The 57671-nt window shown below is 43.9% G+C and carries 47 protein-coding genes and 1 pseudogene (1 of these 48 running past the window's edge); 4 read left to right on the top strand and 44 right to left on the bottom strand.

Translation table 11 applies throughout. The features are described from left to right. Together CWC18_RS01115 and CWC18_RS01110 are read left to right on the top strand one after the other, a co-directional pair. On the top strand, positions 1-1130 hold the 3' portion of the coding sequence (locus CWC18_RS01115; protein ID WP_138674526.1) for an ABC transporter permease. It extends 214 nt beyond the left edge of the window; 1130 of the gene's 1344 nt are visible here — the last part of the coding sequence; its start codon lies beyond the left edge, outside the window; it ends in the stop codon at positions 1128-1130. A gap of 9 nt (positions 1131-1139) precedes the next feature. Further along, a complete protein-coding gene (locus CWC18_RS01110; protein WP_138674525.1) occupies positions 1140-2345 on the top strand; it encodes an ABC transporter permease in 1206 nt (401 codons plus the stop codon). 68 nt (positions 2346-2413) lie between these two features. Here CWC18_RS01110 and CWC18_RS01105 read toward each other — a convergent pair whose 3' ends face one another. From CWC18_RS01105 to CWC18_RS01085, 5 genes are all read right to left on the bottom strand, one after another. Next, positions 2414-4258 carry a GGDEF domain-containing protein gene (locus CWC18_RS01105; protein WP_138674524.1) on the bottom strand — a complete coding sequence of 615 codons (1845 nt, stop codon included), beginning with the start codon at positions 4256-4258 and terminating at the stop codon, positions 2414-2416. Next, entirely contained in the window at positions 4255-5136 is an 882-nt protein-coding gene (locus tag CWC18_RS01100) for a hypothetical protein (protein ID WP_138674523.1), read from the bottom strand. The genes CWC18_RS01105 and CWC18_RS01100 overlap by 4 nt, the downstream gene beginning before the upstream one ends. A 214-nt stretch (positions 5137-5350) precedes the next feature. Next, positions 5351-7981 carry a methionine synthase gene (gene metH / locus CWC18_RS01095; RefSeq protein ID WP_138674522.1) on the bottom strand — a complete coding sequence of 877 codons (2631 nt, stop codon included), beginning with the start codon at positions 7979-7981 and terminating at the stop codon, positions 5351-5353. A gap of 10 nt (positions 7982-7991) precedes the next feature. Further along, the gene (locus tag CWC18_RS01090; protein ID WP_138674521.1) at positions 7992-9062 is read right to left on the bottom strand and encodes a homocysteine S-methyltransferase family protein; all 1071 of its coding nucleotides are present in this window, start codon (positions 9060-9062) and stop codon (positions 7992-7994) included. Then, a complete protein-coding gene (locus CWC18_RS01085) occupies positions 9052-9999 on the bottom strand; it encodes a homoserine O-succinyltransferase (RefSeq protein WP_138674520.1) in 948 nt (315 codons plus the stop codon). Before CWC18_RS01085 ends, CWC18_RS01090 begins: the two co-directional genes overlap by 11 nt. Positions 10000-10142: 143 nt before the next feature. Here CWC18_RS01085 and CWC18_RS01080 point away from each other — a divergent pair, with 143 nt between their 5' ends. Then, entirely contained in the window at positions 10143-11039 is an 897-nt protein-coding gene (locus tag CWC18_RS01080; RefSeq protein ID WP_138591776.1) for a DMT family transporter, read from the top strand. Between the two features lie 319 nt (positions 11040-11358). Here the strand turns inward: CWC18_RS01080 and CWC18_RS01075 are convergent, their stop codons facing one another. From CWC18_RS01075 to CWC18_RS00900, 36 genes are all read right to left on the bottom strand, one after another. Beyond that, on the bottom strand, positions 11359-12369 hold the full coding sequence (locus CWC18_RS01075) for a phage late control D family protein (RefSeq protein ID WP_138591775.1): 1011 nt from the start codon (positions 12367-12369) through the stop codon (positions 11359-11361). A gap of 10 nt (positions 12370-12379) precedes the next feature. Beyond that, complete coding sequence (locus CWC18_RS01070; RefSeq protein ID WP_119859796.1) at positions 12380-12595, bottom strand: tail protein X; 216 nt, start codon at positions 12593-12595, stop codon at positions 12380-12382. A gap of 12 nt (positions 12596-12607) precedes the next feature. Then, positions 12608-13054 carry a phage tail protein gene (locus tag CWC18_RS01065; protein WP_138591774.1) on the bottom strand — a complete coding sequence of 149 codons (447 nt, stop codon included), beginning with the start codon at positions 13052-13054 and terminating at the stop codon, positions 12608-12610. Then, the gene (locus tag CWC18_RS01060; protein WP_138674519.1) at positions 13054-17052 is read right to left on the bottom strand and encodes a hypothetical protein; all 3999 of its coding nucleotides are present in this window, start codon (positions 17050-17052) and stop codon (positions 13054-13056) included. The genes CWC18_RS01065 and CWC18_RS01060 overlap by 1 nt, the downstream gene beginning before the upstream one ends. A gap of 390 nt (positions 17053-17442) precedes the next feature. Further along, positions 17443-17700, bottom strand: a complete 258-nt coding sequence (locus CWC18_RS01055) for a phage tail assembly protein (protein ID WP_010364460.1) — start codon at positions 17698-17700, stop codon at positions 17443-17445. Between the two features lie 6 nt (positions 17701-17706). Then, positions 17707-18216 carry a phage major tail tube protein gene (locus CWC18_RS01050; RefSeq protein ID WP_119859799.1) on the bottom strand — a complete coding sequence of 170 codons (510 nt, stop codon included), beginning with the start codon at positions 18214-18216 and terminating at the stop codon, positions 17707-17709. Continuing rightward, positions 18216-19550, bottom strand: a complete 1335-nt coding sequence (locus tag CWC18_RS01045) for a phage tail sheath subtilisin-like domain-containing protein (protein ID WP_138674518.1) — start codon at positions 19548-19550, stop codon at positions 18216-18218. The genes CWC18_RS01050 and CWC18_RS01045 overlap by 1 nt, the downstream gene beginning before the upstream one ends. Before the next feature lie 113 nt (positions 19551-19663). After that, positions 19664-19999 (bottom strand): GPW/gp25 family protein, encoded by a 336-nt coding sequence (locus tag CWC18_RS01040; protein WP_119859801.1) that lies wholly within the window; start codon positions 19997-19999, stop codon positions 19664-19666. Between the two features lie 56 nt (positions 20000-20055). Next, positions 20056-20355, bottom strand: a complete 300-nt coding sequence (locus CWC18_RS01035; RefSeq protein ID WP_119859802.1) for a PAAR domain-containing protein — start codon at positions 20353-20355, stop codon at positions 20056-20058. A 2-nt stretch (positions 20356-20357) separates the two neighbouring features. Next, positions 20358-21038 (bottom strand): phage baseplate assembly protein V, encoded by a 681-nt coding sequence (locus tag CWC18_RS01030; RefSeq protein ID WP_138674517.1) that lies wholly within the window; start codon positions 21036-21038, stop codon positions 20358-20360. Between the two features lie 2 nt (positions 21039-21040). Beyond that, complete coding sequence (locus tag CWC18_RS01025) at positions 21041-21643, bottom strand: hypothetical protein (protein ID WP_138674516.1); 603 nt, start codon at positions 21641-21643, stop codon at positions 21041-21043. A 69-nt stretch (positions 21644-21712) separates the two neighbouring features. Then, positions 21713-21964, bottom strand: a complete 252-nt coding sequence (locus CWC18_RS01020) for a tail fiber assembly protein (RefSeq protein ID WP_138674515.1) — start codon at positions 21962-21964, stop codon at positions 21713-21715. Positions 21965-21966: 2 nt separating this feature from the next. Then, entirely contained in the window at positions 21967-22773 is an 807-nt protein-coding gene (locus CWC18_RS01015) for a hypothetical protein (RefSeq protein WP_138674514.1), read from the bottom strand. A 22-nt stretch (positions 22774-22795) separates the two neighbouring features. Continuing rightward, entirely contained in the window at positions 22796-23353 is a 558-nt protein-coding gene (locus CWC18_RS01010) for a phage tail-collar fiber domain-containing protein (protein ID WP_138591768.1), read from the bottom strand. Continuing rightward, complete coding sequence (locus CWC18_RS01005; RefSeq protein ID WP_138674513.1) at positions 23354-24295, bottom strand: phage tail protein I; 942 nt, start codon at positions 24293-24295, stop codon at positions 23354-23356. Then, on the bottom strand, positions 24292-25209 hold the full coding sequence (locus tag CWC18_RS01000; protein WP_138674512.1) for a baseplate assembly protein: 918 nt from the start codon (positions 25207-25209) through the stop codon (positions 24292-24294). Before CWC18_RS01000 ends, CWC18_RS01005 begins: the two co-directional genes overlap by 4 nt. 1631 nt (positions 25210-26840) lie before the next feature. Beyond that, positions 26841-27356 carry a hypothetical protein gene (locus CWC18_RS00995; protein ID WP_138674511.1) on the bottom strand — a complete coding sequence of 172 codons (516 nt, stop codon included), beginning with the start codon at positions 27354-27356 and terminating at the stop codon, positions 26841-26843. Between the two features lie 9 nt (positions 27357-27365). Continuing rightward, positions 27366-28745, bottom strand: coding sequence for a hypothetical protein (locus tag CWC18_RS00990; protein WP_138674510.1), 1380 nt, complete (start codon positions 28743-28745; stop codon positions 27366-27368). 9 nt (positions 28746-28754) lie between these two features. Beyond that, positions 28755-29072, bottom strand: coding sequence for a hypothetical protein (locus tag CWC18_RS00985; RefSeq protein WP_138592417.1), 318 nt, complete (start codon positions 29070-29072; stop codon positions 28755-28757). A gap of 9 nt (positions 29073-29081) precedes the next feature. Next, positions 29082-30287 (bottom strand): hypothetical protein, encoded by a 1206-nt coding sequence (locus CWC18_RS00980; protein ID WP_138592416.1) that lies wholly within the window; start codon positions 30285-30287, stop codon positions 29082-29084. Continuing rightward, positions 30284-32317 carry a DUF4815 domain-containing protein gene (locus tag CWC18_RS00975; protein ID WP_138674509.1) on the bottom strand — a complete coding sequence of 678 codons (2034 nt, stop codon included), beginning with the start codon at positions 32315-32317 and terminating at the stop codon, positions 30284-30286. Before CWC18_RS00975 ends, CWC18_RS00980 begins: the two co-directional genes overlap by 4 nt. A 9-nt stretch (positions 32318-32326) precedes the next feature. After that, positions 32327-32809, bottom strand: a complete 483-nt coding sequence (locus CWC18_RS00970) for a hypothetical protein (RefSeq protein ID WP_138592414.1) — start codon at positions 32807-32809, stop codon at positions 32327-32329. 256 nt (positions 32810-33065) lie between these two features. After that, on the bottom strand, positions 33066-34034 hold the full coding sequence (locus CWC18_RS00965) for a DUF4376 domain-containing protein (protein ID WP_171041002.1): 969 nt from the start codon (positions 34032-34034) through the stop codon (positions 33066-33068). Between the two features lie 179 nt (positions 34035-34213). After that, positions 34214-37573, bottom strand: a complete 3360-nt coding sequence (locus tag CWC18_RS00960) for a hypothetical protein (protein WP_138674508.1) — start codon at positions 37571-37573, stop codon at positions 34214-34216. Between the two features lie 335 nt (positions 37574-37908). Further along, on the bottom strand, positions 37909-38457 hold the full coding sequence (locus CWC18_RS00955; protein ID WP_138674507.1) for a phage tail-collar fiber domain-containing protein: 549 nt from the start codon (positions 38455-38457) through the stop codon (positions 37909-37911). Between the two features lie 616 nt (positions 38458-39073). Beyond that, complete coding sequence (locus CWC18_RS00950; RefSeq protein ID WP_138674506.1) at positions 39074-42436, bottom strand: hypothetical protein; 3363 nt, start codon at positions 42434-42436, stop codon at positions 39074-39076. Between the two features lie 683 nt (positions 42437-43119). Beyond that, entirely contained in the window at positions 43120-44124 is a 1005-nt protein-coding gene (locus tag CWC18_RS00945) for a phage tail protein (RefSeq protein ID WP_138674505.1), read from the bottom strand. A 7-nt stretch (positions 44125-44131) separates the two neighbouring features. Next, positions 44132-44968: a baseplate assembly protein gene (locus CWC18_RS00940; RefSeq protein WP_138674504.1), complete on the bottom strand. Its 837-nt coding sequence runs from the start codon at positions 44966-44968 to the stop codon at positions 44132-44134. A gap of 217 nt (positions 44969-45185) precedes the next feature. Then, a complete protein-coding gene (locus CWC18_RS00935; protein WP_138674503.1) occupies positions 45186-45704 on the bottom strand; it encodes a hypothetical protein in 519 nt (172 codons plus the stop codon). Positions 45705-45716: 12 nt separating this feature from the next. Continuing rightward, a complete protein-coding gene (locus tag CWC18_RS00930; protein WP_138674502.1) occupies positions 45717-46649 on the bottom strand; it encodes a hypothetical protein in 933 nt (310 codons plus the stop codon). Next, positions 46640-47080 carry a hypothetical protein gene (locus tag CWC18_RS00925; RefSeq protein WP_138674501.1) on the bottom strand — a complete coding sequence of 147 codons (441 nt, stop codon included), beginning with the start codon at positions 47078-47080 and terminating at the stop codon, positions 46640-46642. The genes CWC18_RS00930 and CWC18_RS00925 overlap by 10 nt, the downstream gene beginning before the upstream one ends. Continuing rightward, positions 47080-47745 carry a hypothetical protein gene (locus CWC18_RS00920; RefSeq protein WP_138674500.1) on the bottom strand — a complete coding sequence of 222 codons (666 nt, stop codon included), beginning with the start codon at positions 47743-47745 and terminating at the stop codon, positions 47080-47082. Before CWC18_RS00920 ends, CWC18_RS00925 begins: the two co-directional genes overlap by 1 nt. Further along, positions 47745-48290: a phage tail protein gene (locus CWC18_RS00915; RefSeq protein WP_138674499.1), complete on the bottom strand. Its 546-nt coding sequence runs from the start codon at positions 48288-48290 to the stop codon at positions 47745-47747. Before CWC18_RS00915 ends, CWC18_RS00920 begins: the two co-directional genes overlap by 1 nt. Continuing rightward, positions 48283-48945, bottom strand: a complete 663-nt coding sequence (locus CWC18_RS00910) for a phage tail protein I (RefSeq protein ID WP_249930057.1) — start codon at positions 48943-48945, stop codon at positions 48283-48285. Before CWC18_RS00910 ends, CWC18_RS00915 begins: the two co-directional genes overlap by 8 nt. Continuing rightward, positions 48942-49847: a baseplate assembly protein gene (locus CWC18_RS00905; protein WP_138674498.1), complete on the bottom strand. Its 906-nt coding sequence runs from the start codon at positions 49845-49847 to the stop codon at positions 48942-48944. The genes CWC18_RS00910 and CWC18_RS00905 overlap by 4 nt, the downstream gene beginning before the upstream one ends. 363 nt (positions 49848-50210) lie before the next feature. Continuing rightward, on the bottom strand, positions 50211-50972 hold the full coding sequence (locus CWC18_RS00900) for a hypothetical protein (protein WP_138674497.1): 762 nt from the start codon (positions 50970-50972) through the stop codon (positions 50211-50213). Between the two features lie 472 nt (positions 50973-51444). Here CWC18_RS00900 and CWC18_RS00895 point away from each other — a divergent pair. Further along, positions 51445-52479: pseudogene (locus CWC18_RS00895) on the top strand (IS3 family transposase); the annotation flags it as partial. Between the two features lie 799 nt (positions 52480-53278). Here CWC18_RS00895 and CWC18_RS00885 read toward each other — a convergent pair. Genes CWC18_RS00885 through CWC18_RS00875 form a run of 3 tightly spaced genes read right to left on the bottom strand, consistent with a single transcriptional unit; the run spans position 53279 to position 57510 of the window. Continuing rightward, complete coding sequence (locus CWC18_RS00885) at positions 53279-53989, bottom strand: hypothetical protein (protein ID WP_138674495.1); 711 nt, start codon at positions 53987-53989, stop codon at positions 53279-53281. A gap of 9 nt (positions 53990-53998) precedes the next feature. After that, complete coding sequence (locus CWC18_RS00880) at positions 53999-56971, bottom strand: hypothetical protein (RefSeq protein WP_138674494.1); 2973 nt, start codon at positions 56969-56971, stop codon at positions 53999-54001. After that, entirely contained in the window at positions 56971-57510 is a 540-nt protein-coding gene (locus CWC18_RS00875) for a phage tail-collar fiber domain-containing protein (protein ID WP_138592394.1), read from the bottom strand. Before CWC18_RS00875 ends, CWC18_RS00880 begins: the two co-directional genes overlap by 1 nt. Positions 57511-57671: the final 161 nt, after the last annotated feature.

Here is a 57671-nt window from a genome sequence, read left to right as displayed (position 1 = left end):
AGCTTGATGGTAAAGAAGATGCGCCATCAATGATGACCTACCAAGATGCTAAAAACCTTTTTTCTGCACATAAAACCAGCCCACTAATAAAATATCAATCTATCATTGGCACTTATCGAGACCAAATAAGAGCAATACATCAACCTATCACAGACGCCAGACTGCGATCTATGTTGACCGTAAACCACGACTTTTTCCCAATGTTTGATGTCCCTTTTCTTTTTGGTACTGCTTGGTCTAAACAGGCTGATGAAAAAGGAGAACTCGTCGCCGTGATCAGCAGTGAACTCAATGAACAGTTATTTAATAGTGAAAACTCCGTTGGTAAGCAGATAATGATGGGAAACCTCATATTGACAATATCTGGCGTCACAGATAACTGGCTCCCAACTCCAAAATTTTACTACGTCAGAACAGAAAGCTTTGTAAACCCAAGAAATATAATGATCCCATTCAAGAGTCAAATTCAACATGGGCTGTTTGCTAAGTCAGATACTCGATACTATTGCGTCAATTATCCAACTGATCAGTCTTTCTCGACTTTTTTAGCTTCAAACTGTGTGTGGCTGCACTTTTGGATTGAGCTGAATTCTGCCACCGATTTACCTCAATATAATAATTTTCTAAACAACTATGATGCGCAACAAAAGCAGGCTGGTCGCTTTGAGAGAGATCTTGCAAGTTACACTCTGAATATAGAAGATTATTTAACCAGAGAAAGAATGATCCCTGAAGATACAAAATTGGCTGTGTGGCTGGCGTTTTCGTTCTTAGTGGTTTGTCTATTGAATTGTATGAGTCTAATGCTAAATAAGTTCTACAATAAGCGGGCAGAAGTAGGATTGCGCAGAGCAGTTGGAGCCAGTCGACAAAACATTGCTTACCAATTTGGCTGTGAAACGCTATTGATCAGTATTATTGGTGGGTTTATTGGTCTGCTCCTCACCAAGCTGGGGTTACTAGCCGCACAAAATGTCTTAACTTTTCTACCTCAACAAGTGATGGAGATGAACCTACCACTGGCAATCATGGCTTTGATTTTGGCTATTGTGTCATGCTCTATATTTAGCTTATGGCCTATTTATAAAGCCACTAAAGTTCAGCCATCTAGTCAGCTAAAAAGTATGTGAGGTCACTTTATGAAATCATTTAGCCTAATAATAAAGTCACTTTTTAAAAGAAAAACGACGACCTTACTTTTAATATTACAAATTGCAATCACACTCACAATCTTAATTAATGCCACTTTTATTCTCATACAAAAGCAAGGAAAGATTGATAAACCAAGTGGTGTAGACACACATAATATCTTCAGCTTCACCACAAACATTCAAGGACCAGATAATGATGTGCTCAACCGAATAGAGCAAAATGTACAAGCAATTCGTGACTTAGACACTGTATATAATGCATCACAATTTAATGCCGTTCCTTACTCCGAAATTGGCGCCCATGTATCTTATGGTTTGGTAGAAGGGAGTGATAATAGTATGGGCAGCGCAGGATATTACCTCAGTAGTTATCATGGTGCAGATACATTAGGGATCACACTTATTGCCGGTGAATGGTTCAAGCCCACAGATATTACCATTTACGATAACACCGACCCTACCGGTGTTAAAGTGGTGATCTCAAAAGCCCTCGCCACAGCCCTATTTCCAGATGACTGGCGACAAGCATTAGGTAAAACCCTTTATGTCGATGGTTCACCAGACACCATTGTTGGTATTGCAGATATTATCCCAGGTACGTGGCCTTCATGGCGAAACTTTGATAAGCATATTATGGCTGCGAGTACATTAAAAAGTGCAGAGCCTAATATCATTGTGCGAGCACATGATGGCGTTCGTGATAAGGCTATGGAAGAGGTAAGTAAATTGCTATTACAAACACCAAATCGCTGGATTGATAAGTTCAAAACACTACAAGCACATAGGACAAAGAGTCATACTAACGATACCGCGATTGTCCATATATTATATTGTGTTATCTCACTGCTTATCATCGTCACTGCACTGGGAATATTCGCACAAGTACGCTTTGGAATTGTTACTCGACACAAACAAATAGGTACGCAACGCGCACTAGGTGCAAGTAAATCACACATACTACAGTATTACATGCTAGAAACATCCACTCTAGCCACCCTGGGGGCAATCTTTGGTGGCTTACTCACTATAGTGACAAACATCTATTTGATCGAAGAATTTAAATTAATCGTGGTACCCATGAGCTATATCGCGTTTGGTGCATGTACTATGATATTGCTGAGTCAAATAGCAACCTTACACCCAATTTTACAAGCAAGTCGCGTATCACCTGCGATTGTCACCCGAGGCGGTTAATAGATAAAACATAAACCGGTGTCTTCCCCTTCGATTACATTACTCGTTCAAGCCTGAACGAGTAATGCTTAAGCGGGTATTTCAGCACCGACATAACTACTACTAACAACAATGTTACCCTGACGCACTTGTTCTTTGTAATGTTTTAATGTGTACTCCACATCAAATGCACTAGGTTGACGCACGGAATCGAGTCCAATCCATGTATTTCTATGCACTTCTTTTGCCAAATATAGACCGCCATCGGCCAATTCTAATACTTGCTCCCACGACACTTGCTCTTGTAAGTCTGGTGTCAAAGGATAAGGTGCAAACCCAATTGAACAAGTACATTGCACCGTTTGGCCATTCACAATAAATGGAAAACACTCAACCTGTTGACGGATCCGCTCTACAGCTTCCTGTGCATCACGCCTAGACATATCGGGCATTACCAACAAAAATTCCTCACCGCCCCACCTCACAAGCAAATCACTATTTCGAGTACACTGCTTGAGAATGTCAGCGAAACTCTGCAGCACGAGATCTCCTGCGGCATGACCATAGGTGTCGTTAATTTTTTTAAAGTGGTCAATATCAACAATACAAAAGATCATGTCGTGCTTTTCTGGCAAGGCATTGATTTGACTGTCTATGGTGCTAAAAAAGTAATGACGATTACTCAACCCCGTTAAACTGTCAGTAAAGCTCAGGGTTTGTAGGCGTTTATTTCTTTCTTTTAGCTCGGCAGTGCGTTCAGCCACTTGCATCTCTAACTTTGACGTGTAACGGCGGCTTTGCCAACGCCAATAAATAAACAGTACCGCAGCTAAACACAACAAACCAATCAGTAGCCAACGTTGCTGCGTGAGCTTTGTATTTTCTAACGTTTGCTCATGTTGCACTATCTGCTGAGCTTGAATGGCGTTGTCTTTTTCTAATAAGCTCACCTGCTGCTGCTGGTGCGCTAAAGCATATTGCGCCTCCAGTTGCAAAACTTTGTTATTACGTTTTTGCTGGTCAAGCGCTCTTTCTGTTAACGAATACCGCTTCAAATATAAATGCGCTTGCTGATAATCACTAAGCTGGGCATAAGCGCTGGCCAATAACCGTTGTAAAGATGCTTGCTCTTCTAAATAACGTGTATGAAAAGTTTGCTCAAGTCCTTTCATAGCTAATTCAATCGCCTCAGAAAACTCACCGGCTTGTAAGGCACTTTCCGCTAAAGCAAGTTGATAATCTAACTTACCCTTATCATTTGCTGATGACATATACTTTAATGAAAATTCGTTGAGTAAGGTGCGACTAACCAAATAATTACCAAGCCGTAAGACAACTTGCGCCTCAATTAACAGCAGTCGAGCGGAGAGAGGGCTATTATTTTTAGCAAGCTTTTGGCCCAGCTCTAACTCATATAAAGCCTGCCTGAAGCTGCCTTTCTCAAGATAGATCTTGGCCCGCCAAAGCTTCACATGTACCAAAAGTTCATCGTCTTGATTAAGCGCCTGCGCTATTTGTGTCGCTTGATTTACATATCTTTGTGCATGGTCATAGCGTTCTAAATCAAGTTCTAAGTCAATAATTGCCAATAATGTTTCTACCATAATACGTGGCTTACCAACTTGCTCAGCAAGTTCTAACGCTTGGTAATGCATCGACAAGCTATGTTTATAGTCGCCAAAATGTTGTCTGATACTCGCTTCAATTAAGATTGTTTGAATTTCAATAGTACGTTGTGCATAGTGCTTAGCTTGATTACGGATCACTCTCAGCTGGGGTAACACACTGAGTTCATGTTTGCTTTCCATACGATACTTGAGTTGTTCAAATGCCATACTTATTGTTTGCTTTTGGACCAAAGTATCTTCGTCACCATAGATCTCATACGAAAATAAGATCAGGCAGTAATACCAAACAATTCTTAGCCAGCTCATGGCAGAGCTCGCATCAGCATTGACTCATTAACCATATGCCAATCTTTCACTCGCCCATTAATGAACCCCGATTCAATCAGCGCTTTTTTCAGTATCCCTCGCTGTTTTAAAATAGCCAACCCGGTATTAAGTGCATTAAACACTTGCTCACCTTCAGGGTGGCGTTTGCTAACAACAAAATGTCGTGAATCTGGTAGCAAGAGCTTTAATTCATTGATGGGAACATACTCTCGCCCTTCAAAGTTCAATACTAAAGATTCACTCACACTAAAATTAATTAGCATGGCATCAACCACATTGGTTTCAACCATCTCCAGCATGGTTTCCCAAGGGCCGATAAAGCTCACCACATTAATATCGGTATTATTCAGTGCTCGCCAGTCCACTTTCCATCGAGGGTTAGCAACAACGGTTAATTGATTCAGGCGCTCTGCTGGCATGTCATGTAAAGCAACATTGCGTTTGGTTACATAAAACCCTGCTTCATATTCTCCATACTCAACCAAAGGCTCTGTTATGTAGAGGGAACCTTTATAATCGAGCAAGTCTTCATGCCATGTTGAACGCGCTAGTACCAAACTGTCTCCAGCAATTAGGTCAGAGAACTCAATAACGTTAACGGATGGCTTAGGATTAAATACAACGGGTCGATGCTCACCGCCTAAAAACAGGGCTTGCTGTAAAAGCACCATTTCTATGATCTCAATATGAGACCCTTTGGTTGATGGGTGAAAGTCATCAACCTCTAAAACTGAACGCCCCGCCAAAAACTCTTTATATCGCTGGCTAAAATTTTCACTGCTAATAATGTCAATCACGAGCGGTGATCTTGCATAAGTAAAGCTAGATAAAAATAAAAACAACCAGCACCATTTCATTCAAAGTTCCAACAATCAAAGAAAATAAAAACTTCATTCTATTTTATTTTATTATACAAGAATAAAAATTAATTGGTTAACTTACGTAGGAATATTATTGTGATTGGCACAAGATAGAGAAAGTTTTGAAATAAAAATTAGAAGGTTAACAATATGTACTCAAAAGGGCGATTAAGAATTAAAGGTTTCTTAAACGCCCTTAGCCAAACATTAATTACGCAGGTTCATAACCTAAATTAGGAGATAACCAGCGTTCCGCTTCTTCAAGTGTCATGTTGGTACGTTTTGCATAATCTTCAACTTGGTCTTTTTGAATACTCGCAACCGCATAATATTTACAGTCTGGATGAGAAAAATACCAACCCGACACCGCGGCACCTGGCCACATAGCATAGGAGGTAGTTAACTGCATACCAATACGCTGCTCAGTATCAAGTAATTGCCAAATCTTTTTCTTCTCAGTGTGCTCAGGGCAGGCTGGGTAGCCTGGTGCTGGACGGATGCCTTGGTAATTTTCACGAATAAGTTCTTCATTACTCAAGTTCTCGTCAGGCACATACCCCCAAAACTCTTTTCGTACTTGCTCATGTAAATATTCTGCAAATGCTTCGGCCAAACGATCCGCAACCGCCTTAACCATGATCTTATTGTAATCATCTTGTTTAGCATCAAATGCATTGGCCAAATCGTCTTCTTCAAGACCCCCCGTCACCGCGAAGCCACCGTAGTAATCCGCAATACCCTTCGGCGCAATGTAATCTGCCAAACAGTAATTAGGAAAGTCCGTTTTTTCTGTTTGCTGACGTAAATGACATGATGTCGTTAATACCTCTGAGCGCGTTTCATCAGTATAAATCTCAATGTCATCACCTACTCGGTTTGCCGGAAACAAGCCTATGACACCAAGCGGCTTGAGTGCACCACTTTTTTCATACTCATCAAGCATCTCATTGGCGTCTTTGAACAGGCTTTTTGCTTCCTCGCCGACGATTTCATCGTCTAAAATACGCGGGTATTTACCTGCTAATGACCACGTCATAAAATACGGAGTCCAGTCAATATATTTACGTAATGTCTTGATGCTCACATCGCGAAACTCGGTTACCCCTAACGTTTTCGGGACTGGTGGTGTATAGTTTTTCCAATCAATTTGAATGGCATTATCGCGCGCGCGTTGCAATGTTACCGGTTTTGAACGTGGCTTTTTACGGGCCTGCTGCTCTCGAACTTTGGTATACTCAGCCGCTGTTTTCGTTAAAAACTCGCTCTTTTGCGTTTTACTCAATAAATTCGATACCACACCTACCGCACGACTGGCATTATTCACATACACCACGCCTTCATCATACTGAGGTTCAATTTTAACCGCCGTATGTGCTTTTGATGTAGTTGCACCGCCAATGAGTAATGGCAATTCAAAGTTTCGACGCTTCATTTCTTTAGCAACATGTACCATTTCATCAAGCGATGGCGTAATTAACCCAGAAAGCCCGATGACATCGGCATTTTCGTCTATGGCCGTTTGCAAAATTTTCTCTGCAGGTACCATTACACCTAGGTCAACCACTTCGTAGTTATTACACTGTAAGACCACGCCAACAATGTTCTTGCCAATATCATGCACGTCCCCTTTTACGGTCGCCATGATGATTTTACCGTTGGTTGCGCCTTCTTCTTTTTCTGCCTCAATGAAAGGGTCAAGGTAGGCAACAGCACGTTTCATTACCCGTGCAGATTTAACCACCTGAGGTAAAAACATTTTACCTGCACCAAACAAATCACCAACCACATTCATGCCATCCATTAATGGCCCTTCAATAACTTGTATGGGCTTATCCATACTGGCACGACACACTTCAGTATCTTCATCAATATAATCAGTAATACCTTTAACCAAAGCATGTTCAAGGCGCTTTTCGACTGGCCAAGTACGCCATTCTAGATCTTCAACCTTTTCAGCTTGTGCCATACCTGAATATTTCGGTGCAAGCTCCACCAGCCGCTCACCAGCACCAGGGTCAGTATTGAGTACCACATCTTCAACTGCTTTTCTGAGTTCTTGTGGAATATCATCATAAACCGCAAGTTGCCCTGCATTTACAATCCCCATATCCATACCAGCTTTGATAGCATGGTATAAAAACACCGAATGAATCGCTTCACGAACCGGGTTATTACCACGAAACGAAAACGAGACGTTCGATACCCCACCCGACACTTTACAATGCGGTAACTCTTGTTTTATCCGGCGTGTGCCTTCAATAAATTCAACCGCATAATTGTCATGTTCTTCAATACCGGTTGCCACAGCAAAAATATTCGGATCAAAAATAATGTCTTCAGGTGGAAAACCTAACTGGTCAACCAAAATACGATATGAGCGCTGACAAATTTCAAACTTACGATCTTCTGTTTCCGCTTGGCCTGTTTCATCAAACGCCATTACAACGGCTGCAGCACCAAAACGTTTAATTATTTTTGCTTGACGAATAAAAGACTCTTCCCCTTCTTTCAAAGAGATAGAGTTAACAATGGCCTTACCTTGAATACATTTTAAACCCGCTTCAATGACTTCCCACTTAGAGGAGTCGACCATAATAGGGACACGAGAAATATCAGGCTCTGAGGCGATCAAATTTAAAAACTTCACCATCGCCGCTTTTGAGTCCAACATGGCTTCATCCATGTTGATATCAATCACTTGTGCGCCACTTTCTACCTGTTCACGGGCAACACCCAGTGCTGTTTCATAATCTTCTTCTAGAATGAGGCGTTTAAAACGCGCTGAACCTGTGACATTTGTACGTTCACCAACATTGGTAAATACTGCTGTTGCTTGACTCATTGACGACTTCCTAATTCAAATTACAGGCTTCAAGACCAGCCAAACGCATACGTATATCTAGTTTAGGTAATGCACGAGGTTGTAGACCTGTAAGGCCATCAGCAAAGGCTTTAATATGCGCAGGCGTCGTCCCACAACAGCCTCCAACAATATTAATGTAGCCCTCTTTACCCCAATCTATAATTTCTTTCGCCATTTCATCCGCTTCTAGGTCATATTCACCAAATTCATTAGGTAAACCGGCGTTCGGATGAACCGACGTAAATGTCTCGCACACTCGTGATAATTCCACCACATACTGACGTAGCAGATCAGGTCCTAATGCACAGTTTAGTCCTATTGAAATAGGCTTTATATGACGAATAGAGTTATAAAACGCTTCGGTTGTTTGACCTGATAACGTGCGACCAGATGCATCGGTAATAGTACCTGAGATCATCACTGGCAAGGTAACGCCCGCTTGCTCAAACGCTTCTTCAACAGCAAACGAGGCTGCTTTTGCATTTAATGTATCAAAAATGGTTTCGATTAAAATGAGATCCGCGCCTCCCTCCATTAAAGCAAGCGTTGACTCAACATAGGCCTCAACTAGTTTATCAAAGGTAATATTGCGATAACCTGGGTCATTTACATCCGGAGAAATTGAACAGGTTTTTGACGTCGGCCCTAACACGCCCGCGACATAGCGAGGTTTATCTGGGTTTTGTGCGGTAAATTCGTCGCACACCGCTCTTGCCAATTTCGCCGACTCAATATTGATTTCACGGCTAAGGCTAGCCATTTCGTAATCGTCCATTGAAATGGTCGTGGCATTAAAGGTATTTGTTTCAATAATGTCTGCACCAGATGCTAAAAACTGACTGTGAATATCTCTGATCACCTCTGGTTTAGTCAAACTCAATAAATCGTTATTGCCTTTGATCAACACATGCCAATCTCTAAAGCGCGCTCCACGATAGTCTTCTTCTTCAAATTTATATTGCTGGATCATGGTACCCATTGCACCATCTAGGATCAGAATACGGTTCTTCATTGCCTCGGTTAAAGCTGCGCTTTTATTCGACGGTAAATTATTCGGCATAGCTGTTAGTCCTTACATCTTGGCTAACGAGATTAATATCATATGGCGTGGTTTGGTAAACATAGTAGTTCAGCCAGTTCGAGAATAACAAAAAGGCATGACTTTGCCACGTTTTAGATGGCCGTTTGTCTGCATTATCATCGGGAAAGTATCCCTCAGGCATAGCAGCATCGGCACTTTTGCTCAGATCTCTGGTATATTCTTTTTGCAATGTATTAGCATCATATTCAGGGTGACCCGTTAAGTAAACTTGGCTCCCAGATTGATTCTTAATTAAATACGCCCCGACCCTTTCTGAGCCAGCAAGAGTAATTAAATCATCATTGTTATCAATTTTTTCTGCATCAATATGACCATAGCGAGAATGCGGCACCACAAATTCGTCGTCAAAGCCTCGCGTCAACGCACCATGTTCAAAGTAACAACGGTGTTTAAACACACCACACAGTTTATTCTTTTTAAGCTCTCGTTTTAATCCATAGTGATGAAATAACCCTGCATGGGCAGCCCAACAAGAAAACAACGTTGACGTCACATGGTTCTCAGCCCAATCAAAAAAGGTTTGTAGTTCACTCCAGTATGTTACATCTTCATATTCTAAATGTGCCAACGGTGCGCCCGTCACAATAAGTGCATCATAATTGTGGTCTTTTACATCTGAGAAATAACGATAAAACATATCTAAGTGATGCTCTGAATTTTCAGAGCTGCGGTGAGTGTCTAGCCGCAACAGATCAACATTTACCTGCAAAGGAGAATTAGCCAGTAAACGAATAAACTGAACTTCCGTTTCTACTTTATTAGGCATCAAGTTTAAAATGGCCAAACGCATCGGGCGGATCTCTTGCGACTTTGCACGACTTTTTGGCATTACAAACACATTTTCTTGACGTAACTGCAAAATAGCGGGTAATTCGTCTTTGACTGTGATCGGCACACGGTTCTCCTGAGTTTAGAATACTCTGTTATTATGAACGCAACGACAGAAATTTCAACCTCTAGATGTACAGACGTCTAAACAACATGAGCGTTATTATCCACATTAAAAGAATAATAACAAACATAAATTAAAGGGAAGGTATGTTAAATATTGGGTTAGGTGAGATTGCAGCACTGAGTGCTGCGTTGGTGTGGGCGTGCTCTACAATTATTTATAAGCGATTTAGTCATACACTGTCACCCTTTGAGCTAAATGTCAGTAAAGGCGTTATGGCATGTGCCATGATGTGTGTTGTTTTAGTACTATTACAGGACAGTGCACTACCCAGTCACGCTAATGCATGGCTATGGTTAATCGCAAGTGGCATTGTTGGTATCGCTATTGGAGACAGCGCCTATTTTGCAGCGCTAAGAAACATAGGCCCCGCCAGAACCTTAGTCATTGAATCGTTGGCACCAGCCATCGCGGGGATACTCAATATTATCATTTTGGGCACATACTTAAACACCGTCGCTTGGTTTGGCATAGCCATCACCACTGTTGGGGTTATTTTAGCTATCAAGCCAAACCGTGCTTTACCCAAGGTTGACAAACAACAATACAAATTCGGCGTCGCATTTGCCATAATTGCAGCCAGTTGCCAAGCCGCGGGGATGGTGATGTCAAAGGCAGGTATGGGCGATGAAGCAACCAGTAGCCTATGGGCAGCGATGATCCGCTTGCTGTCTGGCACGTTCGCTGTGGCTATTTTAGTGGCATTTTTAAAGGAACACAGCCTAAGCAAAGCCATCAGACTCAAAGGGATCAGCAATAAAAAATGGTTATTTATCGCGGTGTTCTTTGGCACCTTTATTGGCCTTTGGTTACAGCTCGGCGCGGTAAAAAATACCGACCCTGCTATTGCACAAACTATTTTAGCAACCGCACCATTAATGGTAATGGCACTCGCGTTCATTAAAAAAGAAGCGATCACACGTAACATGATAATAGGGGGATTGTTAGCCTTATTTGGGGTGGGTGTGTTACTAAGCGCATAATGAAAAAGCTAAAATAACTCAAATTGGAAATGACAATAAATTGTGTATGAAGAAATTAAAAGTGGAAGGAGGCCAGAGCCCGTTTTTGCAAACGAGGATAGCCTATATGGAGAAAGGAGTGTCTAGGTAGGATGTATAGAAGAGGGGTATGCGCGCCACAGACATTCGCTTAAGCACACTAAAATTCAATATATTCAGAATGTAAAAAGTAGAGCGTAAAAGGCTTAAAGTGATATCAAGCCTTTAAAATATTCTTGAAAGGGTCTAAGGGTATTGCGATTAGTAAACGCTCAAATCAAACAATATTGTAGATAACGCGCTAAGACGCAATTTGCTCACACAATAAATAAGAGGCAAACCCCTCACCATTAATGCAGTGTTCAACTTCACTGACATACCACTTACCGTCTACAGTGGTTTGGGTGTTGACGATTTTAACAACGGCTCCTGCACCAATCGCGGGATCACCAATGACTTTTGCTCTCATGGACTTGGCACTGCGATTTAACCGGTTATGTTTGGCTGTGGCCGCTTGCGTTGCATAGGCTTCATCTGCATAAACATAAGGTAGAGTAGTGGCTGGCGCGCCCTTGCCTGCTTTCACTTGTTTGCGCTTGGCTTCATTCTGATCATAAAAATACGCTTTGACTTCGCCAACTTTACGATAAGCATCTTGCATATAGTGCCAAGACAATAATTGGCCAACATCTATTTCAACTTCTTTGAGTGGTTTACCTGACAACGACTTGCCTGTACCTCTTGCCATAAAAATGAGTTTATCTTGTGCTATTTTGAGCACCGCATCATATTGCTCTGCAAGCTTAGTCAGCAATTGTAAATCACTTTCACTTTGCTCAATATGTGGCAGTTCAATACTTGTAAAATCAGGGCCTACTTTTGGGTCTAAACCATGCTCAGCAGCAATATCAGACACTAAATCACCCAACTTTTGGGGGGTGCTCGGGTCATCAGGCCAAGATTTTTGTTTCGGGGTTTTAAGACCTGTGTGCCACAGCATTTTATTGCCGAATAACTCGAGTGAACGAACAGGGCCTGACACACTGTATTCGCCCACTTCAAATGCACCTAAAGGCGATAGTTTTGCCGACTTATCCGCCGCGCCATTTTTATACCCCATCGCAATTTCAACAATATCTGTCGCTTTTGGTTCTTGGATTGGTGCTGTGCCTAGGTTATCAAACCTGACATAACAAGTGTCACTTTGTAGCCCCGTTTTCAGGCTAACCCGCACTTCAACCAGTCTGTCTCGCAAACGTTCAGCCACTTCTTTACCGTTTGCTTTAATTGAATACTGAGGCTGTAAACCCATAATCCTTCCCTCAATCCCAAATATTAATAACGTTGTCAGCAATCGGTTTCGTGATCACTTCAGGCAAAAATATGGCGATATTTTCAGCATAAATACCACCTTTTTCAGCCAGTCCATGGTTTGCTTCTAGCACTAATTCAACCATGCCACTGCTGCGCCCATAATGACGCCAGCAAATATGGTCTAAGCAGTCCCCATCTCGGGTAATATAAGTTACTCCATTCATTGCCTTCCCTCATTACTTGGTGTTTGCATCATGGCGCTTTAATTCCATAGAGAACTTAATTTCTCGTGGGATACCATCGTTTAAAAATAGGGTTCTATCTTCACTGATCGACATTATTATCCAGTTGCCCAGTACACGCCCCACACTGGGATCTGACTTGCCACTTGCTTGCACATAAGTCAGCTTTAAAGGCAATTTAGTGATTGCCTCTGCGCGCATTTTGTCGACCTGTGTCAGGCCATCTTTTACCAATTGAGGGTAAATTGTGCCCGTAAGACTTAACGTTTGATCCCCAACACCCACAAACTGCATTGAAGGGCTGCTATCTTCAGTTTGAGAGTCTTGTGTTTTCCAGCGGTAGTCTGTATTGAACTTTAAATTGTCAAAAGCAGCCCCTCCAACAGAAAACTTAAACTCCCCTAATTGCATCATGTGTGATGCATTGACTACTTTTTCCATTAAGCTACCTCATCAATATATCGAGTACGCAGATCTCGTTGTGCTTGCACTTGTTTTTGTTCAAGCACCTGTTTAATTTGCTCAGCAATTTCAATCGCCGACATGCCAGGGGTGGTGTTCACAGTAATGTTTGCATTGACGGTGACACTGCCACCCGTAGTTGCGGTTCGGTTTGATTTTCCTGTTGCGGTATTATTGTTCGGCGTCGCTGCCAAAGAGGCTGCTTTTAAGTCTGCTCCCGAGGCTTGTGCACCATTAGACAACTGCGGTGTTTTAACTTCATTGGCTTTATCTTTGCCAAATATCGTCTCAGTTAACCAACCTGAAAAATTACCACCTAGGGCACCTACTAATGCATTGGTCGCATATCCGGCAACGGGCGCAAACATGCGAACAGTTCGGTTTTTAAATTTCCCCATTTTATCGGAAACCCATTCACTCGCCCCCCAACCTGCTGCGGTTCCAGCCATCGTCGTCGCTTTTTGCTTTAATGACAGTGAATCATCATTGGCAGCATTGAGTATCGTATGGCCATTTAGCAGATCACTAACGCCACCACCAACATTTGATAGCTTGCTCATCGGTCCATTTTTAATACCGGCACTTTTCTCCATCTCAGCCGCAATACCTGCAAACATGTTGACTTCATTAATGACGTTATTTTTTACATAATCTAACGATGTTTCAGCATGACTTTCTGAGCTGCCAGTCACTGATGCAGTGTCGCTTGTATTCCCGCCTTGCGTCGATTTCTCCTTTTCTGGAGAATCAGAAAATAGTCCCCCAACTAAACTACCCAATGCACCAGATGCTGCGCCAATACCCGTCGCACCAAGCATTTTCGTTACTGGATTTGCCATTATTCTGCTGAAAATACTGCTTGTCTTTTCTGACGGTGCGTCAACTTTCTTACTTGCAGCCACATCATCAGTTTTAAGGGGGGTCGTATCCTTGGTGTTTGCGAGATCTTTGGCTGTAGCACCCTCTTTTACTTGGTTGGGTGTTTGTTGGTTTGTCTGCGTAGTATCCGCTTTTTCAGTAGATTTCGCTTCTGACTTTTCATCAGACTCGTCTAACGTACTGCCAAACCAGCCACCTAACATACCGCCTAATGATTCACCACCAAAGGCACCTAACGCACCACCAACAATGCCACCAATCGCAGTACCAAACACGGGGATCACTGAACCAATTGCGGCACCCGCTGCGGCCCCGGCTAAAGCACCACCCGCACTGCCCGCAGCCTGTCCAACTTGCTCTGATTTTTCCTGTTTTGTTAGGCTGTTATCAGATAAAGTTGACGCCACATCCATAACACCCATTGCAGCCGTCACCGGTGCTGCCAAACGGCCAAATAGCTTACCAAGTGGGCTTCTGGTGATCCCCTTAATGAGCCCTTTGCCTTTAAACAACCCTTTTTTCGGCTTACTAAAAATCGGGTCATTAGCCGCCATCGGTTTACCCAATTTTGTATTCGACGCCTTGGTATTCGCTGCTTTTGCTTTAGTCTGAGATGGTGTTTTTTTCGCCAGCTGATTTTTTTCAGCGTCTGACAAACCGCCATCAATAACAGAAAGCTTTGGCTTATTTGCCGGTTTTGCTTTTACCTTGGCTGACTCCTTCGTTTTAAAAGAAGTGTCTTTTGCCCATGGCTTTTTATTGCTTTTGAGTGACTTTTTCTCATCAGAGAGATCATCTTCTCGTTGGGACTCTCGCCCTTTGCCTTTATTACCACGGCCTTTTTTATTACGTCGGTTGCCTTTTTTACCGCCTTTATTTTTACGCTTTTTAGGCTTTTTCTTTTTTTCCTTCTCTTCTTCGTCAGGGGCTTCAAAGTCAGTCTCAGCTTCCCCGCCAGAGAACATGTCGGCAATCCCCCCTAAACCAAACCCGTTGAGTAAATCAGGGAGTGCGCCCGTTATTGATGATAAGTCGCCTTTTAAAATCCCTTTAAAATCTAATTTCGCCAACGTCGCGGCGTGATCTTGCATAAACGAGGCCGCACCGTCAAAACCAAAGGCATTGAGTAAATCAGGTCCTGCACTGAGTAACGAGTCTAAGTCTCCGCCCATAATGCCTTTTACATCAAGCTGCTTTAACGCAGGTAAGGCCGATTCCATCATGCCCGCAGCGCCCTCTAACCCTAACGAGTTTAATAAGCCAGGGCCTGCGTCTAATAATGTTGAAATATCGCCACTGGCGATCCCTTTCATATCGAGTTGTTTCAGCGCGGGCAATGCTTCGCCAAATTTGTCTGCTGCATCACCCAAGCCGAATGCGCGTAATGCATCGGGTCCAGCGTCCATCAGTGAGCTTAAATCACCCTGCATTAAACCATTCATGTCCAGCTTTGACATTGCTGGCATGGCGTGCTCAAGCACGTCTGCGGCTGCGCCAAAGTCAAAGTTGCGCAGTAATTCTGGCCCAGCTTTTTCAAGCGATGATAAGTCACCGCTCATGATCCCCTGTGGATCAAGCTGCTTAAGCGCGGGTAACGCAGTTTGCATTGCATCTGCGGCCCCCCCAAAATTAGCAGAGCGCAAAATATCAGGAGCCGTATCGAGTAAACTGCTTAAATCACCTTGGGCAACACCGGCTAAATCTAACTGCTCTAGCGCAGGTATTCTTTGTGTAATTGACTGGTGTATACCCTCTAAATCAAGGGTTTTTATCAATTCAGGAGCCGCATCTTTTAAAGAGCTTAAATCTCCATTCATAAGCCCTTTCATGTCTAACTGCTGCAATGCAGGCATAACAGTTTGCATTGCATCGGCCGCACCACCAAAGTCGGCCGTTCGCAAAATATCGGGAGCCGTTTTTAATAAACTGCTTAAATCCCCTTCAACAACGCCTGCTAAGTCAAGCTGAGAGAGCGCTGGAATATTTTGCACAATCGACTGATTAAGCGCGTCAATATCCACTGCTTTTATGAGCTCTGGCGCTGCATCTTTTAACGAGCTTAAATCGCCTTGCATAATGGCACCGGCATCAATGCTGTGCAATGCAGGTAACATGTTTTCGATTGTTTGTGCCGCTTGCGGCATGTTTAACGCATCAAGTGCAGCAGGAGCTGCATCAGCCAAAGAGCTTAAGTCGCCCTGCAATACTGCGCCAGCGTCTAACTTATCGAGCACAGGCAGTGCCTTACCCACCATATTGGCCGCTTGGCCGAATCCCATATTCTCTAACACTTGTGGTGCTGTGGCTGTTAGGCTCGACAAGTCGCCATCCATCATGCCTGGGATATCGAGCTGGTTAAAAGTCGCCAACCCCGTTTTAAGTGACTCTGCCGCTTCTGGCATATTCAACGCATTTAAAACTTGCGGTGCAGTCGACGCTAATAAGTCGAGTTGCTGAGATAATACTTGCTCACCACCACTGGCTGAAAATGCAGCACTATGCTGGGCAATCACATCCGTTAAACCCGCAATATCTACCGAGTTAGAAATTTCTGGCAGTGCTTGCTTTAACCCAGATAAATCTTGTTTTACCACATGCTGAAAATCGCTAAAGTCTAATCCTTTCACATGCTGACTCAATCCGGCTATCGCCTGCGATAAATCGGCTCCTTGGCTCATCTGTGCGGATAATTCAGTTGCCGCCGCTGAGGTAGCCTCTTGTGCTTTTGCTTGTGCGGCGTTTTTCTGATTTTCTAGTGCCTGTATTGCACCATTATTTCCTGTATTCTGTGTCGCTGCTTTACTTAAACTAAGCAGTTGTTGCTTAAGCACATTACCATTATCGGCCATGACCTGATTAAGGTTAAACTTGGCCAATTGCGTTAAAATAGGCGCAATTGAGTTAGGTTTAAGTATGGCACCTGAGGCTTTCATGCTTTGTACGGCCTGCCCGAGCTCTTTTGCCGAATCGGCTTGATTTTGCTGAACCTTAGGTAGTTTATTTTTAACTTTATTGGCTGTATTCGCCTTTTTTTTACTGACTGCGGGAGATTTTTTTTTCGCACCGCGTTTTTGATCGGATGATCCGTGACGTTTCATAGCTATACCTGGGAGATGCAAAGAAGTGAGCTGAATACTTGCCTGCCAGTAAACCTGCCTGCTTCAATAGCAAGGCGCGTACATAACTGAAATAACAAGCGTGAAATAATGGGCCGAGGGCCGATAGAATTGAAAAAGATATGCGAAATAACAATACGTTAAGTGTTTAACTCGCTAATCTATTAAGATGAGCGATTGCGATTTTGCTTAGCCTTTTATTAGAAAAGGTATTGAATTTAGCAGTAAAAAAGGCAGGTCAATGACCTGCCTCCGTTTCATTTTTATAGTCAACGGCCGCTTCAAACCAGTCACAAAGTTCTGGTTCAGTTAAGCCGTTTAATTCTTGTAAGCCCCACCCGGTATATTTTGCGAGGGCTATAACCATGGCTTTTAAGCGCTTGGGCGGGATACGAGAAAAGCCTGTAGCTTTTCTCTTAGTTTGACAAAGTCACTCCAGTCTAATTCTTCAATTACATCTGGAGACACTTCACACAAATGTGAGAAATAACGAATTTCGCTTTCTGATTCACTTAAATCCGTTTTGTCTACCATTAATCTATCACGTACCTTTGGTCGTCTCATTTTAAGCTCTGCATACTCATGCGCGTCGACCGTGACTGGGAAAGTCAGTTTAATGATATCTGTCATAACTTATTAAGCTCCAATTGCTGTGCGAAGTAACGCCATTTGGTCAACACCGTTTACGATGCGAACATCATTGCCTAAGTCGATGTCGTAAATGACGTCTGCGCCAATTTCTAATTTATATTTTTGTACTGCATACTGCATAGTCAGCTTGGCTTCTTCGCCATCTTTCCAGTTGCCCATATCCATTTCTTTGAAGAAACCAGACAGTGTAACTTTTACCGGTACTGGCGCTTCGCCCTGTGCTTGAATTGCACCACGTGCAACAAGTGGCTTAGTAATATCAGCCCAGCCACCCATCAGTTTTAATAGGTCTGCGTTGTACTCAAGTAATGTGATTGTGCCTTCCATTTTCTCAAGCTGGCCCACATCAAGTTCGATTGGCGCTTGAAAACCAGACGTCACTTCACGTGTTTTAACCGTTACTTTTGGCAGCGTGATTTCATCTGCGATACCAAGGTAGCCCTTACCATCAACAAATAATTTAAACTTTTTTAGAATTTTAGGAGATGTTGCCATTATACGATTTCCTCTAGGTAGTTGTTAGTAAGGATGCTTTTGAATGTAATGTGCTCAGCGGGTGTTGGTGGCGTGAAATCAAAGCTGAAATACACTTTACCGGCTTGAATATTGATTGGTGTGTTTAGCTCTTCATCAGCCCAAATTTCACCACCCAAAATTGCACCTTGTGCTTTAAGGCTATCAAGGTAACCTTGCACACTTTGTACAACATCATCGATGTATGTTTTAGTGATGTTACGGTCAACGGCCCACATGTGAGCGCGTAGTAGTGAATCGTTGATCATGTCAGCTGTACGAACAACTGATAAGAACGCCCATTTAGGGTCGTCAGAACACGTACGGTTACCCCAAAGCTTAAAGCCGTTTTGACGAATAATTGTTGCTACTTCGTTTTCGTTCAGTAAGTTAGCACGGGCATTTGCATCACCAAGTTGGAAATCGATTGGGCGAGCTGTCGCCACAATACCATTCATATTGGTGTTACTTGGGCTCCACCAGAAACCACGGTCGTTATCTGATTTTGCAATCATGCCTGCAACACGTGCACTGGCTGGTTCTACAACTGATTTACCATCGCGGAACACTTTAACTGCTGGGTCAACCACAAAAACTCGGCGTGAACCAAAGTCTTTACGGTATGCTTTTGCTGCGTCGTCATCAGAGTTTGGCCCATCAGCAATGATAACGGCACGTAAACGCTCAGCAATACCAACTAAATCGGTAACAACTGGGTTTTTCTCTGTGCCATCTTTTTGATGTGTATACCCAGGTGCAACCAAAATGCGCGGTGCAACACCCACAACAGATTCAGCACCAAGGAATGCCTGCATACCTTCAAATGAACCGTCAGCAGCAACGCCACCAATGATATTTTGAGTAACAGCAGCTTCAGTACCATCAGCAACACGTACAACAATAATTACGGCACCTGCTTGGTCGAAAATACCGTCAACACCTGGTACTAGCGTACCTTTACGGTCATACTCAACATCATCAACTGCTTTTTCAACTTTATCTGTTAATGCTTTAAGCTCATCAGCCGTCGGCTCAACATTGCCATTCGCTTTTTTAAAGTCAGAAACTTCAGTAGCGAGTGCCGCATCACGTAAAGTCTGTAAACGCGTTTTAAAATCCGCATTTTCAGGGTTAACTAACTTTGCGGCTTCAGCGCGCTTACCAGCAATCAATACTGGCGTATTTAAAGGAAACGCGTCTTCATCTGCAAAAGGCGCTGTACCTATCAAGCCAATTACTGAGCTTTTTACTGTTTTAATTGGACGAGTGCCTGATTGCGCCTCGATTACCTCTACACCATGTAGAAATTTTGACATATGAATCTCCTTTAAGGGTATGTCAGTTAGAAACAAAAAAGCCACGCTGAACGTGGCTTTTTAAAGTTAAAAGTTAGGATTTACTTACCAAAATAGGGTCGTAATCTCCTGGTTTAAATTTGAATACCTTCGATGAGCACCGGCTCACCATTGATTAAATATAAGCCGCTAATATCGATTGAGAGCTTACCCGAACTGGTCGGTTGTACCGCGACTGACTCAAGTTCAAAACGCGGCTCCCATTTTTCCAGTGCATTCGATATCACCAAGGTAATATCACCCACCATGCTGGTTGAATATGGGCTATCGAGTAAATCAAATAAGCCACAGCCGTAATCTCTGCGCATCACACGGCTACCAATCGGTGTGGTAACAATGTCTTGAATACTCTGCTTTAAATGCTCAACCCCAGAAAGGGGCTTACCTGTTTTTGCGTTCATGCCAAGCATATGATTGCCTTTTATGTCTGACCGTAGGTCTATATAAAACGAACGTAAGTTAAAAATTACCCACCTACAGTGAACCCACCTTCACCTTGCGCCAATTGCCCATCACAGTTGGTTGGGTCGCCAATACGAGCAACCGCTTTACCTTCAATGGTAAAGCTGCCTGCGCCCGCAGATATCGCCTTGCCTTCATGCTTTACACTTGGGTCTGTCGACAATACATGCGTACTAATGGGGTCACCTTCTCTGAGCGCTGGCTTACCCGCCACGGTAAAGCTGCCCTGTGTTGCACTGGCTTTACCCGGTAAAAACAGCGCGTGAACATTGGTCATCGCACCATCTAATGAGATTGCTGGCATACTTACTCCTGTGCACTGATATTTGCACCATTGAGCTTTAATGTGTCAGCCGCTTTAATCCCGATCCCGGCACTTGCGTCCACCTTCACATCTCCCCCAGTTGCACTAATGTCGACTGTTTTACCAGATAACTTAAGCGCTTCAGTGGCTGAAACCGTGATGTTTTGTGTTGCATTAACCGTGGCATTAGCGGAGGTAATTACGGTGATATCTTTTTCAGTGGTTATATTAAGAGTTCCGGCAGATACAACATCGACAGTTGCCTCTTCACCTTTTATATCAATATAGTAGCGATGCTTTTCGCGGTCGTATTCAACCATTGAGCCGTCTTGATACACCGTGCGCTGCACGTGTTGACGGCTCTCTTTTGCTACATCACTGGCCACTTTTTCAAGGTTGTGGTCTTGTTGATATAAACTCCCTAACACCACCCCTTGGGCTAAGTCACCGCACGGGGCCAATACCACCACTTGCTCCCCCACTTCAGGGGCTTGCCAAGTTAAGTCGTTAAACGCTTGCGCTGTAAGCCAAGGCAACCAAGAGGTTAACCAATCACCAATGGTGACTCTAACTAGCGCTTTTTCGTAATCCACCTCATTCACTGTGCCTAACGAAATTAACTTAGCGAGCCGATGCTGCATGTCGGCTTGGGCTAAATTGGTTTGTAATGGGTTGGCTATCATAATTAAGCACTCCCATTGCCTGATGGCGTCTCAACCGCTGCTGGGGTTTTGGCAATAAGCCAATGTTCGCCCCCTTCAGGGCCTAAATACACTTCACTGATAGGCGGTAAATCACAGACTTCAAGAATCTCAACTTGGTAATAAAACTGCCAAGTTAACGTCGCTTTACCAATCACACTGCTCGGCTGTTTAGTAAACGCAAAGTCGATATTGTACGGAATAAAAAACTGCCAAGGAGTGGCCATATCGTCCGCCTGCATCAGCGCTTCACATCGCTCAATCACCCCATCTAAACGCGTCAGCAGTGCATCACTGTCGGTGTGCTCTACTTCTAAGTCCAGTTGCAATGTTAATACCCGTCTATCGAGCGGGTTAGGGCTCAAATTCTTATTTGACGTTGGCCCGTAAGTGACGCCAGCGTCGGCGCCTTTTGCTTGCAACTCACTGGCTTGACGCTCAGCTAAGACTTGCACACATACTTGCGCGACTTGCGTTAAATCTGGATACGGCATGCTCGGCTTTAACAGCCCTACCTGAGCGATACCGTCAAGTCCAGACGTGAGGCACTCAAGTACCTTTCGTACTAGGGTACTACGTTGATTCATAGTGATTCTCTGATTAAAAGCTCAGCCAGAATGGCTGGAAATTTAGGGCGGACGATACGACCGAAGGGGTTACATTACCGGCTTTACTGGCCAAACAACATCATCAGGATTTGTATATGTTTGAGGAATATCACGCAGTGCTTGACGGTAGCTTTTAAATTCCTCAGTTAAAACCTCACCTGTTTCTTGGCTTTTTGTAACATACCAATCTGTCGCTTTTAAATTGGCATCTCGTATCGCCTTAACTGTCGACCATTTACCAAACTCTAAGATATCTTCAATAGGCATTTGTGATTCTAATGAACTTAAATCTTTTTCCATGATTATTGCTCCCATGTCGGTTTTTCTTGCGTTATATAATTTACAACAGGCTGACCTGAGTTCGATGTATATTTTGTGTCAACTGAAATAGCGCGAGTTGAACCACAGTGCGGGCGTGTATCAACTTTTAATGACACTCTCGCAAAGCCTTGGTTGTACCCTTGTCCAATCGAGCGATATGAAACAGGTAAAACCGTCCCTTCCATAGCATTCGTGAGCGGAATTTCTTTTTCTAGATTATTTGGCTCTGAAATAAACACGCTTAAGCTGCTGTCGTTCGCTATTTTTTTAACTTCTAGCTGACACGCAACGGAGTCTTGATAAGAAGTCCCTGTAAATATTAAATGATCTGTATATCCCTCTGATGCAAACATACCTCGGTGGCACATCATAAATTCAATTTTGAAGTAGTCTCCATAATCGCCATAAGTCAGGTGGTTCGCTCCTGACTTAAACTCCAACATATTTATGTAATATGGAGGTTGAGGGGTTGAACAACGCGGATAAGCAGAATCAGGCCCATCAGTTTCGCGAGTGTACCCTCCAGCGCTAAGTATTCGCTCAAATGAAAAGTGTTTTTCATTGCCTATTTTCGTTACATCAATGCCATTGATTGTTTCTACAATTGAATTTTTCCAATTATTAAACTCTGTTTCTGCACTTGCGATTTTTTGATCAACCTCTGCTGATTTTGCAGCAACGGTAGCATCAATACTGCCAATTTTATCTTGTACGGTTTGCGTTAGGTTGTCGGCGGCGACCACCACGTCCGTGAGCCTTTGGCTCATGGGTTTTTCTTGATTTGACATCGTATTTCCTTAACTTTAAAGACTAAGCTTGTTCAAGTGCAACTAAGCGCAGCTCTTGTTCAATTTGGCGTTGCATGGTGTTGAGTTGAACCAAGGTCATATCAGCCAACTCTCTATCCACAATCAAGTTCAGATTATCAACGCCGACCTTTACCTCAACACTCTCTGATGGTAGCTGCGCCAACGATAAGGTTAGCCACTGGAGTACTTTTACATCGGGTGTACGGTACCCTAACGTGGTGTTTGGTTTTGAGTACACCCCCAATAAAATCAGCTCAGGCTCACCTTCACCACTGTAGTTTGGTGATTCAATGAATACTCCAATCTCGCGAATAGGGTATTCAATGGGTGCATCAAACTTACCTGCTATTTTTAAGCTGCTGCCTTCGCCATCGGAATAATCAGTGTCGGCAATGGCGACCCGTTCTTTTTCGCCTTTAAGCGCTGTTTGAGTTTTATCTGGTGTGTAGTCACTGTCACCAAATGCCATATGGCTGATTTTGCCTTTAAAACCGCGCTGTGTGGCGGTCATTAACGCGTCTAAACCAGCTTGAGTAAATTGCAAGGTTAATGCAGACATTTACGTCGCTCCTTGTAGAGTAAAATAAGTAAGTTGAAGTTGAGATAATGCAGCTGACACCACCGTAGTAGCAACACATGACTCAGGCCATACACCTTTCCAGCTCGCTTGCGCCTCCATTGCTGTAATATTCACTTGGCCATAACCACATAAGTTTAAGCCTGTGGCCATTGCATTTGGCACCACCCCCGTCATATCAAGGCTATGTTCTAACGCGCCAATCCCTTTTTGACCTGCTAGTACAGCGCCAAGCGTTGCCTCAGTGTCATCCGGTGTCACACCGTTAAAGTCGCCTTGTTGTTGCAAAGACCCAATACCAGGTTGAGCATTAAGCGACGCGGCTAAATCAATATACCCCGCATCTGGCCTTACTCCGTTGAAGACGCCTTCCTTGGAGAGTAACCCCGTCCCTGCACTGGCATGTATTCCCATACCAAATTGTTCTTTTAACGAAATACCCAACTGCACTTCAACATGAATAGAAGCGCGTTTAACGGTATCAATAATGCGTTTTACTTGCGCAAGCATCGCTTTGGTCAGTAACCCTTCCTCGTTGCTATCAAGGTTTTCGTTCACCATCGCGTTAACCACGATGGTACCGGGCTGCGCATCGACTTGATGCCACCATTCATGAATGTCGGTTTCAATGTTTAAGCTATCTAACGCTTTTTTTAAGGCAAACGGGGTGGCTTTAAATTGATGGACGACAAACGCATCATCAATCATTTGCCGTTTAGTGTGCTCAGACCACGCATCATTCCAATCATCTACCGACAACGCCCAAGCAAGCCAAGGTAATAGCTCTGCGGGGCAATCCTGTGGATGCCAAATGTGTTTTAATAACTGTGATTTATCAGGGTATGTTAATAACTCAGCCAGTGAGCGCACCAACAGTGACGCATTGTGTGGCAGCAAGTCGGGTAACGCTTTAAAGTCACTCATTCATCGCCTCTGCGCACCGATGCATTAATCACCATACCTGTGCAGTGTGCGACTGAGTCGGCAGGTACCTGTATGTCAGTACTTGGGCTTACTACTTGGCCTTTTTCAACACCCGGTTGATTAATGGCACTAAAGAGCCCCATCTGGCTAATGTCTCGCCCTAGTAATGTTTGCTGTGCACTATATTCGTCAAGCGCGGCTTTAACGGTCGCTTCAACACTTGATGCCGAAGGCCCGGGAGCAATCACCAAGTTAACCTCAATATGATACGGCACAACATTTGGGGTGAAAATCGACACTTTATCGCCCAATGGCCTCACTTTTGACGCCTCTTCACTTGGCCCACTGCCATCAGGCAATAAACCAAAATGGTTGCGTAGTTTTTCAACTAACTCTGTAGAGGGCAAACCGTGCCCTTCATGGCTCAATACGGTGAGTTCTACAACGCAAGGTTGCGGACTATGTACATACACATCTTTCACCCGCGGGTCTGCCGATAATGCATGAAACTGATATGCCTGCTTGCTTCCTGCGGTGTTTAACCCTTCAAATACCATTTGAATACGACGCCTAAAGCGCGTATCGCTTTCTTTTTCATGAATATTTGAGCTCGCAGCTTGGCGAGATAAATTATATCGCGCCGCAATAGCGTCTAAATCATTGCCTGTCGCCGACGCTAACATATTACCTTTTATGGCATCATTCACTTTGCCGTCAAATAACAAAGCTTGATACGCCATCATTTCTAGCATGATGGCCAGTGGCTCTGATTCTAAGGTCAGCGCATCTGAAAATTCAGGGTGTTTTGCTAATAGCTTTTCTTTTAGCTCTTTAAGCTTTTGTTCATAGTCCAACACCGTGATGCTATCGGGCAATGGTACTTTTGACATATCGAGTAGATTAAACATATTCATCTTAAGCACCTTTTATTTGCATCCATAAAAAAGCCTACACAGTGTGTAGGCTCAATTGGTGGAGTTGGAATCTATGTAAAACGAGTTATTATTCATTAATAACAACGTTGTATATCTTTTCTTTGATTAACCAGCTTAGGTATATATTACCGGTTTTTACGGTTTGAAACAGGTCAATGCTGACCGTTTAAAAACAGTCAGAATGATTCGCCGTGGCAAACCATTTTGAATGTTTTTTATTGAGCTTATAACGTAATACAAACACTTAGCACCACACCCTTGTCTTCCTGACGCAGGTCAGGATCCACCTTTGTATTGACGCCCATGTGTAACTTAACACCAGCGCCCAAAACACATGGACCCTGAAACAAGTTCAGGGAGACGAAGGTTTTATACTTTAGGCTTTAGGTTTTGTGTTATACGCATTCTTTCCAAAATGCTTTTCTGAACCCTCTTCACCCCACAACAAAAAGCCGATTTAGTGCGACTTTAAAAGTCAACTAAACCGGCTTTATCTGGACAAGTTAGATGTGTTAGCAAACCTTCAAATCAGCTCACTGTGCTAGCTGCAAACCCGTTTGAGCTTGTTGTCTAGCATGGGTATATATTAGCGAATTTTACGGTGTGAAACAGGTCAATGCTGACCCTTTAAAAACAGTCAGAATGATTCGCCGTAGCAAACCATTTTGAGTGTTTTTTTATTGAGCTTATAACGTAATAAAAACACTTAGCACCACACCCTTGTCTTCCTGACGAAGGTCAGGATCCATCTTTGTATTAAAGCCCATGTGTAACTTAACACCAGCGCTCAAAAACATATGGACCCTGAATCAAGTTCAGGGAGACGATGATTTAAAGCGCATGAGCTCTGCTTAAATAATGATGACCACTTGTATCTACATTGTAATGCGCTAACACCATTGTCTTCCTGACGAAGGTCAGGATCCATTTTTGTATTAACGCCCGAGTGTAACTTAACACCAGTGCTCAAAAACACATGGACCCTGAATCAAGTTCAGGGAGACGATGATTTAAATTACCTAAGTACTTACTCAAATGATGACCACTACATTGTAATGCGCCTATATTATTGTCTTCCTGACGCAGGTCAGGATCCATCTTTGTATTAACACCCGAGTGTAACTTAACACCAGTGCTCAAAAACACATGGACCCTGAATCAAGTTCAGGGAGACGATGGATTAAATTACCTAAGTACTTACTCAAATGATGACTTCTTATAATACTTCGCACCATACCCTTGTCTTCCTGACGCAGGTCAGGATCCATTTTTGTATTAACGACCATGTGTAACTTAACACTAGCGCTAAAAAACATGGACCCTGAATCAAGTTCAGGGAGACGAAGGTTTTATACTTTAGGCTTTGGGCTTTGTTTTATACACACTCTTACAAAAAATGCTTTTCTGAACCCTCTTCACCCCACAACAAAAAGCCGATTTAGTTACACTTAAAAAGTCAACTAAACCGGCTTTCAATAGTACAAGTTGGGATTGTGTCAGCAAACCTTCAAATCAGCTCACTGTGCTAGCGGCAAACCCTGTTGGGCCTGTTGTCTAGCATGGGTGTATATTAGCGAATTTTACGGTTTGAAACAGGTCAATGCTGACCGTTAGGCTGCATTTGCAGTTTGACGTACAACGTAAAAAGTCAGTAAGTCAGCACTAAAGCGCGGCTGTGCGAACTCTTCGTTCAGTAACTCCGTGCTCACCGTATATTTGCCTGATGTTGGAAAGTTAAAAACAGCAGTAAACTCACCATCCACTACGGCAATCGGGAAGTAAAGACGACGGCCATCATCCCGCAATACCGGTAACAAGAAGGTTTCATCTGAAATGGCTAAAGACCCAGTCAAAGTCACATCTGTATTTTCAGCGGTTGTTATTTTGATCTCTTGACCTTTTACAAAGTGTGACGGTGTTCGAATAGCACCTACCACGCTTTTCAGCTCAACGTTTGTTAATTCTGTTTCAGTAACTAAGTCCTGCTCGACTGAATTCGCTTCATACTGTGAATACCACTGCTGCGCTTGTTCACTATCAACCCAACGCTCACCAGTTTCAGGGTGCGTCAACAAATACGTCCCGTTTAACTTTATTGCTTGTTTTTCATTACACCAAATAAACATATTCATTCCTTAATCAAAGTAGACGCGACAAAGTGTTTTTCCAGAATCAGAACTATTGCTGCTGTTATAAAATCGAAAATATTGATAGACAATGAGCGCCCTGTGAATAGGGGAAAAAGCAATTAACTGAGGAGCACGATGCGAGTGATAATGCTCACTATTATGATAATGGTTATTACCCGGCACGACCGATTCCAAGCTTGCCTTGATTGGCTTATGAATATTTGGCAGTAATACTTTACCTTTAAAGCTCCGAGTAAACTGATACGAATTTGAAGTATGCACTAACTCCTCTTGACTATAACGCGTAATTTTTTGGTTCCCAACAACAGGTATATCAATAAAAGATCCATTTTTAATTGCTAACTCAGTTTTAAAACTTGGTCTGGTAATATCTAAATATGAAAGCCCTGATGAGTAACCAGAACGACTGTCTATGTCAATATGGCTCGAGTATGGGATTAAAACCTTTTCATGTAGAGGCAGTAATGCTTGACTTGCAGCCCAAGCATCAAACTCACTCTCGCTATTAAATACTTGGTCACGTTTTTGTACCCATACCTGACCATCAAATTCATTTAAAATTTTGGCATCAACGGTATATAGGCATTTGGTGACTTTATCTTGATATATTTTAAAGTACTCAGTGTCTTGAGTCGCTTCAGTTGTAAAACTACCGCTTTTATATACCGTCAATTGCTTTGATGCCGTAATATAGGTAAATAACGTCGTTTCTTGCGACGGTAATACACACAACCCTAATTTATCTTGTCCATTAGAGGTTAATAACTGCGTTGCTCTCGATGATTGCGATACCTCACCTTGCGCATTCAATGTCATGAGCGTCGCTTTATTGGTAGCGCTGGTTTTATTGCCCCCATCAAAATAAACACAAAATGTATTTGCATCATAATTCACTAAACTAATGGTGTTATATGCACCAAATGTTTGGCCACCGCTTTGTAATAAAGAAGTCGTATTGTCGTAAAAGTCTAATTTAAACTCGGGCTCTGCTAATCGATATGTCGGGTCTACTAATTTTGCGGGTAAATCACTGATTGCTTCTGCGACTTTTGAGACAAGTGCATCTGACATGGTATTAAACGTTGTTTCTAACGTAGGGAGTAAGGCTAAATTAGTGACTTGTGCCGCTAACTGTGTTTTTAATTCTTGTACCACTGTACTCGCGTTCGTTAGCTCACCGGTAGCAACATCTAAGTGTTCTTCTGCCACCGCAATAATGGCTTTTTCTAATCGGTCGTTGTCTGCTAACTTGGTTATTGCATTACTGACGAGCGCTTGGTCTTCTGCTGATAACGGTGTACTGCCTTTCATATCAGTCACCAGTTTATCAACCATGGCCTGTACGGCATTTTGTATTGTTGCCATAATATCCTCTTATAGTGGAAAAATTGATTCGCCCAACAATTGGTTGAGCTTGTGTTTACGTGCTTGTTTTGTGGATGCTTCAACCTGGGCTTCGTGCTTGTCTTCAAGAGTGGTTAGCTTCTCGTCGAGGGTTTCATCGTTTTCCTCTAGTGCTTTTTTAAGTGTTTCTCTGGCTTCGTTGGCACTTTTATCGGCTTGTAGTAGCGCATATACATTGCTATCAACGGCTTTTAGCGCTTCGGCGAGTCTTAACACATCTTGGTCAAGTTGATTGGTTGGGTGTGGCAGTGGGTATTGTTGATGTGGGGTTTTATTGTCTACAGTCATAGACCCTCCTTAGGTTGAAAACGCCCTCAAATTACGCACTCTTGGCCTGCTTGACGCGGTGCCAGTGAGTACCAGTTTTACACGTATACTGTCTTGCTCGATATTCGTTAACCGGCAATCTATTTGCTGCCAACTGTCTGCCAATTCTTGTACCGCATCGACCTCTAACTTAGCCCAGCTCAGACCACTCTCTGTTTGCTTTTCAACAAACACGTTCACGGTGGCATTGGTCGGTAAATTCGCTTCAAAGCTCACAGTAAACTGCCCGCCTCGACGGCAATTAATCGCTCGGGAAATATAATCGGCTGAGGGGGTAACAACGCCTTTGGCGCATTGGCTATCGGCAAACAATATGGGGCTCAATGTTTGGCTACCGCGCAAATGGGCTTTAACGCTTAATTGCCCCGTAAAGGCCGCGGGTAATTGTGCTGGCTGCCATTCTTGCAAGGTTTGTGTGCTAAACGCACTGTCATTACTGCTAATGGTAAATTCAACATCGGTATTGGCACTGGGCCGCTGCACAACAGCCAACGCCATTACATCGGTAATTTGCTCAGCGCTCACGCTCCCCAAATCTAGGGTTTGCGTTGTGTTAGTAAACTTGGCGGCTTTTAACCTAAAGGTTAAATCGCGCGTTTGATGCGGCGTCCAAGTACTGGCATTACTCGACGACAGTAATACCCCTACCTGATAAGGCTGACTGGTCACCCAGCCTGTTTGCGCGTCGAATTGGCCCAGCTCTGAGATGGCCACTTCGTGCTCAGCTCCATCGGTTAATACCACAATGGCGTATTCTTGACCGGCTAATAAGTACACTGGCGTAAAACTAAAGCGCGTAAATTGCTCACCTAAGTGAATGTCAGCACTGTCTACGCTGGTTTGCGCAAGCACATTTTGCGTTGGCACACCTTGCACCACCTCGCGAATTTGTACTTGTACCGCCTCTGGGCCCTTGGCTTTAAACCATAAGTCCACCGCCGCAATAAAGCGGTTTTGCTCAAGGGTAAAAGTTTGTGCGAGTGGGTCGTAACGCTGAGTAATTAAGGTATTTACTTGGCGCATGGTCTCAACACGAATGGTGCCACTGCCGGTATAAACCGCACTGCCGTTTGATTTACCCGCGCCTGTAAACTCTACCCGCTTTCTACCTGCCGGAATGTTACTTGGAATGGTAAAACGCCCTGTAACTTCTCCTTGCTGATTGGCTTTTATCATGATGTTGCCTCCGCAGTCACCGTAACGCCATCAAATGTGACTGACTCTAATTTTTCATTTGGGCCAAAGCCTTTGAGAGTAAATGCCACCGAGCGAGGGCGTAAAAACTCAACTTGCTGAACTTGCGTGCCCACCCGTTCAACGGTCACACGGCTGGTAATACGTTGAATGCGCCCGCCTCCTTGGGTAAAGCGACGCGTAATTGGGCTCGACCACACTTGTTGTGTTTGGGTCCAATGATCAACACTTGGGGTAAGTGTTACCCTTGCTGGTACTGGTTCAAACGCTTGATACGGGTTCACTTTCATACTGCCCGTTTGGCTGGTTTGTACTAAGATATCTTCAAGTTCATAAGGTAATAACGTGGCCTCACTGGTTTGATTAAGTACATCAACCTCCACATCAATAGGTAACAGCAGCTCACCATCAATGATCGCTGCGCTTTGTGCACGCCCGGCATCTCGTAAGTCGTCATCTAAGAACGGGTCTACAAACACGCCGTATTTACTGGTGGCATCTTGAATGTTGGTGTCGTTGCGTAAACGCTCAATTGCCAGCAAATGGTATAAATCGCTGATCTGTGATTGCATATAATGCATATCGGCCATATTTACCGCTTGAATTGCGGCAAGCTCAATACGCGGTACGGTATTTCCCCATCTTTGGTGTACAAATGCCAAAGGCAAATGCTGCTCTGGCACTTGTGGTTTAACGGGGTTGCGTATGGCTGAAGCACCTTGAATACATGTCACTTCACCGCGTGCGTTGATCACAATTAAGTCTATACGAGGCATGAAGTAGGTATAATCTACCCGTATTTCTGTAGCGGGGATCACTTGGCCGCCATCTGGCAACTGTTGCGTTACCGTGTAGTGCGTTTCGCTGTTTACCAATGCCGAATGAGGTATATCAACATTGTACTCGTATTCTATAAAATACGTGCTGCCAACAACGGGCTCTTCGCCCCCTAATTGCCATGAAATATCATTGCCCGTAAAGGTAAAACTAATGCCTTGACTATATACTGTGTCGCCTTGAGTGACCGTCACTATGCGTTTTACACTTAGATCGGGTAATAGGTCTTTACCACCTTGCTCACTTCCCCGCGTCATCTGCACGGTTTTTTTCGCAGTAACAACAACCTGTTCAACGCGCTTAACAGGGAAAAAGTCGAACGCAATGTCCATTTTTCCTTGTTCGTTGGGCACAAAGTTGGTTGGCTCATTCGATATTTCACGCTCTTGTGGCACAATATCAAACGCAGCCGACACTGCCGTATCAAACGCTACTTCATAACCATTAATGTGCGCTTTCCCCTCTTGCACACTAAAGTACTGCTTGGCAACCTCACCAACAGAGTGTGTGTTTAAGTAGCGCAATGCCAACCCTTCAATCACATAACTGCCGCCGTTCGACTCTCGATCGTAACGGGCCAATGCCAAGGTCACTGGATCTTGCTTAGACGTACCACTATTTTGTAATACATGACCATCATCGATGTGATAGACCGCATAAAACTCACTTTGTTCGGCGTCATTAAGATCACTGGGCGTATCACTTTTGCCCCAATGCCCCGTCACTTTTAATCGTGCTGCACCCGGCTCATTAAAGTTTTGGGCAATAACGGGCGAGTCTTTACCTGCTGGGTCTAGCATGTCAGGGTCGGTAAGTTCAGTAACCACCGTGTGCGTTAACCACACCCCCACGCTCACTTTACCGCTGAGCGATATAGGCAACTGCGCCGCCGCAATAGTCTGTACCGCGCCATTTAAATAAACTTGTGCATCGCCTAACTGCACCCTTTTTTTGCTGGCATCGACCGCTATGGCACCACCCGATACCACACTGCCATTTTTTAGCAGTACATCACCCAGCCCTTTTACTTGCTGGCTAACCTGTAACTGTAAGTCGTTTAGCTCACGGCTTTGTAGCCCTTTTCCGGCCCTAAACAACAATTGCTGATATTGCTTATCTTTGTCATAGCTTTGGTAATATTCGTCACCTAAGGCGTTGTTTATATACTCTGTCATAGCCGAACCTTAAAAACTGAGAACAAATTCAAAGGTTTCTCGTACCCCTTGGTCGCGATACATCGCAGGGCGATGCTCAAGTAACATCAATACACCTGGATCAGCAATGCCGCTGGGGGCATGATAAAACCGACCCGCAGGTTCACTGCTATGCGGTTGCGTGCCCACCATTAGCCCAAGTTCACGAATGGTCTGTTCAAGGCCGTCGGTAAAATCATAATTAAACTCACAATAAATGTGCGGTGTGGCTTGCGTACTGGCTTTGAATGTTCCTTCTGGCACGTGTATTTCACCGCTGGTGTCTGGCTCGCAGTATAAAACCCGGCGCGCTTTACGATACCCCAAGGCCTGCGTTAACTGGGTGCTGCCGCTTTGTTCGGTCACAGGGGTCGTATCCCATTGTGGCTGACCACTGCCCCATGCTAAATATATACTTTGTGCTTTAACGGCTTTAGCCAATTCGATTCGGCCCACTCGCGTTAATATGGCCACTATGACCTCCTATTATTTTCATCAATTTGTATTGGGGCTGACAGGGGTTTTACCCATTTATTACAATGCGTAAAACAACTTGTCCAGCTCCTAAAACCCAAAAAGCCCCGCCAGATATGGCGAGGCTTTTAACTGTGTTAGTCACATCATGTGGTTGCTTTATTACCTACAGCTCTCATCGCTAACATACTTATACCTGAAATATTGATGCCTAAAGTACTGATGACCCAAATACAGATAACTAACACACAACAAGCTAGATTGCAGGCACCCACAGCGCCGATTGCTGCTCACCCGCTTGTTTACAAGCCTCGAACAACTGCTTTTTACTCACTTGCACCACCTCATTATTGGCCAACACCCACATGGTGGTTTGCGTCTCATTCATCAGTAATAACGCCCGTGCCATGCGTTGCTGGCTTAGCTCGTCGGCATCAAATTCCATGCCTTCTACAATAACTGTTTGCTGCGCCATTTTACGTGCTCGACTGGCTTTAAATCGTGTGCGCTGAACTTGCGCAATATATTCTGCACTGTGTGCCTCAGTTGCAGGGTAAATACGTAAAATATGTGCCGCATCGTCATACTCTTTACGCTGCGCCTGTGTTTGTGTTGTTAGTTCTAAATCAACCTCAACATACTCAGTGCGATAACAACTACGGCGCAGTGCCATGTCGATTTTTGGCTGCCGTGGCAGCTCAGGCACGTCGACCAAAGCAGTTTCTGCCTCCTCATTTACAGCCGGGTTTTCCGCCGAGTTTTCAGCCCTATTCTCAGCCGCTGTTACCGTCGCATTATGTGCAAGTGCTTCATCCCGCTTGGCTTGCGCTATAACAACTTCCAGCTCCCATTGCTGGTATGCTTCAACATGCTGAGCTTGTTCAAATGCAATCGCTTGCGCTAGTGCTGCGTCAATCTCTGATTGCGGATGGCGCAATGCCATTTTAGTTAGCACCTCTTCATAACTGATTGGTGTGATCTGTGCTTCATCCGAAGTCAATTCGCTTTCATCGCCTTGTTGCTCAGAGGTTGGTTGCGTCGCATCTTGTGTTTCTGGCGTCTCTACAGTGTGAGATGGTGCTGGGGTGTCCGTCGCGGCTGTTCCTGTACTGTCTGATTCCGTATTTTCTGATTGTGCATTTTCTGGCTGTGTATCTTGCGTTTGTTCCGGCGTCAAAGCGCCCGTATCGGCTACATTCGCCGAATTTTGATCATTCTGTTCCATGATTTTCCTTATGGCACTAACGCCCATAGCTGTGCGCCAGTGCCCCTATTAAAAAGAGATAACTGCAAAGTGAGTGACTTAACAGGTGATAAATTACTGAGTCATGCCTAAAAAGGTCATAACTAAAAAGGTAAGAGATTTAAAAGTTGATAAGTAAAAGTGATAACTCTAAAAATGCATTACCCGTGGTGCGCAATGCCAATCGGTATTTGCGTATGGTGGCAAAATACCTTCACCGTGTTGCCGTTTAGGTCAGTTTTAACATCTTCACCGTTGACGATAGGAATGGTTTGGTCGTCGCCCCAACCAGCCACATAATGCGGTATAAAATAGATATTGGGGTCTGACACTGAACCTCCTGCACCTATATTTCCATCACTATTTTTTGACCACGTAATATCGTCAAACGCTGCGCTTGTGTTGGTATTACAATACCAAACACCACCAGCTAATGGAGAGTTAACATCTGAAGCGACTCGGTAAATCGTGCCTTTCGTCGCTTTTATTTCTGAGTTATTTAAGGTGATTTGCACAATCGTCGGCGTATCGTATTTCAACTCAGCACCATGAAATTGCAGGTATAATAGGCCACCTTTTTCAGTGACGGTTGGTAAAGCTTTGACAGCTGGAGAATCGTTAACCGGCTTACGTAGCGTAATTGGATTGTGTGTCACCTTGTTCGAATGCCAAAGCTTACTGTATGAAGTCAACGGCGCATTCGTGACACTATTACTTCGCAGTTGATTTCCATCTTGATTATCTTTGCCTATTTTCCCAATTAAGCTTGGCGTCAATCGGTTACTTTGGCTTACAAAGTTATCCGCGCTCGTGTGAACCTTGCCAACATCGCCAAGTACGACAGAATTAGTTGAAGGTTCTGTGAAGTTTGATGAGGTTTCGTATACTAATAGAGATACAATTCGAGAGCTTGTCCCTATACTAACGTTATTCGTTACTGAGCTGAAACTCCATCCTGCCGCTGTGTCATCAGGATCCCATGTACTTCCATCATTCGTGGTCCAAAGTATCTTTTGGAATCTACTACCATTAAGTTTCCTATTTAAATTCCATGTTTGGACTGACCCAGGGAACTGAGGTATCCACTGCCCAACAACCCCATCAGGGAACGTGACTGCAATCCGTTCAGGGTCTCCGATTATGTCTACCCAAGGGAGTGAGTCGAATTCAGGGGATAGGAAGTAAGAGGGTATTATGTACCAACCAGTTATATCGCTGGTCGTATAAACCCTATGAGAAAACGTCCAATCGGGTTTCAATCTACATTCAACCTTAGTCGAAGTTATATTAAAAACCACTCCAGTTAGTATCTGCCCATCATTTGCTACTACTGAAACAGAAGCACCAATATCAAAACTACTTTCTGAATAACCACTCACCCCATAAACAATAGCGAAGAAATTACTAGCAGGAAGTGCGTCATGAAAGTACAAACCCCATCCATCAGTCTGGCCGTTAGCAGAACCCAGAGTTGGTGGTGACGTAAACGGCACCTTTCCTTTACCTCGCATCTCACCAGCAACCGCCTTACGCATACTCTCTTCACGTAATTGATTCACATCAAGCTTATTGGCATTGAGGCGTAAATCTTCTACCTGTCCGGCGTAGATAGCGTCGTAAAATTTATACTGATCAGATCGGCCAGTGATAACTGAACCATTAACATGAGCCTGTTTTAATTTACCAGAAAAGTCCCTATTGGAATCTCCGTATGCCACTCCGCGGGTAAAAGGGTATACTCCAGTAGCAACATTAAAGCAGTCTGATGTTCTACTGGGTTCATTCAACTTCTCATCATACCAATGAACAGTAGCATCACCACCACTGGATATAAATGTACTACACCCCATCGGGTTATAACTGGGGTGGTAGGCACCTTGGTTCATACGTTGCACTAGGGCAATAGGCATTGCGAAACACTTATTTCTGTAGCCGAATTTACCATCAGAGTTACTTGCATTGAACGTGGAGGGATCTTTACCTCTTCGTGTATGACCACCCCAATCTCTATCTGACCATGTATAAATGCCATAGCCATCACCACCGGAATCAGTCGAAATATCTTGGGCCAATGAAGTTAACATTCCATGAGGCTTAACCATGGCTGTTACACCTGGTCCATACCTTAAATCGTCATTAATAGACTTAATATTCCCCCAATCATCCCCAAGACCCTCAACAACGCGTATTCTATAGCGTACTTGAATGTAAGCTTTGGCCTCTGGGTCATAATAAATATTGTGCGCTGGGTTCGCCAATAACTTAGTGCGATTTACTTCTGACATACTAGACCATTTAGCACCATAGCCTTTAGTATTGGCATCCCACTCGCCAAATGCGCTGTACCCTTGTGCCACCAAGTTATTTAACAATCCGATACCGTCGTAAGAGTTAGCACCGTATTGCACATTACCGAGGGGGTAAACCACATCTTTATCAGCAATTCTTTCATGCCATGATTCAAGAAATACGAGGTCTTTACGGGAAGTGATGACTTGTTCTGTTACTGGCCTAATAGAGAATGCACTATAATTTGTCGTGGTATCATGCGTGTACAATAATATCGAATGACCAGCAGCTGGTGCGATGAACCTAGCAGTATGCGTTCCTGCCGCATTTTCATTTGAAAAACTTGCTATATTCGTGCCATCGGAAGCATCTCTGATGCGAGATTGGTATGCACCACTGGTTATCGGATTGTCGCTGACTATAGAAATTTCATACGTAACACCGACAGTTAAATCTAGCCTAATGTCGATATACCCACTATCGTTACTTGTATTGTCGACCAAATGAAAAGATGTGGCCCCGTTTACATAGGAATGGCCAGTTAATCGGTCAGATACATGAAGGGCCGCATCTTTAGCTAGCATACCAAAAGCCTCAGCTGCACTTGCATGTTCGGTTACAACACCTGTCGCTGAATCGTAGGTTTTAGTGCCGTCTGGGGCGGCAGGAAACTTAATTCGGTTCATTAAGTCCAAATTACTTGAGTTAATTAGGCTTAATTTATGCGTTACACCATCAATCACACTTTCTGGATAATCGGTGTTTGACACTCCTTGAGGGCTTGTGCCTTGTGAACCCATTAGCAACTCATTAGTATACCCCGTAGACAGCGCTGATTGATACAAGCCATTATTGATCCATTTAGGGCTCCAACGACCTTCGGGTTGATAACACTTCCCCCACTCCACAAAGCCACTGCCTGCATACTGTTTTTTTCTTATGTCTCGCAAGGCATCAAACTGTGCTTTGGTCATCACATGGGGGTTGGGGTTAATTTTTTCAGCATCGGCGATGATGGTTGCCAGCGTGTCTACCTGATGGGTGTTACCGGCTAAGTCTTTAAATGCCACTTTACCGGTTTTGGTGCGCCAGTCGTCCATTATACTGTGGTTTTGCGACACCACTTCAATGGTGTCTATGCCGTCTTTTACGCCCTCTATTAATTGGTTTGCTAAGTCGGCGTGTTTTGCTGCTTCTAGTGCAACATTTGAGAGTGTTTTTTCTAAGGTCATACAAGTTCCTCGATTAAATTCCTTTTAATTCTGCGAGCTTAATGACAATGCAATGCTGCTAAAAACCGTGAATTAAAAGGTACCTATTTGCCTAAATAAACGCCTAAGTAAATACCTAAATAAATGGCTACATACTTGGCTACATACTAGGCTAATAGGTATGACTCATCGCTATGGCACTGCCTGATTAACGGTGCTTTTTTTCTGCCCGCTTTACGTTAAATAAATACGATGCGTGCCACAGCGGTGTTTTTGATCACTCAATTTGCATTAAATATGAGTGGATGTGCGTTATTACTAAAAGTGCGCTGTTTAAATACGCGCGTGGTATACCTTTAAAACCCCGCTTTGCGTAAGCGGTCTTCAATCAGCATATTGCTATGTGCTTGCTGTATGAGGTTTTTACCTTGTAATAACTGTGCATGAGTCAAATTTGCGAGTTCTTCTGCCATAAAAATATTGGCGCTGTTTACCCCTACTTCAAAATGAATATTTTGTGTGGGCAGCGCCGACACATCGAGGGTAAACATTTCTACCCACGCCGCATTGGCGGCTTTATGATTAAGTTGTTGATTTGGAATACTGTACACCGCCACTAAGGTCTGTTCAGACCAAATGCCGATTTCTTTTACATCGTACGTTAGCTCGCCATCAAATAAAGCGCTAAAACGCAATTGATTATTGTTGAGTTCTTCAGCACCACCAATGGGCACGATTTGTTGTTGTTGACGTAATGACGTTTGGGTATCACTGGGCGTATACGCTTCACTGCCCGCCGACACATGAGTGATTGGTAAGTCCAACCCCTGCTGTGACGCAGATAAAAGTTTAGCTAGCCCTTGTTTAGTCCAAACTACCGCCGAATAAGTTGCAGGTGTAGTCATGGCTTTCTCCATAAAAAAGGGGTGAATACACTGTATTTTATCGCGCCAACCACACAGCACTTTGCCCAGCGCGCAACCGCGTGCTGAGTGATATAGGTTGTTAGGGTGATTAAATACAGAATAAAGTAAGTTGATTGCTTGCAAGCGCATAGCTAACTTTGCGTTAGCCCTCAGCAAACTGGTATTTTAATAAATACAGTCACAACTAAGCCTGTGCTCACAATACCGCTACTATACCCCCATCTTTAGCAGAATAACGGGCAACTTTGCCCTCGCCATTTTACGTCTCACATGTGAGAAATTTCAATAATACACATTGGCTCTCAAACACTTAGAAAAAACCCACTGTACAACCCAATAAATCACTTTATATGAGTTACCCGGTACTGGTTTACAGTTACTGGTTTAAAGCGACTTGGTAAACACCGCTTATTAAAAGTCACTTAAAGCGTGATACAGGGGCTTTTTATGTCAGTTTTTTTATGTAACGTCCTTTATGCCACTAGCTCTTGCGTGAGCAGCCTTTATGAAGCCAGCCATTTTATAAGTTGCCCTAGGCTGAGGAGCTATCCCCTCAGCCTAGTACGTATAAGCTTGCTTGTTTTATACGAGCAGCTTAGTTACTGGCAATACCCAGTGGTATTTGGGTATGATGGCAAAACACCTTGACCGTATTACCGTTGAGGTCAGTTTTAACATTTTCACCATTAACGATAGGAATGACTTGATCGTCGCCCCATACCGTACTTGATGTCACGACACGTAAGTTTTTGTCTACCAAACCACTTTGCCAAACAATAGTGCCATCACTTCTAATTGTGGCACCATTAAAGGAGGTTTTACTCAACGTCATTGCTTTATCATTTAAGAAGATAACAGGCACATTAAAGTTAGCACTATCAAACCCCTGCAATATGGCTAACTCACCCTTTGTATGATCAAACGCAACGCCCGCATTTATCGTATGCATTGCACCCAACGGCTGATGTTTGAGTTCAGCGCCGTGTAGCTGTAAATACAGTAGCCCGTCTTTTTCAGTGACGGTTGAAAGTGCTTTAACGCCCATATTTCCATCAACGCCACCCAAACTAGGTAAACAAGTATGCGAAGGGTATTCATCGGGCATCAACACCGAACCATTAGACCATACCGTATGGCCATCAACTGGTGCATACCTATTGGAAGTATAAGCTACGGTCGTTCCCATTTCATCACTTACAGAGCCTTGTAGTCTATTTCCAAACTCAACCCTTGCATCATTGCCTGCCCATACATCACCTACACCACCGACGACGACAGAGTTGTTTGAAGGCTCCGTGAAGTTTGAAGGAGATTCATAGTGAAGCAACGAAACATAGCGAGAATCTGGGAATGTAGCATCTGTACGGTTAATTGTTTCTTGTATTGTATGTGTGTTACTTGTCCATGACGCACCGTCATCAAATGTATAAGTTCTTGTGTAATCGCCCTGCATATTCTTACGATTAAGTGGAAATTGCTGACTTACACTATCTACAGGAACCTGAGGAACCCACTGCCCAACAACCCCACCAGGGAATGTGGCGGCAATTCGTTCAGGGTCTCCGATAATATCTACCCAAGGGAGTGATTCGAATTCTGAAGTGGATTTGTAACTGTCCTGTAATGAAAAGATAACCTTGGTCTTTTTCGATGTGCTGACTAATGTACCTGCTGTTAGTTTGAAATATATATACTGGTGTCCAGTAGTGTGAAGCCGAACCTCATCAAATGTATAGACCGTCCCACCTACCTTGAAACTTCCAACTATTGAGAGTCCAGAAGTATTGGGTACTCCTGCAGTTCTTGGTATACTCTTTGTTACTGGGTGTGTGTAGAAATTGATTGGAGAATCAGGACCAATAAAGCAAACCCAACCTTGATTTACAAGTCCAGTGGTCGACTGTTTTAAAGGCATTACAAAAGTAAACGGCACCTTTCCCTTTCCCCTCATTTCACCAGCAACCGCCTTACGCATGCTCTCTTCACGTAACTGATTCACATCAAGCTTATTGGCATTGAGGCGTAAATCTTCTACCTGTCCTGCGTAGATAGCATCATAGTATTTGTATTGGTCGGAGCGGCCTGAGTTTGTCCCGACCTTTCCAAGAGCCTCGCTACTTGCACCTACTTTATCACTGTACTTGATAAAACACTGTGAAGTACTATTAACCAAGTCAAAGGGATCACCTAGTCCACTATTGAAAGTACCGAACCAAGAATAGTGACCACCTCCTGAAATGGCAAATGTATTACAACCCATCGGATTATAAGTCGGATGGTAAGCACCTTGGTTCATGCGTTGCACAAGGGCTATAGGAACTGCGAATGCTCCGTGGCCGTTTACTGTGTGTCTGGCTTCAAATGCACTTACCTCACCATTCGTTGTTAGGTGTTTCCCATTAAAACCTGCTGGACTCCAATAAACGTTATTTACAAACTCTCGTGTGAAATCCAATGAAACCTCACTGGCGTTCTGTGAGTTTATCCAGCAATTGTTGTAACTATAACAAAGTCCATATTTGTTGTTTTCAGTAGGTCTATACTCTTGCCAATCATCCCCTAGACCCTCAACAACCCTCACCCGATACCTTACCTGAATTAATTCATCAGCTTCTGAATCGTAATAGATGTTGTTTTCAGGGTTATCTATTACCTCTTTTTTACGTGCCTCAGACATATCTGACCATCTACGACCATACCCTTGCGTGATGGTATCCCACTCACCAAATGCACAATATCCTTGTGCAATACCATAACCAGTAAGTTTATTCAGCGCCATACCCTTGCCAAATGACGTTGCACCATATTGCACATTACCTAAAGGTACGAATAAATCTTTATCAGAGATTTTCTCATGCCAAGTCTCAAGGAATACTAAGTCTTTACGAGAGGTGATAACTGATTCTGTTACTGGCCTAGCAGATACAGAGCTTATGATGGTTTGTGATCCCAATCCGGTGCCTGTATATAATACGACTGCACTATCCATTGTTGGTGTGCCGCGCAATATATACTCTTTAAACTCCGTACTTTCTATATTTTTACGGTCCATATGTCCATCTGTGGCATTCCAGAAAGATATATTTGCCACTGTACCATTATGATCACCCTGTCTAGCGACCACCCGAATTTCATATTCGACCCCAGCAGTGACGGTAAGTGTTTGTGATATATTACCATCACCTGATACAGAACAAGTTACGGTCGCGATACCATCAACGACAGACGGTGTTGACCTGTATGCGGTCCATCCTGTAGAACCATTCCTAAAGTCTCCATTAGTAACCAACCCTTCAAAAGCCTCAGCAACACTTGCATGCTCGGTTACAACACCTGTAGCAGAGTCGTAAGTTTTAGTACCGTCTGGAGCGGGGGGGAATTGTATTTGTATATTATTAGCAGCTTCAGTCGCGTTGAGAGCAGTGCCTTTAATATGATGTGATACACCATCTATGACAGCGATAGGAAATCCAGAATGTGATGTTCCTGCATCAGACACATTATTACGACGACCCCAGCGCATTTCTTTAAAATACGGCCAAAGACCTTCATTTACTGTACCGTCTGCTCCACTACCTGCCCAATGCTTCCCCCACTCAACAAACCCACTGCCCGCATATTGCTGTTTGCGCAGCTCGCGCAACGCGTCAAATTGGGCTTTACTCATCACATGGGGGTTGGGGTTGATTTTTTCACTGTCTAAAATCAGTTTTGATAGCGTATTAACCTGTTTATTTTGGCCTTGTAGGTTTTTAAACGTCACGGTGCCGTGTTTGGTTTGCCAATCGTTCATGGCTTGGTAGTTACTGTCTACAAAATTATGGGTGTTTTGAATGTCGCCTTTTACCGCGTCAATTTCGGCTAAGCTACTGGTTACACTTTTAGCTAACCTTTGGCTTTCATCTGCTAGCTCTGCTACGTCTACTTGTAGCTGTGTTAATCCGGCTTCAATGGTCATTGGTGGGTCCTTAAAGAAGGTAAATCTGATCCGCTGTGGGAAGGTAAAATAAGAAATGTCGTCGTAGGCGAGGTTTTATGCCTCGCATTATTTAGATTTTATACCTCGTATTATTTAATGCGTGGTGCCATCCGGTTCGGTGTTAAATACCAATAAGCGCGACATAAAGTCGCGCCTACGTTTAATCACCTAACCGCTATTTTTATGGCAACACCGCCGCCCGTAGGCGAGGCTTCATGCCTCGCATTATTTAGGTTTTATATCTCGTATTATTTAATGCATGGTGCCATCCGGTGTGGTGTTAAATTCCAACAAGCGTGACATAAAGTCGCGCCTACGTTTAATCACCTAACCGCTATTTTTATGGCAACACCGCCGCCCGTAGGCAAGGCTTCATGCCTCGCATTATTTAGGTTTTATATCTCGTATTATTTAACGCATGGTGCCATCCGCTGCGGTGTTAAATTCCAACAAGCGCGACGTAAAGTCGCGCCTTCGTTTAATTACATAACCGCTATTTTTATGGCAACACCGCCGCCCGTAGGCGAGGCTTCATGCCTCGCATTATTTAGGTTTTATACCTCGCATCAATTTGGCTTTATACCTAGTATTATTCAAATGCGCTGCGCCATCCGGTGCGGTGTTAAACACCAACAAGTGCGACGTAAAGTCGCGCCTACGGTTTATGAGGTAGGTACTTTTGAGGTCATGTTTAGGCTGCCAAAATTCATACGGCCGGTATTTGCGCCAGCAAAATACAAGGGGCGTACTTTTCGTATTTGGCTGTGAGCAATGGCCGCTTTACAAAGCTGGCCTTGGTTGCCATTCACTTGGCCTCTTGAATCGCCAAACCAACCGCCTTGCCAGGTGCCAACCCAATGGCGCTGAGCTAGTACCTTTTGTTGGCTATAAGTACGGTAACGCACAATGTGGTTAGGCAAGCGAGACGGTACACGGCCACTTAAATAATATCGCCACGGTTGTACGGTATCTAATTGGTCGCTGGTTTTTACTCGTGTGCGCTGGTGGCCAAAATGTAATTGCTGCGCTGAGGCATCAATTAACTGGCGGTTATAACTGGCAAAGCTGGCTTTGCAGAGCACTTTGCCATGCTCTTTAACCAGCACCCCAGAATGATCTGACAATATATGCCCAAACCCCGCTCTTTGCCCCGATAGCGTTTGGTTGCGCACATCATACCCGTTGTATAAGCGCGTCAGTTTGGCACTCACCGGGGCGGAAAGTTGCGCCAATTTAGTCACATTACTGGTTCGGCCTTTTGGCAACTCCCCTAAGTCGAGCTGGTAGGTGTAATGATGCCGACCAGAGTCGGTGTTTTCAATTGTCACATTGGGTAAATCAAGCCAACCCAATGCCATTTCTAAACTTTTAGGGGTCCCGCGAATGCGCTGCCATGCCAGCCCGTCTTGTAACGTTTGTCGTAAATTAGGGCTATAGGGTAATAATGCCTCTAGGCCATATTCCCACACCAGCCACATTAATAACGCGTCGTTTGGGTCGGCTTTTAAGCTGTTTAATTGCGCAATGGCGTCGTCATACGGCGCATGTTGCTGGCTGAGTAACGCTTGTTGCTGTAATTGACTGTGATTAGGGGGTAAAAGCTGTTGTTTGGGTCGTTCGTCGTCGGTGGGTGGTGCGGCTGTTGGCATCATGGGCGTCACTTGCATAAGTCCCTCACTGGCATAGCTTTAATGTGATCGCCCCCATGGCCGCACATTGCGTTTTATCTATATTTTGGCGCTTGTCAGGCTTATGTAACACCACATCGCGTACCCCTTTTTTGTGGAGCTGTGCGCTTAACCAACTGGGAGTTAGGTCCCAGCCGAGGCGAGCCTCTTGCTCCCACGCCAGTGTTAACGCTGCTTGCAACTCGTTAAACACCCGCTCTGAGGTGTTTTCTTGCAAATATACATCCGCCTCCACCTCAATGTGTTTTAAGTCAGCTTTATTCACCTCTACGGTGTCGGTGAGCATTTTCACATCACTGGCGATTACTGCCTTTGTTACCTTGCTCACTACCTCGTCTACATCATGATCTTTTTCACCCAACACGGTAACGGTAACCACGCCGTCTTTTAAGCTTTGCACCGACACGTCTAATATTTCAGTCGGTGCGGCATTGAGGGCATGTTTGCGATAATGCACGCCACTGCCGGCGGTACTCGAGGCAATGGTGTTATCACGAATACGCAAGCGGTAATCTTCGTCAGACTCTTTATCTAAGCGCGACACACCGTAGAACGCGCCTAAGTGCAGTAAGTCGTTATTTTTTGCTTTGGCTAATAAATTAGACGCCGCCGCCTCGTTTATACGCTGGCGCAACAGCGCTTCGCGGTAACTCTCTACCTGTAGCCATACATTAATTGGGTCGCTTTCAAGCTCCAATGCTTGTGCATATTCAGGAGCATATTCAATAAAACGCGCTTTACGTTCCGTTAATATGTCTTGATACGACAGTGATTCAATAATGTTGGGTTCAGGCAGGGTTTGTAAATCAATATGTGTGGTCATGCCACCCCCTGTATGCTGTGATGAAACACACTGTTGTTACGTACTGACATAAACATCAAACTCCATCGTTTCAAAAGTCAATTTAATACACCCTTTCTCTGTGATTAAACCTCTTAGTTTTGCATGACAAAGTGTGCAAGCTTGATGCAATGTCAGTACTGTAAGTCGCTATAGATTGTCTTAAATCTATACCTCTCAATTTATCGCATTGTTAAATTTACAAAACCGAGAAGGTATACTCCACTAATTCAAAAATCGGGGTTTGAAAATCTGAGTTAACAAGTTCCTGATTAACAATCCAAATGCCATTAGTTTCAAACTTGAGCGGTATAGAAAACTGCCCATCTAGCACTTGCGCTGGCATTAATTGAATGCGGCCTGTGTCAATGCGTTTAAAAGGCACTTTGAATCTGCGGTCTGATATTGCGAGCTGACCCGTTGCTATCACTTCGTTTGATTGCTGTGGTACTGTGAACTCGTTGTCATTGTTTGCATAACCGTCCAATTGACCCGATACAGTATCAATAACAATGCTTTTTAGCGCGGTTTCTTCATTTCTTTGTGCAATAAATAACTCCACATCATAGTCACTAACTAATTGCTTATCGCCTTCGTAGTTAGCAAATAGATATAATTGCCCTTCAATCAACACTGTTGATTGCTCTTTGAATAAACCAGTAATATCAGGTAATTGCGGCGCAATCAGCCCCGCATTTATTTTAAGTAAAATTTTCATTGGCACCTACTCTTACAATCTAAAACCAGTTGTAGCAAAAATACTATTTGAAACCCAACCTTCTAGCTCTGAGCGTGTGAAAAATCTAGCATGATAAGGCGCAAGCGCAGAAGTGTAACCCACATATGAAGTATCAATTCCTTGGTGATAAAAAACATTTTTAGACAACTGACTTAAACCGCCGAAAGAGTTTAGACACAATAAATGCTTAGTTTTTACGTAAGATTTGTGTAATGAAGCACCAGAGGTTGATAAGTCACGATTCAACGCAAATTTAGTTACAACAACATCATTAGAGTATCCTCCCGGGCTACTACATAGTGAGTTATTAAACATTATAACTGAGCCATTAAATAACGAGACCCCATATTGCCTATTATTATCATAACCCAGTCCATATATTTGACTTCCCCTTTTTAGTGTCGATATATTGGTTTCATATGTGACACCTGAACCACTAGAAGGTAGTGATATTGTGAAATACAAAGAGTTATTTTCTAGCGTAATAAAGCTTTTAAATGACCCATCTCTTTGAAGATAGTCGTCTGATATCATGGATTCATTACCATCAATACTTAGCTTAAAAAGCTTACGATAATGATCGGTTTGTATAACACCGAGCAGCCATTTTTTAGCTCCGTCATCATAAAAGTGGTAGATGTCTGCATCAGTATGTGATGTAAAAAGCCTTTTACAATCGTACGTCCATTCTATTTCTCCTAACCGGTTGTATTTATTAATGAAACGCCCAAGATTATTCCCTGAAACATTGAAAAAGCTTCCTGCTTCATATGGATTAGCTATGCCAGTACTGTCAATATCATAAATACCGCCATTCACAGTAAATTCAGGCCAAGGTAATAAACTTATAGAGCCGTTTGAAAACGAACCATCACTGTTAAAGCCGCCTTGGTTCTGCTGTGTTTCCCAATCTGTTAACGCCATATCTGCCAGCCTCCATGACTAAATATAAATGTTCTCTCTACACCGGGTATGGCCATTTGATACTCGCTATCTGAGTTGCCTGTACCGTCTGTGATAGCACTGTTAGCCCCTGCGATAACGCGCGCGGGGTTGTCTTTTGTCGCACCCGCGTTAGGACTGAGCGTTACTGTTAAAGTGGCTAAATCAGGAGCGCTTGTGGGCAGAATTAAATTGGTGACGTTTATAAATAAATAGCGCGCGCCTACGGCTGCTTGAGTTTGTGTGCTTACATTGACTAATTTTGACATTAAAACTGGCACACCGCCGAGGGTTTCACCGTCCCCGATATAAAGTTGTTTAGTATCAGTCGAAAAGCCCGGCTCACCGTTTGACAACACGGTGTCGTCACGGTCAACGTCAGGCCCTCGCCTAAACTGGATTTTCCGCGCCATTAAAATTCGCCCCCATCAATCGCGCCGCCTTCAGGTGCCAGCCCCAGCGAATCAACGTAACGGCGAACCCATGCACTCGTTGTAATGTTTGTACTATTATCACTCAATGATTTGGTGGGCGCTTTGGGTGAACCAGTTAGTGACGGCGAGCTAAGTAACTGCGCCTTAGAATAGTTTTCAACGTTCGACAAACCCACATCTGATTTAGCAAGGGATAACGCACCCGTTTTACCGTTTACTGACAGTACGTTATCTGTCGGGGTTTTTAGTAGCTTCCAGTTTGCTAATGAATTGGCGGGGTGCGCGTTCAATATGTAGCACTTGTTTTCATCTGAACGTATCGCCAAATCGCCCTTTTGTGCATTGAGCGCAAGCATGGCGGACTGGTTGGCCACCTCAAATGTGTCGCTAATTGAAAGGCTTGGTAATACATTATCTGGAATTTTACCCGCGCCGTTTAACAACAACACATTGTTTGCAGACGTCCCCGCATTTTTATGAATTGCGTTGCCTAGCGATGAAAATATATCGATACCGCCCGCTGTTGCGCCGTCTCCGATATACAATTTTTTGCTGTCTGTAGCCCAAATTGGTTCGCCTGAGCTTGGGGTGACTGTGGTTCTGCGTGAGTCTGCACCGCGTCTAAATTGTATTTTGTTTGACATTATATTTCGCCTCCGTCTAAGGATTGTAAGTCTGGGTAGGAATCAGTGAATGCACCGCCGTCGAGTGACAGTAATCCAGCTAATTTTGTGATTTGTTTACTAACATACTCTTGCGTTGCATAAACCATACTTGGATCTATCTTGAGTTCTAAAGATTCAGCATTAATGACATCAATAATCGCTTTAATACCCAACTCTGCATTGGCGTTATCATCAATATTCGGTTTATATGTTTCAGGGTATTTAACAATGGCAAACGCTACGTTGTCCTCGGTGTAAAATGCAGCTTCGCGAACATAGAATCCACCCACACTCGATGGCACAATACCAATAATCTCTACCAATTGAGGGTTGTTCTCGACGACAGTCGATGTGTTTATAAGCCCTCTAAATCGTTCGTTTGTGAGCCCTTCTGCATCTGCTTGAATAACACCATCGCCTACGGCAAACTTGGTTATATTTATTTTAATGCCGGTGCCTATCGAATTCGCGATTTTAGCCCGACCAGCTTTTGTCAACATGGTCCAATACTTAGGACTAGACATATTCTCTCCTTGGGTTGATAGTAATTAAATTCAATGATGTGCTCATACTTGAAATGAATAGCTTGGTATTACTTAAGAGTTCGCTTTGGAAGTATGGATAAATTGTGGGCAAAAAAGACGACGTACTAACGCTTGAAATTTTTACATCTGTAAATGCTTGCAGGTTCATATGCAAACTATAATCAACTGATTTGCGTTTAGCCCGATCAATCAACTTGCGGGTTTCTTTAATGAGCGGTAAGTCTATGCCTCGGTGCGACACATACACATCAACCCGAAAAGTGCCCGGTTCTGACATCGGCTCGTGTTCAAACCATTCGCTGATCTGCGCGCCCATATCAAAGTGTGCCAAGGCATTGGTAATGGCAAAACGAGTCCCTAAATATTGATGCTGCTGGTAGCTGTCGGCTACCAATTGGCGCTTAATGGCTTCAGGCCAGCGTTCGTCCCATTCTTTTATACCTTGGCTCCATGCCAACCAAGGTAACAGTGCTAACGGGCAATGCGCTGGCTGCCAAAGCGTTGCGACTACATCCGCGCCTTGTTCGAGGGTGGTTAGCTCTTGGCCAATTAGGGTTTGTAACTGAGTTTGCAGTGCACTGCCTTGATGTAGCGGTTGAAATGGGGTGTCACTGTCATCTATCGCATCGCTCATATCAGCACCTCAAACTCAAGCCCCGCTAGGCCGTTATCACACAGTGCAACTTCATCGCTTGCGACTAAAATGTTTTGCGCGGGGCTGATAAGCTCTACCTCTTCGACCCCTGCTTGGTGCAATACCGCAAACAACGCCGAGCGCTTAATATGCTTGCCTAGCCCAGCGCGTTCTTTTAAATAAGTGGCGACTTTGTCACGCACTTGTTGCTCTACGTGGGCATGACCCGGGCCCAGCTCTAATTTAACTTTGCCGTGTAAGTTAAAGGTGCGCGTTTTAGCAGGTAATAATTGTACTCGGTCACCAATTGGTCGTATTTTTTGTGCGCTTAACACCTCTGACACTGAGTTTTGATCGCCCGCTTTTAGGCCAAAGGTGGTTTCTAATGTGCTCATTAACTCAGTAGATGGCAGCCCGTTAGGGTTTTCATTGCTTAAAATGGTGATCACTATGTGTGACGGGCTGGGGCTAGTAACAAATACATCTTTTACCCGAGGGTCAGCGCTCAAGGTGTGGTATTCGTAGCTTTCTTGCGTACCTGCGGTGTTTAAGCTGTGAAATGCTTTTTGAATGCGTTGGCGCATGCGCTCGTCGGCCTCGCCAGCCAGGCGCGAGACACTGTAGCGTGCGCCAATGTGTTCTAAATCGGCCCCAGTGGCACTGGCTAACAAGCTTGATTTAGCAGCATCGTTAACCCGCGCGCGCAATAATGTGCTTTGATACGCATAGGCGTTTAGCAGCTGGGTGAGTGGATCTGACTCAAGGGCTAATGCACTGGCCAGCTCAGGGTTATTGTTGAGTAATGTTGTTTTTAGGGTCGTGAGGAGATGTTCAGCGTCAAGCTGTTCGAGCACATCAGGCGCTGGCAACTTGGATAAGTCGAGTAATTGAGATGTTGGCATAAGAAACGTCTTTGATAATGAAAATAAGAAGGATGTGCGGCGTAAAGTAATGCATGCGCGGCGTAATACATGCGCAACGTAAAGCCCCGCCCACAGGGGTTATTTGCACCTTGCTGGTAGGCAAGATTTTATATCTCGCTTTGAAAATCTCTTTGAAAATACGTTCGCGGCGTGATGCATGCGCGGCATAAAGCCGCCCCTACGGGGTTGTTTGCACCTTGCTGGTAGGCGAGATTTTATATCTCGCTTTGAAAATACATGCGCGGCATAAAGCCCCGCCTACGGGGTGATTTGAAAACACAGCGCGGCGTAAAGCCCCGCCTACGGGGTTATTTGAAAAAACAGCGCGGCGTAAAGCCACGCCTACGTGATCGCTTCATAAAAATATAGGGCAACACTGTTTGGCTGCAAAATGTCGGCACTGCTAATGCTGCTTTGTGTTGTATCAAGTGCCATTGCAGACGTTGCGGTATGCCACTGTTCGCCATGTTTATAGGCACAAAATTCAGGGCCTTTGTCGCGGGCTTTTTGGGTTAAATTAAACCGCAGCCCTGATCCGTCGGGTATATAATTTGGGTTTATTTGCCCCATCACCCCTTTGGGAAAGGTCGCTACAATATCGTCAATGTGACCTATGATATCGACATACGGCATCACATCAAATTCATCGGTTTCAAAGGCGGTGGTCATAATAATTTGCGCCTTTATGTGCTGTGCATTACTCGTGCTAAACCATTGTGTGGTGTTATTATTGGGGTTAATAAGAGCAATACGCTCCCCGCCACTTACCGCACACTGACTCACTTTTACCCACGTATTTAAGGCGTGGCCCCCTGCAAAGGTAGTGATATTTACCGGAGGTTGGCCACTGGGCACACTCACGTCTAAAAACTTGATCCATACCGTTTCACTGTGCTGCGCTGTGGGCGAAAAATAGTGCGCTCGGTTGTACAGGGGTTTATTGTGCGTCAACGGGTTACTGGTGGCAGGTACGGCCATGCTATCAATCACAATTTCACTGCTTGACGCGTGACATTGGCCGGTATTTATTAACGTAAATGGAATGGTCATTAGCGTCTGCTGTGCAGCATGCGCCACAGCAAATCGTGGGGAGATGTTATCCATAATGGTTCCAAAAAAAGGTGAACTGCGCTAAGGGACTGGGTATGTATAAATGAAACAGAGGTCACTAAGGGGTTAACGCTCAATTATAGACTTATGATAGCAACTATGACGGCAGATAAACGGTCAAACCTGCCCTACCCAGTTAAAAACCTTCGCTGCACCATAAAACCCAGTCATTACAGGGTTATGCATACGCTTTATGGTGTTGTGCTTGATGCTCAAACAGCTAGGAAGCAGGCGTTGTTCCCGTTGCTGTATCCAACTTTTATTTGACAAGCTATACGGCCTAGATCACTTAGACGGCAAAAAAGTGAATGAGCTACTCAATAAACTGCAAGTCGATCATAAAACCCGCTTTGAAAACAGCTGCTTTACCAACCTAGCCCTGTCAACTGGGCAACGTAAACTAATTGCCCTAATAGTCGAACTTATTGAAGACTGATCTGCTTTAATCAAACCGAACACGTTAATAATGGAATATAATCTAATTATTGAGGTGTTAATGACAAAACGAACCAACAGAAATTACACGGCTGAATTTAAACAAGAAGCTGTGGTATTGGTAATCGTTCAAGGTCATAGCGTATCAAAGACAGCAGCATCTTTAGGTATCACGGATAAGTTACTTTATAACTGGAAAGCCAAGGCTGCAGCTGAGCAGTCAGGCGCCAGTTTAAATGCAGACGAACGGGCTGAATTGCTAGGGCTATGTAAGGAAAATAAAAAGCTAAGGATGGAGAAAGAAATATTAAAAAAAGCAAGCGCCCTCCTGCTAAAGGAAACCAAGTAACGTTTAAAACGATAAAGCAGTTATCTTCTATGTTTACCGTGGTTAAACTCTGCAAAGTGATGAGGGTAAGCCGAAATACCATAGGCTATCGAGACCTTAGAAAGAAGTTACGCAGTGAGCACTTTTACGTCAGTAAATATGGCGTTTAGAAATTAACGGCAATACTTGGCTTAGTTGTTACTCAAAAAGTGGCATACAAGGTAACCACCAGACGCAAACACAGTGATGCCGTTACTGATACTTTGTTAAATCATAACTTTAACCCTGTTGCGCCAAATCAGATATAGACAGGAGATGTGACGTACTGAAGAACTGGCGAAGGCTGGATGTATCTGGCTATCGTTATGGACTTATATTCTCGTTGTATAGTTGGCTGACATATTGATAAACGAATGACGACTTACTTAGTGAGCAAAGCTATGATGAGGGCTTAGTGTTTCACTCTGACAGAAGTTCACAGTACGCCAGTAAACAATATCGACGATTACTATGGAACTATGGCGTCAGGGCCAATACAGGCGATGTCGGTGCGTCAATGCGGTTGATGAGCGCTTCTTCGTGAGCTTAAAACATGACTGGTTATTGAAAATTCCTCAACCAACTCGTGAGCATATGAGAAATGATGTAATGGCGTATATGCGCTATTACAACTTAGCACGACTTCATACAGCTAATGGTGAGCTGTCGCCAGCAGAGTATGAGCAAACTTCCTTAAGAAAATGTCCTCAATTAGTTGCGCAGAACAGTATGTTCATATCTGGTATGCGCGACAGATACACCTGTGTGCTGATGAAAGTACACGAGATCAGTTCACTGAGTGACTAACTGAGCACAGCGGCTCGCTAATGTATTTGCGATGGAATGGGTAAAATTAAACAAAAAAGCACTGAAAAACGCCATTAAAAGTAATGTTCCAACAGTAAAAAAATCGTGATGTGCATTGATTCTGCTAGAAAAAGCGTTATTTGAGAAGACTGTGTTTGAGAAGAGCCTGTGTGACAGCGAGAAAATAGGCGACGTTTGTAAAGGCATTATTTAAAATAATATGATTTTGAAGAGGGTATTCTTAAAGGAAGAGTTACTAAGAAAGTGACTAAGGAAAGGCTTTAAAGAGTTGGCTTTAAAAAAGATGAAAATCAGAAGGTTAGTGAGTTGGCTAGCCGGCGGCTAAAAAGCAGCCAGCAGCGAATTAAACAACATAGAAATAAGCACCGCACCTCTTTAACGCTTGGCAAAGGTAACTTAATGGCTAAAAAGATTTCGATGTTTTAGATATAAGATCTAGTCTGAGCTAATACTTATTAGATTAGCTCTTTGTCTTCCTGAATTCATTTCAGGATCCACGAGGCGGTGAGCGGTCAAAACCATAGTTTATTGTGTGGCAAGACCTCAGTAGCAAAGCCAATATTGCTCGGGGAGCTGTAACACAGTGTATGGCCTACCTGATTTGTAATAGGCCATACAAAATTGACTTGGTTATTTAGCTATTTTTTTAGTTAGCTATTAATTTAGGTATTTAGCCCTCATTCATCCATAACCTAGTTTGTTCAAGGCCAGCAGCTTTGCATGCAGCGACCAATTGCGCTTTATTCACACGAGTTTGGCTATTGTCAGCCAATACCCAAGAGACGCTTTCCGTGTCGTCCATTACCAGCGCCGCACGGGCCATACGGGTTTGTGCTGTTTCATTGCCATCAAATACCAGCCCTTCAACCTCAACGGTAATGGCCGCAACATCAATGGCGCGCTGGGCTTTAAAGCGTTCGCGTTTGACTTGTTCAATGTGTTCAGCACTGTGCGCTTCGGTTGCAGGGTGCTGATAGGCAATTAATGCCTCGTCGTCATACACCACTTTAGCGGGGGCTGCTTCGGTGGTGAGCGCTAAATCAACGGTCACATATTCGACCTGATAACAGGCGCGGCGTCGTGCTAAATCAATCATCGGCTCTGCAGGTAACTCGGGGGTAGGCTTTGGCTCTTCGGGGTTTGCTTCATTGTGTGTGTTAGCTGCATCAATTACTTGCTGCACTTGTTCACATTCAATTACCCAGTTTGCGTGTGCGTCATCAAATGTAGTTTGCTCGTGTGCAATGGCCGCTGTGAGCGCTTCATTAATTTGCGCTTGCGGGTGACGCAGCGCAATTTTGGTGTGTACGTCTTGGTATGTGACAACCGGCTGAAGTGCCGGTTCGTCGTTGGTTGGTGCTTCTATTTGTTCTTGAGTCATAAGTATTCCTTAGTCGTTATGCGCTATGCCAAGAGGGACTTGTGTGTGGTGGCAGAAAACTTTCACGGTATTGCCGTTGAGGTCGGTTTTGACGTTTTCGCCATCGATAATGGGGATGGTTTGGTCATCGCCCCAGTGGCTATCGAAAGCTCGTAGTAAAGGATCTACATTGCCTAAACGGTTAATTACTTGCCCAATAGAATTGATTGTGTAACCGTCAAAATCGTGTTTGCGCCATGTAATACTCGCATTGTCGGCAATTGCAATAATTGGTCTGTTTATTAACGCGTTGTCATAGCCCTTGAACAAATATACTTTGCCTTTCGTAATAACGCCTGTAGGAGAATCAGCGTTAATTATAGTCATATCAGCTTGCGTTATCGGTGTATGTTTTAACTCAGCGCCGTGAAGCTGTAAGTAATATAAGCCATTTTTTTCAGTGATAGTTGAGAGTGCTTTAACACCAGAATTGCCCTCGTTTCCGGAAGAAGCCTTAGCTTCAATCGGGTTATGCAGTGGGCCAAACCCATTGTTTTCATTCCCGTAAAGCCTGCCATCGTCTAATATTAAATTATCTGTTAGTTTAAAATTACCGTAAGGCACGTTACTGTCTTTACCAATTTCGCCAATCAAACTATGCTGCAGTCTATTACCGCGTTGAACCCGATACTCAGAATTAAACCTCACATCACCGACATCACCCACTACTACAGTGTTATTTGAAGGCTCTGTGAAGTTTGAATGGGATTCATAGTGAAGCAAAGAAACATAGCGAGAATCTGGGAATGTAGCATCTGTGCGGTTAAGTGTTTCTTGTATTGTATGTGTGTTCTTTGTCCATGACGCACCGTCATCAATTGTAAAAATTCTTGAGTAATTACCTTGTACACTCTTACGATTAAATATGAATGGCTGGCTTATATCATCTAAAGGAATCTGCGGAACCCACTGCCCAACCACACCATCGGGGAATGTGGCGGCTATACGTTCAGGGTCTCCTATAATATCTACCCAAGGGAGTGAGTCGAATTCAGAGGAAAGGTAATCTTCGCTATCCACTATCTGAACGGAGTCGCCTATTACAAAGTCCTCCCCAAAAGAGTTAGCAAAATAAATATACGCTGCGGCTCCCGCAAAGTTAACGTAGACCGCCTTTTTTGTGACAAACCCTGTTGTTTCGCTTTTGATATACACATTATATTTTGGGGTTCTGTTTGTCGAAGTTCCTAGCTCCGTTCTAGCATCAATTCCTGAGACATGACTAAGATACACTCTTGAATATCCGTCGCCTAAATCAGTATATTCTTCAACAACGCCAGTGCCCACTCGAGTGAAAGGCACTTTACCTTTCCCGCGCAAAGTGCCTGAAACTGCCTTACGTATTGCATCTTCACGCAACTTATTTATATCAAGCTTGTTGGCATTGAGACGTAAGTCTTCTACCTGTCCTGCGTAGATGGCATCGTGATATTTGTATTGGTCTTGGCGGCCAACAACGACCTCATCGCCATTAATTTTCGGTCCAAATCTACCCCAAACTACCTTCCCTAGTTCCCAAGACGTATCTATAACTGAATAATCGAAACATGCTCTTTTTGATGTTAAGAATTGTATACCCTCAGAACTATGCCACTTAACCTGAAACCCATTTTCTCTCCATATCTTAGCTGTCCCCATCGGATTATAAGTTGGATGATAAGCGCCTTGGTTCATACGCTGGACGAGGGCGATGGGTACTGCTAAACATCTGTTATTGTGTCCTATTCCCTTCTTTGAAGCGTAACCCTCAAAATCACCGTCGTTAATTGACCAACGATGGCTATTACCTGGTGGATTGAAGTACCCGTTAGCTGACGTAGAGTCTGAATCATAATAGTCATCAGATAATACATTCTGACCTCTAACGTTGAAGAAAGGGAAATTAGTGCTATCTATCTTAGGTCTCCAACTTTTAGATATACCTTTATATGCGTAGCTGTAGTCAAATTCATCCCCAAGCCCTTCAACAACTCTTATTCTGTAACGCACTTGAATATACGCATTGGCACGCGGGTCAAAATAAATATTATGTTCGGGCTCACTTAAAAACAGCGCTTTTTGTGCGTCGGTTAGTGATGACCATTTAGCACCATAGCCCTTGGTGTTTTCGTCCCACTCACCAAAGGCGGAATAACCTTGTGCCACCAAGTTATTGAGTAGCGTGACGCCTTCATAGCTGCTTGCGCCGTATTGCACGTTGCCCAGCGGGTAGACCACGTCTTTATCAGCGATTTTTTCATGCCATGACTCTAAAAACACCAGATCTTTGCGTGAGGTAATGACTTTATTGGTGGTCGTTTCAGCGGCGAATGCCACCTCTGCGTTGGCGTGTTGGGTTGCTGCACCTGTGGCTGAGTCGTAGGTTTTGGTGCCGTCTGGGGCTGGGGGGAAGCGAATAACCGTCGCTTCATTAGTACCGAAATAATTCGTGCCGTAGAGTTTTTGTTTGACGCCATCGACGACAGTATGAGCATGATTAGTTTTACTAGCGCCACTTTTATCACTATTTTCTCGTCCCAAAAATATAGTGTTTGCTACGTGAGGATTAGTTGTAATCATATACAATCCATCATTCACATTTTGCCATGGATCACTTACGGTGCCACGGTAATGCTTTCCCCACTCAACAAACCCACTGCCCGCATATTGTTGCTTACGAGCAGCACACAATGCATCAAACTGTACTTTGGTCATAGCTGGTAGCCAAGGGACTACCGCGTCGTCCATGCGCGCTTTAATTTCAGCATTCACTGCGTTGGCATCGGCTTTTACTTCGCTGATCGCGCTGGCTGTGGCTGCTGCCATGGTATTTTTTGCCGCTGCTACTTCATTGTTAATATCGTTCGTGTGGGTACGAACTGCGCTGGTTAGTTCATTATTTACTCGAGCTAACTCGGCATTTGTGTCATTGAGTTTTTGAATTTGTGACTCGATGGTGCTCATTATAAAAGTCCTTTTTCGGCTAATTGTTGATAAAGATTGACAATATTGGTGTTGGTTTGCGTTTGTGCAGTCAGCATTTCTGTTTGTACTTGGGTCATTTGCATAAACACGTCGTCGTAATACATTTTTAAGTCGCCATTGTGGGTGACGGTAATGGCATCGTGCGGCGCGGCACTGAGTAATAAGTCAAACCCCTGCACAACCGTTGCCATAGGGGTGAGGTAAAAAAGCACATTGTCAGGATGTGACCAAAGGGCAAATAAAGTGCCATCTGATAAGAAAAAGCCGACCTCTCGTACAGCATAGTCGGTGTCGCTGGTGAATTTACCCGACACACGAAACTGGCCATTTTTGTAGTCGGTAGCATCACCCGTCTCTACCCGGTCTTTTTCATTTTTAAGGGCTGTTTGGTTTTTGTTTGGTGTGTACCCCCTATCGCCAATCGCGATATGGCTGAGGTGTACGCTCAAGCCCTTTTCCTTCGCATTCACCGCTTTATTTAAACCGGCTTGCGTAATAATCGGTTGATAAGTATTCATAGAATTTCCATGTATGAAGTTTGAAATGTGGTGGTGTGTGTGGTGTTAGCAACATAAGTTTGGCAAAGCGTAAAATCCCCATCAGCATGTTGCTGCAACTGCGTCATGCCTATTGCATAATTGCAGGCTGCACTTTGTACTGTGATATGACTTAAATCGAA

This window comes from Pseudoalteromonas aurantia (assembly GCF_005886875.1).
GTDB classification, from domain to species: Bacteria; Pseudomonadota; Gammaproteobacteria; order Enterobacterales; family Alteromonadaceae; genus Pseudoalteromonas; species Pseudoalteromonas aurantia_A.
This window is presented reverse-complemented; position numbering and strand designations above follow the sequence as displayed.

Coding starts and splice junctions, on each gene's coding strand:
- CWC18_RS01110 (WP_138674525.1), top strand. CDS start 1,140: ATGAAATCATTTAGCCTAATAATAAAGTCACTTTTTAAAAGAAAAACG.
- CWC18_RS01105 (WP_138674524.1), bottom strand. CDS start 4,258: ATGAGCTGGCTAAGAATTGTTTGGTATTACTGCCTGATCTTATTTTCG.
- CWC18_RS01100 (WP_138674523.1), bottom strand. CDS start 5,136: ATGAAATGGTGCTGGTTGTTTTTATTTTTATCTAGCTTTACTTATGCA.
- metH (WP_138674522.1), bottom strand. CDS start 7,981: ATGAGTCAAGCAACAGCAGTATTTACCAATGTTGGTGAACGTACAAAT.
- CWC18_RS01090 (WP_138674521.1), bottom strand. CDS start 9,062: ATGCCGAATAATTTACCGTCGAATAAAAGCGCAGCTTTAACCGAGGCA.
- CWC18_RS01080 (WP_138591776.1), top strand. CDS start 10,143: ATGTTAAATATTGGGTTAGGTGAGATTGCAGCACTGAGTGCTGCGTTG.
- CWC18_RS01075 (WP_138591775.1), bottom strand. CDS start 12,369: ATGGGTTTACAGCCTCAGTATTCAATTAAAGCAAACGGTAAAGAAGTG.
- CWC18_RS01070 (WP_119859796.1), bottom strand. CDS start 12,595: ATGAATGGAGTAACTTATATTACCCGAGATGGGGACTGCTTAGACCAT.
- CWC18_RS01065 (WP_138591774.1), bottom strand. CDS start 13,054: ATGGAAAAAGTAGTCAATGCATCACACATGATGCAATTAGGGGAGTTT.
- CWC18_RS01060 (WP_138674519.1), bottom strand. CDS start 17,052: ATGAAACGTCACGGATCATCCGATCAAAAACGCGGTGCGAAAAAAAAA.
- CWC18_RS01055 (WP_010364460.1), bottom strand. CDS start 17,700: ATGACAGATATCATTAAACTGACTTTCCCAGTCACGGTCGACGCGCAT.
- CWC18_RS01050 (WP_119859799.1), bottom strand. CDS start 18,216: ATGGCAACATCTCCTAAAATTCTAAAAAAGTTTAAATTATTTGTTGAT.
- CWC18_RS01045 (WP_138674518.1), bottom strand. CDS start 19,550: ATGTCAAAATTTCTACATGGTGTAGAGGTAATCGAGGCGCAATCAGGC.
- CWC18_RS01040 (WP_119859801.1), bottom strand. CDS start 19,999: ATGCTTGGCATGAACGCAAAAACAGGTAAGCCCCTTTCTGGGGTTGAG.
- CWC18_RS01035 (WP_119859802.1), bottom strand. CDS start 20,355: ATGCCAGCAATCTCATTAGATGGTGCGATGACCAATGTTCACGCGCTG.
- CWC18_RS01030 (WP_138674517.1), bottom strand. CDS start 21,038: ATGATAGCCAACCCATTACAAACCAATTTAGCCCAAGCCGACATGCAG.
- CWC18_RS01025 (WP_138674516.1), bottom strand. CDS start 21,643: ATGAATCAACGTAGTACCCTAGTACGAAAGGTACTTGAGTGCCTCACG.
- CWC18_RS01020 (WP_138674515.1), bottom strand. CDS start 21,964: ATGGAAAAAGATTTAAGTTCATTAGAATCACAAATGCCTATTGAAGAT.
- CWC18_RS01015 (WP_138674514.1), bottom strand. CDS start 22,773: ATGTCAAATCAAGAAAAACCCATGAGCCAAAGGCTCACGGACGTGGTG.
- CWC18_RS01010 (WP_138591768.1), bottom strand. CDS start 23,353: ATGTCTGCATTAACCTTGCAATTTACTCAAGCTGGTTTAGACGCGTTA.
- CWC18_RS01005 (WP_138674513.1), bottom strand. CDS start 24,295: ATGAGTGACTTTAAAGCGTTACCCGACTTGCTGCCACACAATGCGTCA.
- CWC18_RS01000 (WP_138674512.1), bottom strand. CDS start 25,209: ATGAATATGTTTAATCTACTCGATATGTCAAAAGTACCATTGCCCGAT.
- CWC18_RS00995 (WP_138674511.1), bottom strand. CDS start 27,356: ATGTTTATTTGGTGTAATGAAAAACAAGCAATAAAGTTAAACGGGACG.
- CWC18_RS00990 (WP_138674510.1), bottom strand. CDS start 28,745: ATGGCAACAATACAAAATGCCGTACAGGCCATGGTTGATAAACTGGTG.
- CWC18_RS00985 (WP_138592417.1), bottom strand. CDS start 29,072: ATGACTGTAGACAATAAAACCCCACATCAACAATACCCACTGCCACAC.
- CWC18_RS00980 (WP_138592416.1), bottom strand. CDS start 30,287: ATGATAAAAGCCAATCAGCAAGGAGAAGTTACAGGGCGTTTTACCATT.
- CWC18_RS00975 (WP_138674509.1), bottom strand. CDS start 32,317: ATGACAGAGTATATAAACAACGCCTTAGGTGACGAATATTACCAAAGC.
- CWC18_RS00965 (WP_171041002.1), bottom strand. CDS start 34,034: ATGGAACAGAATGATCAAAATTCGGCGAATGTAGCCGATACGGGCGCT.
- CWC18_RS00960 (WP_138674508.1), bottom strand. CDS start 37,573: ATGACCTTAGAAAAAACACTCTCAAATGTTGCACTAGAAGCAGCAAAA.
- CWC18_RS00955 (WP_138674507.1), bottom strand. CDS start 38,457: ATGACTACACCTGCAACTTATTCGGCGGTAGTTTGGACTAAACAAGGG.
- CWC18_RS00950 (WP_138674506.1), bottom strand. CDS start 42,436: ATGACCATTGAAGCCGGATTAACACAGCTACAAGTAGACGTAGCAGAG.
- CWC18_RS00945 (WP_138674505.1), bottom strand. CDS start 44,124: ATGCAAGTGACGCCCATGATGCCAACAGCCGCACCACCCACCGACGAC.
- CWC18_RS00940 (WP_138674504.1), bottom strand. CDS start 44,968: ATGACCACACATATTGATTTACAAACCCTGCCTGAACCCAACATTATT.
- CWC18_RS00935 (WP_138674503.1), bottom strand. CDS start 45,704: ATGAAAATTTTACTTAAAATAAATGCGGGGCTGATTGCGCCGCAATTA.
- CWC18_RS00930 (WP_138674502.1), bottom strand. CDS start 46,649: ATGGCGTTAACAGATTGGGAAACACAGCAGAACCAAGGCGGCTTTAAC.
- CWC18_RS00925 (WP_138674501.1), bottom strand. CDS start 47,080: ATGGCGCGGAAAATCCAGTTTAGGCGAGGGCCTGACGTTGACCGTGAC.
- CWC18_RS00920 (WP_138674500.1), bottom strand. CDS start 47,745: ATGTCAAACAAAATACAATTTAGACGCGGTGCAGACTCACGCAGAACC.
- CWC18_RS00915 (WP_138674499.1), bottom strand. CDS start 48,290: ATGTCTAGTCCTAAGTATTGGACCATGTTGACAAAAGCTGGTCGGGCT.
- CWC18_RS00910 (WP_249930057.1), bottom strand. CDS start 48,945: ATGAGCGATGCGATAGATGACAGTGACACCCCATTTCAACCGCTACAT.
- CWC18_RS00905 (WP_138674498.1), bottom strand. CDS start 49,847: ATGCCAACATCTCAATTACTCGACTTATCCAAGTTGCCAGCGCCTGAT.
- CWC18_RS00900 (WP_138674497.1), bottom strand. CDS start 50,972: ATGGATAACATCTCCCCACGATTTGCTGTGGCGCATGCTGCACAGCAG.
- CWC18_RS00885 (WP_138674495.1), bottom strand. CDS start 53,989: ATGACTCAAGAACAAATAGAAGCACCAACCAACGACGAACCGGCACTT.
- CWC18_RS00880 (WP_138674494.1), bottom strand. CDS start 56,971: ATGAGCACCATCGAGTCACAAATTCAAAAACTCAATGACACAAATGCC.
- CWC18_RS00875 (WP_138592394.1), bottom strand. CDS start 57,510: ATGAATACTTATCAACCGATTATTACGCAAGCCGGTTTAAATAAAGCG.